The following is a 50,846-nucleotide window of genomic DNA, read 5'->3' as shown; positions in this document are numbered from 1 at the left end:
TTTCGAGTCTGTCAACACCGCGTGAAGGCTGCTGTCGTTCTCGTCCCGCTTGGCCCGCCGCCCCGAAGAGCAGCCCGCCGTGCGGGGCGCGAATTATGCAGAGTTCGAACCGGTTTGCAAACCCCTTTGGCGCACATTGTTGACGCAGGCGACCGCCATGCGGAATGTGCGTGTCTCGCCCTTCCTTATTGTCCGGTGCACCGTCATGCGTATCGCCCGCTTCGCCCTGCTCTGCCTGCTGGCCGCCCTGCTACTTCCCGCCTGCGCCAGCGACCCCTGGGTCGAACTGGGCGGACACCGCTACAAGGTGGAGATCGCCGCGACCGATGAGGCACGGGCCCGCGGCCTGATGTTCCGCGATGCACTGGAGGCCGACCGCGGCATGTTGTTCGTCCACGACCGCGAAGAGCCGCAGGCCTACTGGATGAAGAACACCCGGATCGCGCTCGACATCCTTTATTTCGACGACGCCAGGCGCCTGGTGTCGCAGCAGCGCGACGTGCCGCCCTGCTCCGGCGGCAACCGGTGCCCGAGCTACCCCAGCAACGCGCCCGCGCGTTATGTACTGGAACTCAATGCCGGCGAGGCCGAGCGCATCGGCCTCAAGGACGGCGAGGCGCTGACCTTGTCGCCCGCCATCAAGCTGCCCTAATCCACGTCGCCCCCGCCGTGCGCGCTTGCGCGCGGCGGAGCGGCAGCGCAGGCTTCAATCATGGAACACGCCACGCCGCTTCCCGACTGGAATGCACTGGCCGGCCTCGACGACGATGCGCTGCCGCTGTTCGAGGTCGCCCTGCTGATCGCGCGGGACGAGTACCCGGCCCTCGACGCAGACCGCTACCGCGCCCACGTGCGCGGGCATGCCGAACATCTGCGTGTGGAGATCGACGCGATCGGCTCCAGTCCGTTGAAGATGCAGGCGATCAACCGGCATCTGTTCGAGGAGCTGGGCTACACCGGCGACCACGAGCGCTACTACGATCCGCGCAACAGCTATCTCAATGAGGTCTTCGACCGCCGTCTCGGCAATCCGATCTCGCTGGCCCTGGTGCAGATGGAAGTGGCGCGCCACCTGGGCGTGCCGCTCGACGGGATCTCGTTCCCCGGGCATTTCCTGGTCCGGCTGCCGGTCGAGGACGGCATGCTGGTCATGGACCCGTTCAACAGCGGCCGACCGCTCGATCTCGACGAACTGCGGACGCGCGCCCGACCGCACCTCGATGGCGACCTGCCCGACGACGACATGCTGTCGCGCATCCTGCATCCGGCCTCGCACCGGACGATGCTGATGCGCATGCTGCGCAATCTGCTGGGCGTGTACCGCGAGTCTGACGACTGGCCGCGCGTGGTCCGGTGTGCGGACCGCTTGCTGAAGCTGGCGCCCGATACCCGGGATGCGCTGCGCGACCGGGCACTCGGCTATGTGGCCCTGGGCCATCGCGATGGCGCGCGGCAGGATCTGAGCACCTACCTGATCCGCCACCCGGACGCCGATGATGCCGGCGAACTGCGCGCGCATCTGCTCCGGATCGGCGGCGCCGGACGCGCCGCCCATTAGAAGATGGCTTACAGCGCCATCATCTCGAAGTCGTCCTTGGTGACGCCGCAATCCGGACAAGTCCAGGTATCGGGCACGTCCGCCCAGAGGGTGCCCGGCGCGATGCCTTCATCGGGAATACCGACGGCCTCGTCGTAGATGAAACCGCAGACCACGCACATCCAGGTCTGGTATGCGGTCGGCGTCGTCGAATCGTTCATCGGATAATGGTCTGCATGCGGTATCGGGTGTGATGCCGCATTGTCCCATCGCGCACCCGCCACCGGAACCCACGCCGATGAACGCCGCCCTCTCTTCCGCCCCGCGCGGCCTGTACCTGCTCACGCCCGACGAATCCGATACCGCGCGCCTGCTGGCGCGTGTCGCGCCGGTGCTGCCGCATGCCACGTGGCTGCAGTACCGCAACAAGCAGGCCGATGCCGCCTTGCGCCGGACCCAGCTGCAGGCCCTGTTGCCGCTCTGCCGCGCGACCGGGGTCCCGTTGATCGTCAACGACGACTGGCGCCTGGCCGAAGCCCTGGGCGCCGATGGCGCGCATCTGGGCGAGGACGATGGCGCCCTGGCCGACGCCCGCGCGGCGCTGGGCCCGGACGCGATCCTCGGCGCGTCCTGCTACGACGATGCGACGCTCGCCCACCGCGCGGTCGACGCCGGCGCGAGCTATGTGGCATTCGGCGCCTTCTTTCCCTCGCCCACCAAGCCCGATGCACGCGTCGCGCCCAAGGCTCTGCTGCGCGATGCCACGCTGCCGCCGGTGCCCCGGGTGGCGATCGGCGGTATCACCCCGGACAATGCGCGCCAGCTTGCGGCGGCCGGTGCCGATCTGGTCGCCGTCATCAGCGGCGTCTTCGACGCCCGGCATCCTGCCGCTGCCGCCCGCGCGTATCGCGCGGCGTTCGGCCTCTAAACCTTCTTCTTTCTGGAGTCTCCATGGATACGTCCCGCTCGCATGCCCTGTTCGAACGCGCCCACACCCTGCTGCCGGGCGGCGTCAACTCGCCGGTGCGCGCGTTCAAGTCGGTCGGCGGCGAACCCTTTTTCGTGCAGCGCGCGGACGGCCCCTATCTGTTCGACGTCGACGGCAACCGCTACATCGATTACGTGGGCTCGTGGGGGCCGATGATCGTTGGCCACAACCATGCGAGCGTGCGCCAGGCGGTCAAGCGCGCGATCGGTGACGGCCTGTCGTTCGGCGCGCCGACCGAAGCGGAGATCACGATGGCCGAGCGCCTGACCGCGCTGGTGCCGTCGATGGAGATGGTGCGCATGGTCAACTCCGGCACCGAGGCCACGCTGTCGGCGATCCGCCTTGCGCGCGGCGCGACGGGACGCACCTGCATCGTCAAGTTCGAGGGCTGTTACCACGGCCACGGCGACTCGTTCCTGGTCAAGGCCGGCAGCGGCGCGCTGACACTCGGCGTGCCGACCTCGCCAGGCGTGCCCAAAGCGCTGGCCGATCTGACGCTGACCCTGCCCTACAACGATTTCGACGCGGCCACTGCGCTGTTCGATGAGGTGGGCGCAGGCATCGCCGGCCTGATCATCGAGCCCGTGGTCGGCAACGCCAATTGCCTGCCGCCGCGCGAAGGCTATCTGCAGCACCTGCGCGATCTGTGCACCCAGCACGGCGCGCTGCTGATCTTCGACGAGGTGATGACCGGCTTCCGCGTCGCGCTCGGCGGTGCGCAGGCGCGTTACGGCGTGACGCCGGATCTCAGCACCTTCGGCAAGATCATCGGCGGCGGCATGCCGGTCGGTGCCTACGGCGGACGCCGCGAGCTGATGGAGCAGATCGCGCCGGCCGGGCCGATCTACCAGGCCGGCACGCTGAGCGGCAATCCGGTCGCGATGGCCGCGGGCCTGGCGATGCTGGATCTGGTGTCGGCGCCCGGCTTCCACGATGCGCTCGAGGCCAGTTCGAACCTGCTGTGCGACGGTCTCGAAGCCGCGGCGCGCGATGCGGGCGTGCCGTTCACCACCACGCGCGTCGGCGGCATGTTCGGCCTGTTCTTCACCGACCAGCCCTACGTCGACACCTACGCACAGGCCGTCGCCTGCGATACCGCTGCGTTCAACCGCTTCTTCCACGCGATGCTCGAACGTGGCGTGTTCCTGGCGCCGTCGGCGTTCGAAGCCGGCTTCATGTCGTCGGCGCACGATGCTGCGGTGATCGAGGCGACCATCGCCGCCGCACGCGAGGCGTTCGCCGAACTCGCCGCATGACCCCACCGCCACTGCGGCTGGTGCTGTTCGATTTCGATGGCGTGCTGGCGCGCTATTCGCACGACACGCGCATGGCGGACCTCGCTCGCGTCGCCGGCTGCACGCCGGCGCGCGTGTCGGAGGTTTTGTTCGACTCGGGACTGGAGCGCGCCTACGACAGCGGTGCGCTCGATACAGCGGCCTATCTGCAGCAGCTGGGCGCAGGTCTTGGTTGCACCATCGATGCGGACATCTGGATCAGTGCGCGCATCGCCGGGACACAGGCGGACCCGATCGCACTGGAACTCGTCGCGTCGGTCGCATCCCGGGTGCAGGTCGGCGTGCTGACCAACAACGGCGCGTTGATGCTGGATGCGATCCCCCGCATCGTCGCGCCGCTGTTCCCGATGCTCGAAGGCCGCGTGCTGTGCAGCGGCGTTCTTGGCGTCCGCAAACCGGACCGCGCGATCTTCGACCACGCGCTCGCGCATTTCGACGTGCGCGCGCAGGAGACGCTGTTCGTCGATGACCTGTTCGTCAACGTGCAAGGCGCACGCGCGGCGGGCCTGCACGCCGACACGGTGGGCGATGCGCGGTCGATGCGGATGGTGCTGCGGCGTTACGGCGTGCTGCCCACCGGTCGCGGCGCCGCGGTTTGAAATCTGCTTGATCCCGCAGCGGGATGCTGTCTCCGGTCATCCCAATCCGGAGTTCCCATGCGACATCCCTTCGTGTCCTGTGTACTGGTCGCCACGCTGTGCCTCACGCCCGCGCTGTCCCGGGCCGCCGACACCGTCCTGATCGTGCTCAGCGGCGAAGGCCGCGATGCCGGCAAGACCCGTCCCGGTTACGAGTTCGACGAACTGTCCCAGGCCTGGCTGATCTTCAAGGCCAATGGCCTCGCGGTCGAGGTCGCCAGTCCGCAGGGCGGCGCGGTGGAAGCGGATGCTTACAACGCGGAAGAGCCCTTCAATGCCGCGTTGCTGGCCGATGCGGACGCGATGCGTCAACTGACCGGTACCCGCCGCACCGACGCGCTGGACGCGGGCGACTACGCCGCCGTCTATGTGGTCGGCGGCAAAGGCGCGATGTTCGATCTGCCGCGCGATGCCGCCCTGCAACAGCTGATCGCCAATGCCTGGGACAACGGTGCGGTGATCGCTGCGGTCTGCCACGGGCCGGCGGCGCTGGTCGACGTGCGTCTGTCCGATGGCGCGCCGCTGCTCGCCGGGCGTCGCATGACCGGCTTCAGCAATGAAGAGGAAGCCGTCTTCGGCAAGAAGTGGGCCGCTGAATTCCCGTGGCAGCTTGAAGATGCGGCGCGGGCGCGTGGTGCGCTCTGGGACGAAGCGCCGCTGATGATGCCGAAGCTCGTCGTCGATGGACGCCTGATCACCGGCCAGAACCCCTACTCGACCACCGCCGTGGCCGAGGCGATCGTGCGCGGGCTGGGACGCACACCGTTGGCCCGCACGCCCTGGCGCGACGAGGCGAGCATGACGCTGGTGGAACAGCTGCGCGCTGGCGATGTGGCCGGCGCGCGTGCGGCGCTGGCGGCATCGCCCGCGCGCTATCACCCGGAACTGATCGGCATCCTCGGCTATTACCAGGCCCAGGCTGCCGGTGACGATGCAGTGGCGCTGCGCCCCGCGCTGCAGACGATGCAGTTGGCGCTGCCGCACATGGACGAACCGCGGCTGACGCTGGCCGCCGCCGACGCGTACCTGCGTCTGGGCGAGCGCGCGGAAGCCCGGCGTCTGGTACTCCAGGTACTGGAAGCGGCTCCGGGAATGGAACAGGCTGAGGCCCTCCTGCAACGCATCGACGGCTGACGATGGACACGCCCGCCCCACGCATTCTGGTGATCGAGGACAACCCGGTGCTGCGGGCCAATCTCGACGCGATGTTCGTCGAACACGGCATCCATGCGGACTTCGCCGCCGACGGTCTCAGCGGGCTGCAGGCTGCCCTGTCGGCGCCGCCCGATGTGCTGGTGCTGGATCTGGGCCTGCCGGGGCTGGACGGCCTGCGCGTGTGCGAACGCCTGCGCGCGCAGGCGGATCGTCATGTGCCGGTACTGATGCTGACGGCGCGCGATGCGCTGGACGACAAGCTGCTCGGCTTCCGCAGCGGCGCCGACGACTATCTGGTCAAACCGTTCGCCGCGGCCGAACTGCTGGCGCGGTGCCTGGCACTGTCGCAGCGCCACCGTGCCGGCACGACGCACGTGCTGCGCATCGGCAGTCTCAGCATCGACCGCCGCAGCGGCCTGGCCCAGCGCGCGGGCCGCACGCTGGATCTGCAGCACACCGCGCAGCACCTGCTGCTGGCACTGGCGGAGGCGTGGCCGCGTACCTTGACCCGCAGCGAACTGATCGAGCGCGTCTGGGGCGAATCACCGCCGGAATCCGGCCCGCTGCGCACGCACCTCTATCTGTTGCGGCGTGCGCTGGACGGACCCGCCGACACGCCGATGCTCAAGACCGTGCACGGCATCGGCTTCCGCCTCGAGGCCGACACATGAGCGCAGCGTCCCGGCGCCATCGTCTGCGCGACCGGTTGATGCTGGCCTTCTCCGGCTTCGCCCTGCTGGTCGCCCTGCTCTACGGGTTCTATGTGGTGCTGTTCGTCTATCTGGTGGAAGACGCGGTCTTCCAGGGCCTGCTCGAAGACGAGGCTGCGGCGCAGCTGGCACACCATGCCGAAACCGGCGGCTGGACGGCACCGGCGCTGCGGTTCGTCACCTTGCATGTCGATCCCGCCACATTCCCCGACGCGCTCGGCGCGCGCCTGGCCGAGTCGCCGTGGCGTCGCGAGTTCCCCGGCGAGGCCGGTCGCCACTACCACCTGCAGGCGCTGGAGCCGGCGGGCGCCGCAGCGCCGGCGTGGTTGCTGGCGGAAGTCAGCCAGCAACTCGTGGTGCGGCCGATGCGGGGCGGCATCGCGCAGTGGCTGGGCTGGTCGGGACTGGCGGTGACGCTGCTGGCCTTGCTGCTCGGCGCGTGGCTGGCGCGGCGCATGACCGCGCCGCTGTCGCGCCTCGCAGCCCTCGTCGACGATGCCAAACCCACGCACTTGCCGGCCGGATTCGCGGATGGATTTCCGGACAACGAGGTGGGCACGCTCGCGCGCGGACTGGAACGCCTGATCGGGCGCGTCGATGCGTTCGTGGTGCGCGAACGCGAGTTCACCCGCGATGCCAGCCACGAACTGCGCACACCGCTGGCGGTGATCCGCAGCGCCTGCGAACGGCTCGGCGCCCGGACCGATCTGGGCCTCGACGCGCAACGGCAACTCGAACACGTCCGCCAGTCGGCGCAGCAACTCGAACGCACGGTCGCGGCATTGCTGGCGCTGGCGCGCGAGGACGGCACAGAGACCGCGACCGACAGTGCGTTGCTGCCGGTGCTGGAACGCGTGATCGTCGACCAGGCGCCGCTGCTCGACGGGCGCGATGTGTCGATCCGTGTCGACGTGCCGGACGCGACACAGACCCGGTTGCCGGCGACAGTGCTGCACATCGTGCTCTCGAATCTCGTCGGCAACGCCTTCATCCATGGCGCCGCCGGCGAGGTCGTCATCGATATCGATGCGGGCTGTCTGCGCATCGCCAATATGGGCGCGTGGCCGGGCGACGCGGCGTTCCAGCCGTTCGTCAAAGGCGACGCCAGCGCAGGTGTCGGACTGGGCCTCGCGATCGTCCGCCGCCTCTGCGCACGGCACCGGATCGCGCTGCGTTTCGAGAGCGACGGCGTCGCGACGGTAGTCCGCCTCGCACTCGCGCCGTCCGACGACGCGGTGCGCTGAGACGGATCAAGTCGACTGCGCGATCAATCGCCGGATCTACATTCCGCCCGGGACGCCTGCAAGGCCTCGCGCAAGCGTCCGGCCCAGACATCGAGCGTCTCCCGCCCGGTCGGCGCAGGCGGCTGCGGTCCCGGATAGATCCGCAGCAAGCCGTCGCCCGCCATCCGCGGTTGCACGTGCAGATGCACGTGCGGGACTTCCTGCCCACCGGCGGCGCGATTGGATTGCCACAGGTTGAGGCCGTCGGGTGCGAAGACCGCTTCGGCCGCGCGTGCGATGCGGACCGCGATCCGCATCAGCTGCGCGGCGGTGTCTTCGTCCAGGTCGAACAGCGTGTCGACGTGCCGGCGCGGCACCACGAGCACGTGCCCGGGCACCGCCTGGCGCAGATCCATGAAGGCGATGACCTGATCGTCTTCGTGGACGAAACTCGCGGGCAGTTTGCCCGCGAGGATCGCGCAGAACGCGCAGCTGTCCGCGGTGGTCTCAGCCGGCGGCGACGGCATCGACGATCGCCGCACGCAGGCGCGTCAGGCCGTCGGCGATGTCGGCATCGGTGATGTTCAACGCCGGCACGAACCGCAGCACATCGGGGCCGGCCTGCAGCATCAGCAGGCCGTGGCGCGCGGCGTGGTCGAGGATCGTCGCGGCCTTGCCGGCATGCTCGGGACGCAGCACGGCGCCGAGCATCAGGCCGCGGCCGCGGACTTCGGAAAACAAACCGAACTCGGCATCGAGCGCGGCGAGGCCGTCGCGCAGCGCGCGCGACTGGCGTTCGACGTTGGCGGCGATGTCCTTTGATGCCAGCTTGCGCAACGCAACGCGCGCGACCGCTGCGGCGAGCGGATTGCCGCCGAATGTAGTGCCGTGATCGCCGAACTGCATGGCCTCGGCAACTTTCGGGCCGGCCAGCAGGGCGCCGATCGGAAAGCCACCACCGAGCGCCTTGGCCAGCGTGACGATGTCGGGGACGACGCCGTCCTGCGGATGCGCGAACAGCGTGCCGGTGCGGCCCATGCCGCACTGGATTTCGTCGAGCACCAGCAGCGCCTCATGGCGGTCGCACAGCGCGCGCACCGCGGCCAGATAGCCGTCGGCGGCGGGCATCACGCCGCCCTCGCCCTGCACGGGTTCGAGCATCACCGCGGCGACGTCGCCATCGGCCATTGCGGCTTCGAGCTGGGCGATGTCGTTGAAGTCGACATAGCGGAAGCCGCCGGGCAGCGGCTCGTAGCCGGCCTGATACTTCGGTTGCGCGGTCGCGGTGACCGCGGCCAGCGTGCGGCCGTGGAAGCTGCCGCGCGCGGTCACGATGACGCGACGGTCCGGGCTGCGGCCCTGCGCGGTGGCCCACTTGCGCACGAGCTTGATCGCGGCCTCGTTGGCTTCGGCGCCCGAATTGCACAGGAAGGTGCGCGTGGCGAAACCGCTGGCCTCGACCAGTTCGGCCGCCAGCCGCAGCGGCGGTTCGCTGAAGAACACGTTGCTGGTGTGCCAGAGCTTGCCGGCCTGTTCAACCAGTGCGGCAACGAGATCGGGATCGTTGTGGCCGAGGCCGCAGACGGCGATGCCCGCCGACAGGTCGACGTACTCGCGACCCTCGCTGTCCCAGACGCGCGCGCCATCGCCGCGCTCGAGCACGAGCTCGCGTGGCCGGTAGACGGGCAGCACGTGGCGCTGGGCGAGGGCGATGAGGTCGGCGGCGGCGCCGGCGTGCGGCGTGGGGGCATTCATGGCGTGGGGAGTTCCGTCGGAAGCGCGGGCGGGTGCCGGCGCGTCCATTATCGGACCCGCGCGCCGGTGCCGCCATCGCGGCGCGCACGTCGCTCGGCCGCAGCCGCCTAGAATCGACGATTCGTCCCTCGATCCACGCCCGGAGCGCTGCATGTCCCGCATCGAGACCCTCGCCGCCCGCGCCGGCAGCCGGCCCGACCCCACCAGCGGTGCCCTGTCGGTGCCCCTGCAGCTGGCCACGACCTACGAACACACGCCCGACGGCCAGCTGCCGCAAGGCTGGCTGTACCAGCGCTACGACAATCCCACCCAGCACGAGACCGAGCAGGCGCTGGCCGCGCTGGACGGCGCCGCGCGCGCGTTGCTGTTTCCGACCGGCATGGCCGCCGGCGCGACCGCGCTGCAGGCCCTGCCGGTGGGCAGCCACGTCGTGCTGTGCGACGACAGCTATTTCTCGTTCCGCGCTTTGGCGATGCAGCAGTTCCCGCGCTGGGGACTGACCTGGAGCCTGGCCGACTTCACCGATGCCGATGCCGTGCGCGCCGCGCTGCGTCCGGAGACCCGCCTGCTGTGGGCCGAGACGCCGTCCAACCCGCTGCTCAAGGTCTGCGACATCGCGATGCTGGCCGACATCGCCCATACCGCCGGCGCGCAACTGCTGGTCGACGGCACCTTCGCGCCGCCGGTGCTGCAGCAGCCGTTGGCGCTGGGCGCGGACATCGTCCTGCACTCGGCGACCAAGTATCTCGGCGGCCATGGCGACGTGATGGGCGGCGTGCTGGCCTTCCGCGAGGACGGCGCGCATGCGGCCGACTGCCACGGACTGCGCCTGCTGGCCGGCGCGACCGCGTCGCCGTTCGCGGCCTGGATGATCCTGCGCGGCGTGCGCACCCTGCCGGCCCGCATGGCCTGGCATTGCGCGAATGCGATGCAGATCGCCACGCGGCTGGCCGCGCATCCGCGCGTGTCGCGCGTGCATTACCCCGGCCTGCCGCAGCACCCGCAGCACGCGGTGGCCGCGGCGCAGATGCACGACTTCGGCGGCATGCTGTCGTTCGAGGTCGAGGGCGGCGAAGCGGCGGCGCTGGCCGTGGCCGGACGCCTGCGGCTGTTCACCAATGCGACCTCGCTGGGCTCGACCGAATCGCTGGTCGAACACCGGGCGTCGATCGAAGGGCCGACGTCGACCACGCCGCGCGGTCTGTTGCGTCTGTCGGTGGGCCTGGAGCATGTGCAGGATCTGCTGGACGATCTGGCGCAGGCGCTCGACGCCTGATCCCTGCGGGCCCGGCGGACGGCGCCATGCGGCCTGCACCGGTGCCGGCGCCTGGCAGGCCCGGCTATAGTCCCGCCGGTCGTCGCCGGACGACCTCCGGACACAAGGACCCGCATGGACATGCACAGCAACGTTTCCACCGCCCGCCGCATCGCGCGCGCCGCCGCCCTCGCCCTCGCCCTCACGCTGCTCGCCCTGGCCGGCTGCGCCTCGTTCTTCGACGGCCCGACCCACCGCGCCGGCGTCTCCAGCAGCGTGGTGGATTACCTGTATCCGCCGGGCACCAAGTTCGAAGCCGCGCAGGAAGGCGTGCCCGAGGTGCGGCTGCCGGCGCGCGTGGGCCTGATGTTCGTGCCGTCGACGCGCGATCCGGTCGGCCTGACCGCGGCCGATCGTCAGCAGCTGCTGGTGAAGGTGCGCGACACCTTCAAGGCGCAGCCCTTCATCGACCGCATCGAGATCATTCCCGACACCTATCTGCGCAGCCGCGGCGGCTTCGACAACCTCGAGCAGATCGCCCGCCTGCAGGGTCTGGACATCGTGGCGCTGGTCTCCTACGACCAGGTCGCCGACACCGGCGAGACCGCGGCGTCGTTCCTGTACTGGACCATCATCGGCGCCTACACCGTGCCGGCCACGCGCAACCAGGTCAGCACCTTCGTCGAGACGACGGTGTTCCATGTCGCTTCGCGCACCCTGCTGCTGCGCGCGCCCGGCCAGGACCAGCGCGACGCCGGCTCGACCGCGATCCGCGTCGGCGACACCCGCGAGCGTCTGGGCCGCGAGGGCTTCCAGGCGGCCATGGACGACATGAGCACGAATCTGGACGTGGCGATCGCGGACTTCAGCACGCGCGTGCGCGAAGAAGGCCAGGTCAGGCTGGTGGATCGCCAGTCGGGCGGCAGCTGGCGCGGCCGCGGCGGCGGCGGCAGCCTCGGCCTGTGGGAACTCGGCGCGCTGCTCGGCGCACTGGCGCTGCTGCTGGCGGCGCGACGTCGGGGCTGAGTCGCTGACCGCGACCGTGTCGCCGTCCACGCTGCAGGCTTCGCTGTTCGACGCCCTGGTGCTGGACCGCGACGCGGTATTCGGCGGTCAGCTGTGGCGGCTGTGGAGCGGCCACTGGGTGCATCTGGACCTGCGCCATGCCGCGATCAATCTGGTTGCGCTGGCACTGCTGGCGCTGATCGCCGCGCGCATGCGGCAACTGCGCCCGCTGCTGGCCGCGTCGCTGCTGATGATGCCGCTGAGTGCGGCTGGGCTGCTGCTCGCCGTGCCCGAGCTGCAGTGGTACGCCGGTCTGTCCGGCCTGCTGCATGGCTGGGCCGCGTGGCTGCTGCTGCGCCAGGGCGGCGGCGTGGCGCTGGTGAGTGCGGCGCTGCTGGCCGGCAAGCTCCTCTGGGAACAGGTCGCGCCGGCCGCGGACGGCGCCGCGTTTCCGGTGATCCATGCCGCCCACCTGGCCGGCGCGCTCGTCGGCGCGGCACTGGCGCTGCCCGGTGCGCTGCGCCGACGACGCCTGCGCACGCGCTGAGACGCTGCGCTCAGTCGAGGAACAGGTCCGGCAGCAGCGGCTGGTCCGGATCGATCGCATACCCCGACAGATCGTCGACGCCGGCCTCGGCCAGCACCTCGTCGTCGATCAGGAAGCGGCCGTGGAAGCCCGCGGCCTCGCGCACGAGCACCGCATGCGCGGCGTCGCCCATGATCGTGGGGCTGCGGCCGTTGCCGCGCTCGACACCGGGAATCATGTTCAGCGCGTCGGTGCCGATCAGCGTGCGCGGCCACAGCGCATTGACCGCGACGCCCTGCGGTCCGAATTCCGCCGCCAGCCCCAGCGTGACGAAGCTCATGCCCATCTTCGCCAGCGTGTAGCCGGTATGCGGCGCCCACCATTTGGGATCGAGCGAGGGCGGCGGACACAGGGTGAGGATGTGCGGGTTCTGCGCCTTCAGCAGATGCGGCAGGCAGGCCTGCGCGCACAGGAAGCTGCCGCGGGCGTTGACCTCCTGCATCAGGTCGAAGCGCTTCATCGGGGTGTCCAGCGTGCCGCGCAGCCAGATCGCACTGGCGTTGTTGACCAGGATGTCGATGCCGCCGAAGGCGTCGACCGTCGCCGCGACCGCGGCGCGCACCTGGTCTTCCTCGCGGATGTCGCAGCGGATCGGCAGCGCGCGTCCGCCCGCGGCTTCGACCGCGCGCGCGGCGCTGTGGATCGTGCCGGGCAGCTTGGGATTGGCGACCTCGGACTTGGCGGCGATCGTGATATTGGCGCCATCGCGCGCGGCGCGTTCGGCGATCGCCAGACCGATGCCACGCGAGGCGCCGGTGATGAAGAGGGTCTTGCCGGCGAGGGTCGACATGCGGACATCCTGCAGCGTCATGGGCCGCCGATTATGCGCGCCGGGTCCGGACCTTCGCCCGCCGCGGCGCGATACTGGCCGCCTTGCCCGCCGCAGGATCCGCAGATGCGCCACCTTGCCGCCCTCGCGCTGTTCGCCCTGACCCTGGCCGCCTGCGATGCCGCGCCGCCGGCCGCCGTGTCTGCATCTGCTGCGGAGACGCAGCCATCGCCGCCCGCCGATGCGCCGCCACCGGCGCCTGTGCCCGACGACCTCGCCGCCGCAGCCGATGGCGACGTCATCGTCAGCGCGAAGTCCGTCTGGCAGGGCGATGTCGCGGCCTGTCGTACGGCGAGCGCCCCGATCGACGACTGCCTGCTGTCGACGATGCGCGCCGCAGACGCATCGCCCGAGGCCCTTGCGGCCAGCGCGCGTCTGATCGCGCTGGGCAATCCCGGCCACGTCAGCGGTTGGCGCGAGATCGACGGCATCGGTATCGCGGAGATCACCTATCCGTTCCGCGCCAACACCAACCAGGGCCAGTGGCTGGTCGATGCCGACGGTCGCGCGGTGGATGTCGACGAGAACGTGCTGCCCGCGGGCGCGGTGCGTCTGCGCGGCGAACTCGAGCCCTTCCTCGACGCGCATCCCGATGCGCTGCCGTTCGCCCCGGCGCAGGCGGTCGGCCGCGACGCGCTGCCCGACGGCGGCCTGCGCCTGCGCTTCGATGTGCCGATGCGCCGCTGCCATGCCTGCGCGGATATCGGCACGCTGGAACTCGGTTACGACTTCGACGCGGACCGTCGTTACCAGGGCCGCAGCATCATCGCCCTGCGCGACGCCGACTGAGCCTCAGGGCTTGGGCCCCTGGCCCTCGTTGTCTTCCCACTTGAGGATCTTCCGCGTGACCACGCGGTAGACCGGCTTGCCGGTGCGGAACCAGACGTCGCGCAGCCACGAGGTGCGCTTGAGCACGCGCTTCTCCACCGGCGTCAGCGACGCGCGGCAGTACATGCGCTTGTGCTTGAGCAGATGGCGCAGATCCTCGCGCGCCAGCAGGCGCATCCAGCGCGAGCGTGGATCGCCGCGCACCGCGAGCTGGAAATCGATGATCGCCGGGCGCCCGTCGTCGAGCACCAGCCAGTTGGCTTCCTTGGCCAGATCGTTGTGGGCGACGCCGCGCCGGTGCAGCGCCTGCAGCAGGCGACGCGCGCGGCGGAAATACGACAGGTCGCCATGCGGCGGCCGCTGGTACATCGCCGCGCCGGACATGTAGCTGCGATCGAGCCGGCGCCCGTCCCAGCCCAGCAGCTGCGGCACGTCGATCAGGCCGGACACGGCTTCGAGCCCACGCGCCTCGCGCCGGGCGAGCCACCACGCGGGCAGGCGCAGCCACAGCGGCACGTGACGCAGGTCGCGGCGTACGAAGCGGACGCCGTCGGCGCCGCGCATCAGCGCGATGCGGCCGAAGCTGTCGGCCTTCAGCGCTTCGAGTTCGGTCGCGCCGTCGGCGCGGGGGTCGGTACGGGACATCGGCCGCATTGTACGGACCCGATGCGCGGTTAACGCCAGCCGCCCGCGCCCCGTGCCTGCAACGGTCGTGACCCGCTGCGCTGCCATAATGGCGCGATGCTCAGCGATTTCTTCAACAGCCTGGTCACGTGGGTGGGCAACCACCCGGTCGCCGCCGGCATCGTGATCTTCCTCATCGCATTCTGCGATTCGGTGATCATCCTCGGCGCGATCGTGCCGGCGCTTCCGATCCTGTTCGCGATCGGCGTGCTCATCGGACTGGGCGAGATCTCCGGCCCCTACGCGGTGGCCTGCGCCGCACTCGGCGCGATGGCCGGCGACGGCCTGAGCTACTGGGTGGGGCATCGCTGGGGCCACGGCCTGCGCAACATCTGGCCCTTCAGCAAGTATCCGCAGCTGCTCGATCGCAGCGAAGCGGTGTTCCGGCGCAATGCGATCAAGAGCATCCTGGTCGCGCGCTACGTCGGCCCCATCCGGCCGTTCGTGCCCGCGATCGCCGGCATCGCGCACATGCCGATGCGCCAGTACCTGCCGATCAGCCTGGCCGCCTGCGTGTCCTGGGCCGCGCTGTTCCTGGCGCCGGGCTGGCTGTTCGGCGCGTCCTACGATGCGGTGGCGGCGGTCGCGGACCGGCTGGCGATCGTGCTGGGCGCGCTGGTCGTGGTGCTGGCGCTGGCCTGGGCGATCGTCATCTACACCTACCGCTGGTTCGACCAGCACGCCAACAGCCTGCTCGCCCGGCTGCTGGCCTGGAGCAGCGCGCATCCCCGGCTGGGCCGGTATGCAGTGGCGCTGGTGGATCCGCGGCGGCCGGAATCGGCGTCGCTGGCGATCCTCGCGGTCTGCCTCCTGGCCATCGGCTGGGCCTGCTTCGGGCTGCTGGCCACGGTGATCATGCGCGGCGAGCCGCTGCTGATCGATCTGACCGTCTTCCAGTTCATGTACGAACTGCGCAACCCGCTGGCCGACCGGATGATGGCCGGGCTGGCATCGATCGGCGACGTCCACGTGCTGGCACCCGCCGTCGGGCTGACGCTGGTCTGGCTGATCTGGCGCAGGCGCTGGCTGGGCGCCGCGCACTGGCTGGCGGCGATCGCGTTCGGCATGGCACTGACCGCACTGCTGGGCGCGGTGATCGACATGCCCAAGCCGCCCACCGTGCATGGCGGCTTCGGCTTCCCCGCGGTCGAGATCACGCTGTCGACGATCGTGTTCGGCTTCTTCGCGGTGCTGATCGCGCGCGAGCTGCCGGGTCGCTCGCGGGTGTGGCCATATCTGGTGGCCGGTGTGATCGTCGCGGTGCTGGGCTTCGCCCGGCTGTATCTGGGCGCGCACTGGCTGAGCGACATCGTGGGCGGCATGTTGCTGGGCATCGTGTGGCTGCTGGTGCTGGGCATCGCCTACCGCCGCCACGTGGAGCGCTCGTTCTGGATGCGCCCGGTGGCGTTGGTCTTCTACATCAGCTTCGCGGTCGCGGCGCTGTGGCATGCGCCGCGCGCGGTGGATCCGCTGCTGGCCAAGTTCGCGCCGCGCCCGGACAAGGTCAGCATGACCGAAGCCGACTGGTGGGACCGCGACTGGACCCGGGTGCCGGGGCAGTTGCGCGAACGCGATCCCGCCCATCGCTGGCCGCTGGACCTGCAGATCGCCGGCCCGCTGGCACCGTTGAAGGCGCAGCTCGAAGCCCGCGGCTGGACGGTGCAGCCGCAGGCGGACTGGATGGACATGATCAACCTGCTCGACGACGACGTTGCGCCGGTCGAACAGACCCTGCTGCCGGCCACGCTGGATGCCGTTGCCGAAACCCTGCTGATGCGTCGCGACGCGGGCGAAGGCGGGCTCGAGGTGCTGCGCCTGTGGCGCGCGCCGGTGGAACTCGACAGCGGCGAACCGCTGTGGGTCGGCACCAGCCAGTCGATGCGCTATACGCGCCACTTCGGCGTGTTCGGCCTGTGGCAGCCGCAGCCCGATGCGCACGGCGTGCATCGCGGCCTGCGCGAGGTGCTGGATGCGTTCGCACCGCGCGAGGACGTGCATCCGCAGTCGGGCGTGCCGACCTTGCGGCTGCGCTCGACGACCGCCGGCTCAGTCGTCGTCGACCAGCCGTAGCAGCAGTTCCAGGCGCTCGTCCGGATCGTCGAGCTGCAGGAGTTGCTGCCGCTTGGGCGGTTCCAGCGGCAGCAACTCGGCCAGGCGCCAGCCCACCCAGGCGGCGTCGTCGAAATGCGGCTCGGGGAACACCTGGTCGGCGCCGTCGATCTGTTCGAGGATCTTGCGCAGCACGACGCCCAGCAGGGCGTGCTCGGGCTGCAGATCGACCACCGGATCGGGCGCACGCCAGGCGACGTCGGCCATCACCAGGCCGTTGTCGCGCACCCGCGTGCGCTGGACCTGGAACCGTCGCGCGCCGCGCACGCGCAGCGCCAGCAGGCCGTCGCCGCCGATGTCGAAATCTTCAATGAGCGCTTCGGTGCCGAAGCCGGCCGATGTCGCCGGCGCGCCGACCTCGCCGCCGTCGAGGATCAGGCTGATGCCGAAGCCGCTGCCGCGACGGCCGCATTCGCGGACCAGATCGAGATAACGCGGCTCGAACACGCGCAGGCCGAGCGCCGCGCCGGGCACCAGCACGGTGCGCAGCGGAAACAACGGCAGATGGTCGACGTCGGCAGACACGCGGGGCAGTGTACGCAGCCGGGTGTGCTCAGGCGTCGAGACGCGCGAGGAAGCGGCGCGGCGCACCGTCGAACCCGCCGTTCGACATGAACACCACATGGTCGCCGTCGCCGGCCACCGCATCGAGCGTGTCGAGCAGCGCGTCCACGTCGGCCGCCGCATGCGCGTCGCCGCGCACGGCGCCGATCACGCGGCCCGCGTCCCAGGCCAGTTCCGGGCGCTGCAGGAACACCACCGCATCGGCCAGGTCCAGCGACGGCGCGAGTGCATCGGCGTGCGCACCCAGACGCATCGAATTGCTGCGCGGTTCCATCGCCACGACGATCCGCGCATCGCCGACCTTCGCCCGCAGGCCGGCCAGCGTGGTCGCGATCGCGGTCGGGTGGTGGGCGAAGTCGTCGTACACGGTGACGCCGCGCGCCTGGCCCAGCCATTCGAGCCGGCGCTTGACGCTGCGGAAGCGGGCGAGCGCCGGCAGCACGCCGGCCACGTCGACGCCCACCGCCGCGCAGGCGGCGATCGCGGCCAGTGCGTTGAGGACATTGTGGTCGCCGACCAGCGGCCATTCGACGACGCCCAGTTCGGTGCCGCGATGGCGCACGCGGAACACGCTGCCGTCGTCCGACAGGCGCTCGGCGCTCCAGTCGAAGCCGGCGTCGAAGCCGAAACGCTCGACCGGCGTCCACGCGCCCATGTCCAGCACGGCGTCGAGGTGCGCGTCGTGGCCGTTGACGATCAGCCGGCCCCGGCCCGGCACCGTGCGCACCAGATGGTGGAACTGGCGCTGGATCGCGGCGACGTCGGGAAAGATATCGGCGTGGTCGAACTCGAGATTGTTGAGGATCGCCACCGTCGGCCGGTAATGGACGAACTTGCTGCGCTTGTCGAAGAACGCGGTGTCGTATTCATCGGCTTCGACGACAAACGGGATGCGCGAGCCGGCCTCCGGCGCCAGGCCGTCGCCGCCCAGGCGCGCCGACACGCCGAAATCCTCGGCGACGCCGCCGATCAGGAAGCCCGGCGCGCGGCCGGCGGCTTCGAGCAGGAACGCGAGGATCGTCGTCGTCGTGGTCTTGCCGTGCGTGCCGGCGACCGCCAGCACCTCACGGCCGGGCAGCACGTGGTCGCGCAGCCATTCGGCGCCCGAGGTGTAGGCACGGCCGGCGTCGAGTACCGCCTCGACCGCGGCATTGCCGCGCGACAGTGCGTTGCCGATCACCACCTGGTCGACATCGGCGCCGATGTGCGCCGGCGCGTAGCCGGTGTGCAGGGCGATGCCGAGCTGCTCGAGCTGGGTCGACATCGGCGGGTAGACGGCCTGGTCGCTGCCCTCGACCGCATGGCCGAGTTCGCGCGCCAGTGCCGCAACGCCGCCCATGAAGGTGCCGGCGATGCCGAGGATGTGGAGTTTCACGGTGCGGACTTCCCGGCGATTGGAGTGACCTCGTCGCACGCACGCATCCGGCACCCGTCACGCCCGCGCAGGCGGGGATCGATGGACCGGGAGCCGATGGGCGGACGCTTCTGGATGACCCGTGCTGCGGCTGTCGATGCAGCAGTCGTCGCCTGCGCGGGCGCGCTGTCGCGCGCGCCGGACAGGCGGCGACGGTCAGGCCGCCGCTTCCTTCGGACCGATCGCCTTGACGATGCGATCGAACACCGCGTCCAGCGAACCCACGCCGTCGACGACGGTCAGCTGGTCGTGGTCGCGGTAGAACGCGATCACCGGCGCGGTCTGCTGGTCGTAGACGTTGAGGCGATGACGCACGGAATCCGGGCTGTCGTCGGCGCGGCCTTCGGCCTGCGCTCGGCCGGCCAGGCGGGCGATGATCTGCTCGTTGTCGACTTCCAGCTGCACCGCCGCATCGAAGGGCGTGCCCAGCTTCTGCAGCAGCGCGTCGAGCGCGGCGGCCTGGGCGAGGTTGCGCGGATAGCCGTCGAGGATGAAGCCGGCGCGGGTGTCGTCGCGCGAGAAGCGCTCTTCCAGCATGCCCAGCAGCACGTCGTCCGGCAGCAGGTCGCCCCGCGCCATGATCGCCTTGGCCTCCAGGCCCAGCGGCGTACCGGCGGCCACTTCGGCGCGCAACAGGTCACCGGTGGAGATGTGCGGCACCTTCAGGTGCTCTTTCAGACGTGTCGCCTGCGTGCCCTTGCCCGAACCGGGCGCACCGAGAAGAACCAGACGCATCGAACGCTCCTGCCTTGTGTGGGAAACCGCCCGGACCGCCGGCGTAGACTGCCTGACGGGGCGGCGAACAGCCGCATCAGCTTACCGTATCCCGCCAGGACCCACCGACGGAGACCACGATGCCAACCCTGCTCTACGCCCAGTCCGGCGGCGTGACCGCCGTCATCAACGCCACCGCCTCGGCGGTGCTGCAGGAAGCGCGCAGCCACCGGATCCAGGTCCTGGCGGCGCGCAATGGCGTGCTCGGCGCGCTGCGCGAGGACCTGGTGGATGCCTCGAAACTGCCGCTGGCGACCGTGCGCGCGCTGGCACATACGCCCGGCGGCGCGTTCGGTTCCTGCCGCTACAAACTGAAGTCGATCGAGGCCGACCGCGAGAAGTACGCGCGCCTGATCGAGGTGCTGCGCGCGCACGACGTGCGCTGGTTCCTCTACAACGGCGGCAACGATTCGGCCGACACCGCGCTCAAGGTCTCGCAGCTGGCGGCGGAGTTCGACTACCCGCTGACCTGCATCGGCGTGCCGAAGACGATCGACAACGATCTGGCCGTCACCGACTGCTGCCCGGGCTTCGGCTCGGCGGCGAAATACACCGCGGTGTCGGTGCGCGAGGCGGCGCTCGACGTCGCGGCGATGGCCGACACCTCGACCAAGGTCTTCGTCTACGAGGCCATGGGCCGGCATGCCGGCTGGCTGGCGGCGGCCGCGGGCCTCGCCGGGCAGGGCCCGGACGACGCGCCGCAGATCATCCTGTTTCCCGAGCGCGCTTATGACGAGGCCGCGTTCCTCGCCCGGGTGCGTCAGGTCGTCGAGCGCGTGGGCTGGTGCGTAGTCGTGGCCAGCGAAGGCATTCGTGATGCGGACGGGCGCTTCGTCGCCGATGCCGGCGGCGGCACGGATGCGTTCGGCCATACCCAGCTCGGCGGCGTCGCCTCGCAGCTCGCAGGCCGGGTCAAGGACGCGCTGGGCTACAAGGTCCACTGGACGCTGCCCGACTACCTGCAGCGCTCCGCCCGCCACATCGCCTCGAAGACCGATCTCGACCAGGCGATGGCCGTGGGCCGGGCCGCGGTGCGCTTCGCGCTCGATGGCCGCAACGCGACCATGCCGGTGATCCGGCGCACCGGCGACGCGCCCTACCGCTGGACGGTCGAGGCCGCGCCGCTGCACAAGGTGGCCAACCACGAGAAGACCATGCCGGCCGGCTTCATCCGCCGCGACGGCTTCGGCATCACCGCAGCCGCGCGGCGCTATCTGGAGCCGCTGATCCGCGGCGAGGCGCCGCCGCCCTACGGGCGCGACGGCTTGCCGAAGTACGTGACCCTCGACGCACCGGCGGTGCCGAAGCGTCTGCCGCCGTGGGCGGACTGAACGCCGCCGCGTTCAGCGCCGCGCATTGAATCCGCGGCGCGCCCCCCGATAACGGGGGGCTCCCCTCTGTCGCCGGCCCGATGCCCGAACTGCCCGAAGTCGAGACCACCCGCGCCGGCCTGGCGCCGCACCTGATCGGACGGACGGTCGCCGCGGTCACGCTGCGACGCCCCGACCTGCGCTGGCCGATCCCGCCCGAGGTCGCGGCCCTGCTGCCCGGCCAGCGCATCGAGGCGATCCGCCGGCGCGCCAAGTACCTGCTGCTCGACACTGCCGCCGGCAGCGCGCTGCTGCACCTCGGCATGTCGGGCAGCCTGCGCGTGCTGGCGCCGGACGTGCCGGTGCGCACACACGATCATGTCGACATCGCGCTCGACTCCGGCCAGGTGCTGCGCTTCAACGATCCCCGCCGCTTCGGCTGCCTGCTGTGGCAGCCCGTCGACACGATGCATCCGCTGCTGGCCGCGCTGGGGCCCGAGCCGCTGGATGCCGGTTTCGACGGCGCCTACCTGTTCGCCGCCAGCCGCGGCCGGCGCGCGCCGGTCAAGGCGTTCCTGATGGATCAGCGCATCGTGGTCGGCGTGGGCAACATCTACGTGGCCGAAGCGCTGTACGCGGCCGGCATCTCGCCGCTGCGCGAGGCGGGCCGGATCTCGCGCGAACGCTACGTGCGGCTGGCCGCGGAGATCCGCCGGATCCTGGCCTACGCCATCGGCCGCGGCGGCACGACGCTGCGCGACTTCATCAGCCCCGACGGCGCGCCGGGCTACTTCGAGCAGGAGCTGTCGGCCTACGGCCGCGGCGGCCAGCCCTGCCCGGGCTGCGGCACGCCCTTGCGGCAGGCCGCGATCGCCCAGCGCACCACGGTCTGGTGCCCGCGCTGCCAGCGCTGACACCCCCGCCGGACCCAGCCTCCGCAGGCACGCGTCGGCCCGCGCAACGCGCGCTATAGTCGGCTCCGGATGGGGGACGCCATGACGACCGGCACCGACATCACCCTATGGCTGGATGCCGCGCGCGGCGGTGATCGCGATGCGCTCGATCGCGTGCTGTCCACGCTCTATCACGAGCTGCACCAGATGGCCCGTCGCCAGCTGGTCGGGCGTCACGGCATGACCCTGGACGCCACCGCCCTGGTCCACGAGGCCTATCTGAAACTGGCCGGCCGCCAGGACGCGCGCTTCAACGACCGCGGGCATTTCTTCGCCTATGCCGCCTCGGCGATGCGCAGCGTGGTCGTCGACTACGCCCGCCAGCGTCTGGCGCAGAAGCGCGGCGGCAACCTGCACCGCGTGACCGAACTGCCCGACAACGTCGACAGCGGCCTGCGCCTGGACGAGGACACGCTGGCGCTGGATAACGCGCTGACCCGATTGGCGGCCGTCGACGCGCGGCTCGCGCAGGTGGTCGAGCTGCGCTATTTCGCCGGCCTGTCGGAACTGGAGATCGCCGCGCTGCTGGAGCGCTCCGAGCGCAGCATCCGCCGCGACTGGCAGAAGGCGCGGATGTACCTGCTGGCTTCGCTGCAGGCCGACTGACCGCCCCCGGCCCATGGACGCGGCGCACTGGCAACGGCTGTCCCCGGCGCTCGACCGGCTGCTCGATCTCGAACCGGACGCACGCGCCGCGCACCTGCAGGCGATCCGCGACACCGATCCCGCACTGGCGGACGCCCTGTCGTCGCTGCTGGCGCTGGATGCCGAGGGCGGCGACTTCCTCGACGACCCCATCGTCGCCGCGCTGGCCGGCGCGCGCGCCGGCACCCGCATCGGACCGTGGGCGCTCGAGCGGATGCTGGGCGAAGGCGGCATGGGCCAGGTCTGGCTGGCCTGGCGAGCCGATGGTCTGTACGAGCGCCGCGTCGCGCTGAAACTGCTGCGCCCCGGCCTGGCCGACCCGGACCTGCGCCTGCGCTTCACCCGCGAGCGCCAGATCCTGGCGCGGCTGGAACACCCGCACATCGCGCACCTGCTCGACGCCGGCGTCGACGCCTCGCAGCAGCCCTACCTCGCGCTGGACTATGTCGACGGCGCCCCGATCACCGACTGGTGCCAGGCGCGCGCGTGGCCGGTGCCCGGACGCATCCGCCTGTTCCTGCAGGTCTGCGCCGCGGTCAGCCATGCGCACGCCAGCCTGATCGTGCACCTGGACCTGAAGCCGTCGAACATCCTGGTGACCGACGAGGGCCACGTCCGGCTGCTCGACTTCGGCATCGCCAAGCTGATCGACACCGACCACGCGCCCGAGCAGACGCGCGAAGGCCGGCGCGCCTTCACCCTGCACTACGCCGCGCCCGAACAGGTGCGCGGCGAGCCGGTCACCACGATGACCGACATCTACGCGCTGGGCGTCGTGCTGCACGCGCTGCTGTCGGGCGGGCGCCCCTACCGCGCGACGCACGACACCGCGGCGGCCTGGGAGCAGGCGATCCTCGATGCCGAACCGGTGCGGCCCTCGCTGACCCTGCAGCGCGAAGGCGCCGCACTCGACCCGGCACTGGGCCCGGCGCAGCGTCGACGCCTGGTGCGCACGATCAGCGGCGACCTCGACAACATCGTGCTGCGTGCGCTGGCCAAGCGCCCCGAGGACCGCTATCCCTCGGTCGAGGCGATGGCCCTGGACCTGCGCCGCTGGCTGGACGGCAAACCCGTCCAGGCCCGTCCGCAGCGGCTGGGCTATCGGATCCGCAAGTACGCGCTGCGCCACCGCTGGGCGCTGACCAGCGCGGCTGCCGTGGTGCTGACCCTCGTCGGCGCGCTGGGCGCGGTGAGCTGGCAGGCTGGCCAGGCGATCGGCGAGTCGGCGCGCGCGCAGGCGATGCAGGATTTCGTCATCGGCCTGTTCGAGCACACCGGCGCCACGCCCGGCACCGCGTCGCTGGACGTGCGCGACCTGCTGGAGGCCGGCGTGCAGCGCGGCGATGCGGAACTCGCACGCCAGCCCCTGGCCCGCGCCGAGCTCTACGGCGTGATCGCGCGGCTGCGACTGGGCCTCGGTGATTACGAACCTGCGCTGGCCTTGCTGCAGCGCCAGCAGGCGCTGCTGGCGCCACTCGACTCCGTGCCCGTCAGCCTGCGGCTGCAGTCGGCGAGCGACCACGCGCGCGCGCTGCGCATGCTCGGCCGGCTGCCGGACTGCATCGCCCACGCCAGCCAGGAACGCGCGCTCGCCCATCGGCGCGAACAGGCCTTTCCGCGCCAGGCGGCCGAGCTCTACACCCAGCTCGGCCGCTGCCACCGCGACCAGGGCGATCTGGCCGGCGCGCGGCGGCTGTTCGACGCCGCACTCGCCCTGCGCCAGGGCCGTCACGACGCCGGCACCGTCGAAAGCCTGGCCGATCTGGCCTCGCTGCACAGCGCCAGCGGCGACGTGCCGCGCGCGCTGGCGGCCGTGGATATCGCACTGGCCCGGCTGCACGCCCGCCTCGGCCCCCGCCATCCGCTGGCGATCGATCTGCTGCGTACGCGCTGCGCCCTGCTGCGTACCCGGGGCGACACGCGCGCTGCCGAGGCCAGCTGCACGGCTGCGCTGTCGCTGGCCCTGGACCTGTCCGGCCCGGCGCATCCGGCCACGCTGGATGCCCGCCGCCAGCTGGCGGCACTGCATGTCGACCAGGGGCGGTACGCCGAGGCCGACGCCGAATTCCGAGATGCGCTGGAGCGCACCGTTGCCCGCCTGGGGCCTGCGCATGCGGATGTCGGACGCATCCACAACAGCTTGGGCATCGTGGCCTGGGAGCGCGGCGACACCGCCACCGCGCTGGCGGAACTCGCCCGCTGCGTCGAGATCTGGCGCGCGTCGAGTCCCGCCGGCATGCTCGCCGACGGCCTGTTCAACCACGCGCTGGTGCTGCAGTCGGCCGGCCGCGGCGCGGAGGCCCGGCCGCTGCTGGTCGAGGCGCTGGCCCTGCGCCGGGCGCGCTACGGCACGCGCCATGGCCTGATCGGCGACACCCTGCGGCTGCTCGGCGAGGTCGAGGCCGGCGATGGCGATGCGCACCGCGCGCGGACCTGGCTGGCCGAGGCGCTCGCGATTACGCGCGCCGCCTATGGCGAGTCCCACCCGGCCACCCAGCGCGCGCTGCTGGCGCTGACGCGCTTCGACGCCGGACGCGGCGATGCGGACGCACTCACCCGGCTCGATGCGCTGGCGCGCGCCCCGGCCGGCGATACCGAAACCCGGAAGCTCGCCTGGCTGGCGCGCGCCTATGCCGCATCGCTGCGCTGCGGGCGCGGTGACGATGCCCGCGCGGACTTCCGGGCGCTTGCCGGCCAGCTGCGCGAGGCGCGGCCCGAAGGCGGCGTGCTGGTGCGCGAGATCGAGGCCGCCGGTCGCGGCTGCGCGATGCGGCTCGCGCGCCGCTGAGGCTCAGCCCAGCGGCAACGGCGGCTGCGACGGCTCGATCCGGCCCTCGCCGCGCACGATCCGCTTGAACTCGGCGCGGCTGACCGACACGTAGCGTTCGTTGCCGCCGATCTCTACCTGCGGCCCGTCCTGCACCGCATAGCCCTGGTCGTCGACGCGCACGGTCATCGTCGCCTTCTTGCCGGAGTGGCAGATCGTCTTGATCTCGGTCAGTTCGTCGGCCCAGGCCAGCAGGTGCTGGCTGCCCTCGAACAGCTCGCCGCGGAAATCCGTGCGCAGGCCGTAGCAGAGCACCGGGATACGCAGGGCGTCGACCACTTCCGACAGCTGCCAGACCTGGGCGCGGGACAGGAACTGCGCCTCGTCCACCAGCACGCAGTGCAGGCCGGCGTCCGATGCGACCAGCGCGCGCACGCAGGCGAGCAGATCGTCGGCGCGGTCGAAGGCGTGCGCCTCCGACGACAGGCCGATCCGCGAGGCGACCCGGCCGACGCCGGCGCGATGGTCCAGCCGCGGCGTCAGGATCGCCACCCGCATTCCGCGCTCGCGGTAGTTGTGCGCGCTCTGCAGCAGCGTCGTGGTCTTGCCGGCGTTCATTGCCGAGTAATAGAAATAGAGCTTGGCCATCGCGGAATTCTAGCGTCGCGACCGCGCGCCGGTCGCGCGTGGCGCGCGGTGTGGCCGATCGACGCGGCCCGCAACGGCCTCGGGATCGACGCCGCGCGATGGGCCACCTGCAGCGCGCGGGCGCATCGCGGCGGCGGGCGCGCGATGGGCGGCCGGTACACTAGGGGCCGCTGTCCCAACCCCCGCACGATGCACGGTCTGAATCCCCAACAAGCCGAGGCCCTCGGCCATATCGAAGGCCCGCTGCTGGTGCTCGCGGGTGCGGGCAGTGGCAAGACGCGCGTGATCGTCGAGAAGATCGCGCACCTGATCCAGTCGGGCCGCTATCCGGCCAAGCGCATCGCGGCGATCACGTTCACCAACAAGTCCGCCAAGGAGATGCGCGAGCGCGTGTCCAAGCGGATCCGCGGCGACGGTGCCGACGGTCTGACGATCAGCACCTTCCATGCGCTCGGTCTGAAGATGCTGCAGATCGAACACGCGCGGATCGGCCTGCGCCGCGGGTTCTCCATCTTCGATGCCGACGACAGCGCCGGGCAGTTCAAGGATCTGATGCCTGGGGTAAAGCCCGACGTGGTGCAGCTGATGCAGGGCCTGGTGTCCAAGGCCAAGAACGCCGGCCTGTCGCCCGAGGAAGCGCACGCGGCGTCGCACACCGCGCGCGAGTTCGAAGCGGCGGCGCTGTATGCGCAGTACCAGGCGCGGCTGACCGCCTTCAATGCGGTCGATTTCGACGACCTGATCCGCCTGCCGGTGCAACTGCTGGAATCCGATCCCGAGGCCGTGCTGGCCTGGCGCGAGCGCATCGGCTACCTGCTGGTCGACGAGTGCCAGGACACCAACGATGCGCAGTACCGCCTGCTCAAGGCGATCGCCGGGCCGGCCGGCAACTTCACCTGCGTGGGCGACGACGACCAGAGCATCTACGCCTGGCGCGGCGCGAACCCGGAGAACCTGAGCCAGCTGGCCCATGACTACCCGGCGCTGCGCATCGTCAAGCTGGAACAGAACTACCGCTGCAGCAATCGCGTGCTGCGCGCGGCCAATGCGCTGATCGCCAACAACCCGCACGAGCACCCGAAGACGCTGTGGAGCGCGCAGGCCGACGGCGAGCGCATCCGCGTCTGGGAATGCCGCGATTCCGAGCACGAGGCCGAGCGCATCGCCGGCGAGATCCACTTCCTGCAGACCTCGCGCCAGGTCGAGTGGAGCGAGTTCTGCATCCTGTTCCGCAGCAACCATCTCTCGCGGCCGCTGGAAAAAGCGCTGCAGCTGCTGCGCGTGCCCTATCACCTCAGCGGCGGCACGGCGTTTCTCGACCGCGGCGAGGTCAAGGACGCGATGTCCTGGCTGCGCGTGCTGTCCAATCCCGACGACGATTCGGCGTTCCTGCGTGCGGTGCAGTCGCCGCTGCGCGGTGTCGGCCAGACCTCGCTGGCGCGCTTGGCGGAACTGTCGCGCAATGCCGACATGCCGATGTCGCGGGCGATCGAATCGATGGGCCTGCTCAAGCAGCTGCCACCGCGCGCGGCGAACGCGCTGAGCGAGTTCGCCGACATCCTGCGCGGACTGCGCGAGGACGCGCGCACGCTGCCGGCCGGCGAACTGGTGCGTGCGCTCAACGAGCGCTCCGGCCTGATCGCCGCGCTCAAGGCGCAGTGCAAGACCGACACGCTGTTCAACATCCGCCGCGGCAACCTCGACGAACTGGCGGACTGGTTCGAAGGCGCACGCGGTGCGGGGCCGGGCGAACTGGCCGCGCAGCTGGCGTTGCTGAGCCATTCGGACAAGGGCGATCCCGGCAACCAGGTGCGGCTGATGAGCATGCACGCGGCGAAGGGCCTGGAATTCCGCTACGTCTTCATCATCGGCATGGACGACAACACGCTGCCGCACGAATCCAGCATCGACGAGGGCCGGATCGACGAGGAGCGGCGGCTGCTGTACGTCGGCATCACCCGCGCCAAGGAACAGCTGTGGCTGTCGCACCCGCGCGAGACCCAGCGCTGGGGCCAGAAACTGCGGCTGACGCCCAGCCGGTTCTTCGACGAACTGCCGGCGGCCGAACTGCAGCGCGACGGCGCCGATCCGGTCGCCGATGCCGCGCGCAAGCGCGAACGCGCGAACCACGGCTTCGCCTCGATCAAGGCGCTGCTGGAAAGCTGAGTCGGCGCGACCGGTGCCCCGCCGAAGGCAGGGGCGCTTCCGATCGATGCCCTGCCCGAGTCGGAATATGGAAGCAGCGCCGGCCGCGAGCGGGCTGTCGGCGGCGCCATCCGGGCAGCGCCGACATCGTGCACACCTCAGTCCGGCAGACGGGCCGCCAGCGCGTCCAGCGCCTCGCGCAGCGCGGCGACTTCGGCCTCGAGCGCCTCGACGCGCGCGGCCAGGCCGGCATCGCCCGCCGGTTCCCGCGCAGGCCCGGCAGCCGCCAGCGCGGCGACATCCACCGGCCCGCACAGCAGATGCGCGTAGCGGTCCTCGCGGCGCCCGGCCGACGGCGGAATGCGCACGGCCAGCCCCTTGCCGGCGAGACGTTCGAGATGGTGGCGGGCGTCGTCGGCATCGGCGAAGGGATGCATGCGCTCGCTGCGCGCCACCAGCTCGGCCAGCGTCTGCGCGCCGCGCAGCATCAGCAGCGCCAGCAGCACGACCTGCGGCTGCGGGACGTCGAGCGCGGTGCCCAGCACGTGCTCATGCCGCTCGGCGCGCGAGGAGTAGGACTGCCGCGCGTAGCGATGCCCTTCCAGTTGCCGCAGCGCGTGCTGCACATCGCCGAACGAAGCCGCCATCACCGGATCGCGCGCGGTCTTCTGGTTCGCCGCCGACTGCGCGGCGTTGACGGTCAGTGGATAGACGTCGGGCGTGGTCGCCTGCTTCTCCACCAGACACCCGAGCACGCGCGCCTCGAGCGGGGTGAGTCGGGGCCAGCGGTCCGGATCCTGCGTCTGCTCGTCCATGGAATTCCAGGTGCGAAGGGGGCGACAGGATGCGCCCCGCCTGTCCGCCTGTCATGTTCGCCGCGACCCGGCCCGTTAAACTCGCGGGTTCACACGACGACGGACCCGCCATGCGCCTGAACGCACCCGCCCTGTCCCTGCTCGCGAGCGCCATGCTGCTTGCCGCCTGCAAGCCGACGACGCCGGCCGACGCGCCTGCTGCCGTCGCCGGTCCGGCTGCGACCACGCCGGCGCAGGCGCCGGCCGCGACCGACCCCAGCGACAACCTCAACGCCGTGCTGTGGATCCAGCGGTCGGAGGAGTACCACGCCAACAGCCTGTCGATCTTCCGCGCCGCGGCCGATCAGCTGGACCGGGCGATCGCCGAAACGAACTGGGACGCGCTGGTGCCCGAGGAACGCGAGCTGATCGGCGATGCGACCGCGCTGCCGCCGGCGGTGATCATGGACATCGACGAGACCGTGCTCGACAACTCGCCCTACCAGGCGCGGCTGATCCAGAACGGGCTGGAATACGACGAGGTCACCTGGGCGCAGTGGGTGGCCGAGCAGAAGGCCAAGCCGGTGCCGGGCGTACTCGAGTTCGCCAGAGCCGCCGAGGCCAAGGGCGTGACCATCCTGTACCTGTCCAACCGCGCCCAGCATCTGCAGGAGGCGACGCTCGCCAACCTCCGCGCCGAAGGCCTGCCGGTGAAGGACGAAAGCGTGTTCCTGGGCCTGGGCATGCATGTCGAAGGCTGCGAGCAGCACGGCAGCGAGAAGACCTGCCGCCGCCGCGTCGCGGGCCGCGATTACCGCGTGCTGATGCAGTTCGGCGACCAGCTCGGCGACTTCGTCGACATCCTCGCCAACACGCCCGAAGCGCGCGGCGAGCTGCTCGATACCTATGGCGACTGGTTCGGCGAACGCTGGTGGATGCTGGCCAATCCCAGCTACGGCGGCTGGGAGCCGGCCCAGTTCAACAACGCCTGGGACCAGCCCGCCGCCGCGCGTCGCGAATCCAAGCGCGCAGCACTGGAACTGGCGAATTAGTAAAATCAACTACTTGTAGATGACACCTCGGGTGTTGCATCAGATCGGCGGGCGCGGTAGCCTGCGTCCGCCAACGTAGTCCTCCGGCCCTGCCGGCTCGAAAGGGAGACCCAGGTCTCCCTTCTTTTTTGCGTTGCGATCGCCGTCGCAGAATCGCGCACCCTAGGGTCGACCCCAGGGCCGCGCCGCGACGGGCGGGCGTTAGTCTCGACCGGCGCCCCTTCCCCCATCCGGCTGGTCCGGCCCCGTCCGCCCGGGAGGCTTCGACGTGGACATCCCGTCCCCCCGCGACCTCGTCCAGTCCGTGCGGTCTGCGTTGCCGAGCGGATCGCCGCTGCAATCGCTGCTGGGCAACAGCTACAGCGCCAACGCGACCGCGTCGGCGATGCGGAGCGCAGCCGACATCTTTCCGAACGTGGACTTCCGCCCGGTCGGCGGGCCGGCGGCCACAGCCGGACAGGGCGCGGGCGCAATGCCCGCCGGCAATGCGCTCCCGACCGGCCTGCCCGGTGCCCCGACGGTTCCCCTGCCGCCGACGCCGTTCGCAGGCAATCCGCCTGGGCCGGCTGCGCCCCCGGTCCTCTCGAATCCCTTCGGTGCCGGCGCGCCATTCCAGACCGCGACGCCGACGCAGGGCCCGGTGGCCAATGCCCTGGATGCAGTACGCAGCCTGATCGCGCCCCCGCCTGCCGCGACGACGACGCCGTCCGGCCTGCCGGTCACGACGCCGGGCACCGCAGGCGCTGCGGCAACGGCGCTCGCCGATGCCGCCACGGCGCCTGCGCGCGCGCTGGGCGCGGGCGTGCTGCAGGCCACCGGCGTCGTGCCTGTGCCGACGTCGGTCCCGGCTTCGGCCACTGCCAGCGCCAATGCGCAGGCAAGCACCTTGGCCAGCGCACCGCAGACTGCGGCCGCGCCTGCGCCGACCGCGACGCAGACGCCGCCGGCCCTGCAACAGGCGGCGCCGGCGCAGGTCCCCGCAGCATCGGCGCTACCGCCCCAGCGCAATGACGGCGTGGTCCCACAAGCCATGGCGACCGAACGCGCGGCCGTGCCGAACCAGGCACCGCCGCCCGCGCAGACCGCAGCGCCCACGTCACCGGCAGGCGCGACGCTGCTGGCCGCCGTGCCACTGGCGGCAGCCGCCACCCAGTTGCCGCCCGGCCAGGCGGTCGCCGGCAACCCGCAGATCGCCGGCAATCCCCAGGCGACGGCGCCGGTCGCCGGCGAGCTGGGCGGCCCCTCACGGGCGGAACTCACCGCGACGGGCGTCTACACGGCCGACGGCCCGGGCCTGCGCCGCCGCACGCGTCTGCGCGCGGCGCCCGAAGCGGTCGGGGCCTGGATGCTGGCGCTGACCCAGGGCCGGCTGCATCTCGTACGCCCGCACGACGACACGCCGCGCGAGGTGGCGCGGGCGATGCAGTGGGTGTTCTGGACGCTTGCGCTGGTGGCCTACGGCTGCCTCGCGCTGGTGATCGCCGCCTTCCTGCTCAGCGCCGGCGACGTGCCGGCCGGGCCGGCGATGCGCCAATGGAGCGGCGAACTCGCGCTGGCCGGCCTGGTGGCCGCGGCCGGCGCCTGGTGGCTGGCGCGCAGGCTGACCGCGCCGCCCGTCCGCGGCAGACGCCGGCGCTGAGGCTGGCGCCGGTCACCCGTGCGCCTCAGCGCGCGACCAGTCCGCCGTTGCCCAGTTCCACGCGCTGCAGGTCCACGCCGTTGCCCTGCAGGCCCCTGCGCACGTTCGCCGCCAGCGCGGTCAGCGCGTCGCGGTCGTTGCCGCGTTTCAGGGTCTGATAGCTCAGCGCCGAGACCATCGTGAGATAGGCGGTGCGCTCGGCCTGGGCCTGCTTGGCCGCGTCGCTCATCGCGGCGACTTCGGGCACCGCAGCCAACGGCCCGATCAGCTGGCGGCGGACGGCGCGCTGCCCCTGCGGCGAGCGACGCGAGTCGCGGTCGTTGACCACTTCCCACGAGATCAGCAGATGCGCGGCCAGCACGTCGCCAAGATTGCCCGGGTCGTAGCCGTAGCGCCGGAGGATGGCATCGAACTCGCGCATCATTTCGCCCGAGCCGATGACCTTCTCGAGATCGGCGACCTGGGACGGCGTGCGGCCGAAGGCGCGGATCGTCTCCTGCTGCACGCGTGCGGTCACCGCGGGATCGCGGGTGAAATCGAGCGTCGACACGGCGGCCGCATCGACCTCGGCCGGTGCCGGCTGCAAGACCGCCTGCTGCAGCGCCCGACGCACGCCGGCGTCGCCGTCCTGTGCGGCGGCCGCGCCGGCGACCGCAAGGCAGGCCAGCATCAGCAGTGCCTGCAGGGTGCGGGGGATACGGGACTGTCGGACGTGCATGTGGATCTCCATGGGGCGGATGTCGGTCGCGAACCCGCGCGGCAGCGTGCCGCGCAGGCGTGTCACAGGCTGCGGAAGCCGCTGGGGGTCAGACCTAGACGCGTGTAGTCCAGGCCGAGCCGGCGGCCCAGCGCCGTGACGCCGCGCTGCATCACCTGCCGCTCGGCAGGCGTCGCGCCGAACCAGGCGACGTTGAACATCACGTCGAGCAGAGCCATGGTTTCGGCGGCTTCCTGCAGGGTCGCGTCGTTGCCGTCGGCATCGTCGGCGCGCTGGGCGACGAGCTGGGTCTGCAGGCCGTCGAAGGCCGCGTTCGGATTGCGCACCGCGTCCTCGCCGTTGGCGACGATCCAGGAAATCATCAGGAACGAGGCGTGCACGTCGAGCAGGTTCCGGTCCGAGCGGCCGGCAGCGGCCAGGCCCTTGCGCAGCTCGGCCTGCGCGGCGCCGCTCTGCAGCGTGGCGAGGATCTTCGCGCGGTCATCGCCGAAGCGTCGGCCGAGTGCCTGCGCGAACGGCGAACCCGGCGGATTGTCCTGCGCGACCGCACGCAGCAGCGCAGGCCAGCTGGACCGGTCGCCACGCCCGCCGCCCAGATAGTCGGCAAACGCGGACTGCACGCGCGCGGTCACACGCGGTGAACTGCGATACGCGAGCTGGCGCACGACGGTCGCACGCTCACGCGCCGCCACCTGCGATTGCGACTCGCGCGACGTCCCGTCGCTGTCGCCGTGGTGCCGCATGATGTGGGCGTGGTTCCACGCGCCGATGTAGTCGGGCGTGTTGTTGAGCATGTCCTGCGCGCTGGCCGCACCGCAGGCTGCGGACAGCAGCACCGCCAGTGCGATCACGACGCCTCGGATTGTGTGCATCCACCACCTCCTGCCCGGATCGCCGCCGTCCATGGCGATTCCGGTGTCGATTCCAGACCACGACGCCATGGCGCCGCTTCAAACATCGCATCTGGGCGAACGCCAGACACACGAAAGGCCGGGTGGATGCCACCCGGCCTTCCGCTGGTCGCCGCGTTACTGCTTGCGGGCCATACCGGCAGCGCCTTCGCCCATGGACTTGAGCGCGGTGCTCACGGCGTTCATGAACATCTGGAACATCTGCGTCATTGCGGTGAGCTTGGTCGAGTCTTCCGGCGTCGGCTTGTCACCGATCGACTTCGAGAACTTCTCGATCTCGTTGACCTGCTTCTCCATCAGGCGGCCCATCGCCTCGGCGAACGCCATCAACCAGCCACCGTCGCCGGAGCCACGCTGCTTGGCACGCACGTCGCCCACACCTTCGGCGACATCGAGGACGACCCTGTAATCAAAGCTGACTTCGGACATGGCATTTTCTCCAGTGAGGTAAATCAGGGATCGCTGCTGCGGTGCGGGCCGGGGCCCTTGCCGCGAATCGGGTGGCATTCGCCATGGAGTCGACGGTACGCCGCGCGATGGCCCTTGCCAGCTGGGGCGTACCCTAGAGCGGCCGCACAGTCAGCGGCGGAAGCCCGCGCCCTGGCGCAGGGCCGCGGCCACGTGGTGCGGCATGCCGCCGGGCGCCGCATCGGATGCGGCGGTGGAGGAGGCGGCTTCGGTCTGCGTGGCCAGCCAGCTGCGGGCGGCGTCTTCGCCCTGCTCGCGGGAGATCCGCGCGAATTCCAGCGCGCGTTGCACCGATTCGTTCTGCAGCGTCGCCAGCGATCCTGCGAACGCGGTATGGGCCTCGCCCGCCTCGCTCGCATCGAGCAGACCGTTCTGCTGCATCAGACCGATCGTCTCCTCGACACTGGCCTGCAGCCGGCTCGGATCCACCGGCGTTTCGAGCGCGGCCGGATCCTCCAGCGCGCCCTGCAAACGGCTGAGCATGCTGTCGCGGTCCGCGGCTTCCAGGCCCGGCTGGGTCTGCAGGATGGATTCGAATTCGCTCAACAGCGACTCGCGCATCCGGGCGAGACTTTCGGAGGAATGATCGGGCGAGGACATACGTCGGCTCCTTCAGCGGATGGAAGGACGGCGCGACAGACACGCCGTCCGGAACAGCACGGGACGATGGTGCGAGCGGCCGCATTAGCACCGCGTAGACGTCGCGCGTCGCACCGTGGAAAACAAAAACCCGCAGGCATCGTCGACGCCTGCGGGCATGGGTGCGGCCGGCACGGCCGCGGTGCGGATCAGGCCGCGTTGCGGACCGAGGTCAGCGAATCGACCATCCGGCGCGCATCGGCGCCTTCGCGTTCGCCCACATCGCGGGCCTGCGCCCCGAGCCAGGCATCGGCGGCCTCGCGGCCATCGCTGTCGACCCGCCGTTCGTACTCCGGTACCAGCGCCTTGAGTTCCTGCTGGACCGCTTCGAGCCGTTCGTCCATGTGGCGGATGAGCGTGTTCTCGTCGTCCGCGCCGAGAACGCCCTGTTCGCGCAGCTGGGCCAGACCTTCGATCCAGGCCTGGCGCTGCGCCTGCTGATCGGCCTGCATCGCTTACTTCCCGTTGAAGGAGAAGCTGAAGCCGCCCTTGAAGCCTTCGCTGAGCGCGTCCTGCGCCGAGTCGGGCAGACCGAGGGACGAGAACATCCCGCTGAGGGCGGAGTCGAACATCTGGCCGACCATGTCGCCGAGGAAGTTGCCGATCAGACCGCCGAGTGGGCCGCCGAGAGCGGTGCCGACCAGATTGCCGATACCGGAGAAGACGTCGCTGGACATGATGAAACTCCTTGTGTCGTCGAATGGAAAAGCAGGGGGAAACGGGATGCGCGTGCGGGAATCGATGCCACCTCCCTGTCGCGACTGCGGCGCCAGTCTGCGTCGATCCGGACGTCGCGACAGCTAGGACGCACCCCACCTAGGGCAGGCCCTAGCCGTGGGCGGGTCCGGCGCACGCGCTATAACGACCGGCATGTCCGACGCCTCCGACACCGCTGCCCACGACGCCCCACCGCCCCGCTTCTCGGCCGACGACCTGCCGGCGGACGGCCGCGACTATCCGGCAGACCTCCAGCTGGAGACGCGACGCATGCGCCTGCACGGGTTCGGATTCCGGCACACGCTCGATCTGCTGCGGCTCGGCCGCGAGGAACGCGTGACCCGGCTGCTGCTCGACAGCCCGGTCGACACCCTGGACGACGCGATGGGCCTCGTCGTCTGGGCGAACCGGCTGTATCGCACGCGGCCCGGCCTCGGCCTGTGGCACACCAGCGATCGCAACGGGCGCTTTCTCGGCCTGTTCTCGCTGACGCCGAGCGGCCCTGGCGACGATGTCGCGATCGGCGTGCGCCTGCTGCCGGCGGCCTGGGGACGCGGTTATGCGATCGAAGGCGGCGCTGCGCTGTGCACGCAGGCGTTCGAAGCACTCTCGCTGCCCGCGCTCATCGCGCAGTGCGCACCGGACAACCGCTCGGTGCCGCCGCTGCTGCTGCGGCTGGGATTCGAGGAAACCGGCGGCGGCGCGCAGTTCGGCAACGCGGCGCGGCGTTTCCGTCTGGCGCGTGCGGCCTGGCGCGGAGCCGCACCGCGGCGGCGATTGGCGCCCCGGCCTGCCGACGATCCACCGGTCCCGAGCTGAGCCCGGTTCTCAGGCGCGGAGCAGCGGGCCCACGACCTGCACGACCCGCTCAATCCCAAACAGCACCACACCGCCCAGGATGCCGGCGGACGCAGTCCAGCCGCGCCAGGGCGAGGCGGCGCTGACGGGGCTACGGAACATCAGCAGCGCCGTGCCCCCAGTCCGACGATCAGCGCGCACAGGCCCGCCTTGAACCAGATGTTGGTCAGTCCGAAACGCGTCACGTGCACCCACTGCGTCTGGACGGACGTGCGCTGCACGTCAGCCGCGGCGTCCACGCCTGCATCGCGCGCGCTCACCCATGGAAGTGCGGGTCGATCGTCAGCGTGCCGAGATTGCGCTCGGCAAAGCGTTTGGCCAGCTGCGGGCCGGCCTCGCGGATCGCATCGAAACTCTCGCGCGAACGGCTGTCCGCACGCAGCACCCAGCCCTCGCCCTCGCGGCTGAGCAGCAGGTCGGTGCCGGGCAGCGTCGCGTCGTTCATGCGCAGCAGCACCTGGCCGTCGCTGCCGCTCTGGGTGGCGTCGTGCACCGCGAGCTGGCGCACGTGGCGCTCCATCATCTCGAGCAGCTGGCCCGGATCGCCCTGCGGCGATGCCGGCGCCGGGGTGTGGCTGCCATCGCGCAGCGCCATCTGCGCCTGCAGCATCGCGGCGGATTCCGCCGACGGCATGTGCGTCGCCGAAAAGCCGGGATCGTGCTGCTGCCGGAACGTGCGCGCATCGACGACCTCGTCCACCGATTGCCGCGATTTCAGCGCCTCGTGCTGGCCGGCGCGATCGGCCAGCAGCAGATCGTCGGCCTCGCCTTCGGCCAGCAGGCCTTCGGCGTCACCCTCACCGCCGGCGACCTGCGGCATGCCGGGCTCGCTTCGCGTCTGCTGCATCAACGACCGGAACTGGTCGACCGTCTCGCGCGCCGGCGCGGCCTTGGGCTCGCCCTTGGCCTGGCGGTCGACCTGGCGGTTGCGCGCCGACTGGTCGGGCGGACGTATCGTGGAATCGCTGCCGTGCTGGATGGTCATCGTGAGCTCCTCGCAACCGCTAGTGACGGGCCATGTGCCGCGCCTGGAGCAGGTCTTCGGTGAGCGCCTCCTCCTGGCGGGCCTGCAGGCCCCGTTGATCGTCGCGCCAGACGTCGCGGCGTTTTTCCAGTGCATCCTCGCGCGCCTTCGCGCGGAAGAAGGCCACGCGCGCCTCGTCCAGCGCCGCCTCGGCCTGGCGCAGCGCGTCCTCGGCCTTCGACAGGCGCTGTCGCGCCGCGACGATCCGTTCGCCCAGCAGATCGATGTGGGCTTCGCGCTGCGCCATCGCGGCCGGCCAGGCCACGCCGGGCGGCGGCGGGTCGAGCAGCCGCGTGCGTTGCGCCGCGCGGTCGCTGTCCAGCGTCGAGATCTCGCCTTCGATCCGGCTGCAGGCCTCGCGGCACTGCTGCACGCCGCGCTGGCGCTCCAGCACCACCTGGCGCGCGGCCGCGGTACGGTGCGCGCGCAGTTGCAGCAGCGTCTGCAGCGGATAGCGTTTCATTTGAACAATGTCCGCAGCGCGCCCGACGAGGTCTCGAACGGCACCAGGTCGTGTTCGCCCTGCTGCAGCAGCGCCCGGATCGGCGCGATCTTCTCGATCGCGATGTCGGCATCGGGATCGGTGCCGCGCTTGTACTCGCCCAGCTGCAGCAGCAGTTCGATCTCCTGATGCTTGGCCAGATATTTGCGCAACTGGCCGGCGGCGCGCAGATGCGCCGCGTCCACGACCCGCGGCATCGTGCGGCTGAGGCTGGTCAGCACGTCGATCGCCGGGTAGTGGTAGGCGGCGGCGAGCTTGCGCGACAGCACGATGTGGCCGTCGAGGATCGAGCGCACTTCCTCGACGATCGGATCGCCGCCGTCCTCGTCTTCCGCCAGCACGGTGTAGAAAGCCGTGATCGAGCCGCGGTCGTTGTTGCCGGCGCGTTCGAACAACCGCGGCAGCGCACTGAACACCGACGGCGGAAAGCCGCGCCGCGCCGGTGGCTCGCCGATCGCCAGGCCCACATCGCGCAGGGCGCGCGCGAACCGGGTGACCGAATCGACCAGCAGCAGCACGCGCTTGCCCTGGTCGCGGAAGTGTTCGGCGATCGCGGTGCCGACCCACGCGGCGCGGCTGCGCTCGAGCGCGGGCCGGTCCGACGTGGCGACCACGATGACCGATTTCGCCAGCCCTTCCGGGCCGAGATTGTCGTGGACGAATTCATTGACCTCGCGGCCGCGTTCGCCGACCAGCACGATCACGTTGACGTCGGCGTCGCCGCCGCGCGCCAGCATGCCCAGCAGCGTGCTCTTGCCGCCACCGGCGACGGCGAAGATGCCGATGCGCTGTCCCTCGCCGGCGGTCATCACCGCATCGATCGCACGCACGCCGGTGGTGAAGGGGCGTTCGATCAAGGTGCGCTTCAGGGGATTCGGCGATGCGGCGTAGATCGGCGCATCGACGGTCGCGCCCAGCGGGCCGGCATCGTCGATCGGCACGCCGTGCGCATCGAGGATGCGTCCGAGCACGCCGTCGCCGACCGCGACCGAGGCCTGCTTGCCGGTGGCGTAGACCTCGGTGGTCGCGGCGATGCCGTCGAGCGGGCCCAGCGGCGTCAGCAGCGTGTGCTGGCGCGAGACGCCGACGACTTCGGCGGCCAGTTCGAATGCGTCCGGCCCGGTGTCTCCGGGATTGCGCAGGTAACACAGCTCGCCGATCGCCGCGCGCAGGCCGGTGGCCTTGATCAGGGTGCCGTAGGCCTCGCTGACACGCCCGACGCGCTCGATGGTCTGCACCTGGCCGAGCGCGTGCAGCAGCGGATCATGCGCGGCGTCGGTGCGCACGGCCTCCAGCGCGGACAGGGCGGGATCGGGATTCATGCCGACGCCGCCGCGCTCGCCTGCGCCAGCGCCGCGCGGATCGCCTCGATCTGCTGGCTGACGCCGGCGCGTACTTCGCCGGCCTCGGACACGACGATGCAGCTCAGCGGATCGAGACTTTCGTCATCGACGAGTTCGATCACGCCCACGCCGGGATGCGCCTGACGCACGGCGCCGAGGCCCTGGTTGACGCTGTCGCGCACCGAGGGGTGCACGCGGATCATCAGGAACTGTTCGGCCTGCGCCGATTCCACCGCCCGCAAGACCAGCGGCGGCACGACCTGGCTGGCATCGAAACCGGGCGCGACGCGCGCGACGATCGCGCAGGCCAGATCACCGATCCGGCCGACCGCATCGCCCAGCACGCGGGCGCGCCGCTCGTTGAGCGAGGCGAGCTGTTCGGTCATCTGCAGCTTCACCCGGTCCAGGCCTTCGGCGAACCCTTCCGCATAGCCCTGCTCGCGCGCCTTCTGCACCTCGGCGCCGGCTTCTTCGTACAGGGCGTTGACCCGCGCCAGCAGCGCATCGAGTTCGGACAGCGCCTGCCATTCCTCGGCGCGGACGATCGTCGCGGACACGGCTCGCTGGAACTGGCGCCGCTCGAACACGGTGGCGGCACCCTGGGTGGAACGGTCGGTGGCAGGCGCAATCGACATGCGGTCTCCGGTCGGGACCCGGCGCTCAGCTGGCGACGGCGCGGGTCTGGTGATGGGTGTGGACCACGAGCACCGGCTTCTCGGGCAGGTGCGCGGCCGGCAGGGACGCAGGCGCATCGACCAGCGACGCCCACTGCGCGAGTGCGGGATCGCGCTGCGTCGCCCAGGCCTGCAGCTCGGCACGACCCTGCAGATCGAGCAGCGGCGCCAGCGTCTCGGCCAGGTCACCGCCGGAGGACAACGCTTGGGCCAGCGCGGTCGTCAGCCGCGTCTGGACATCGCTGTCGACCTTGCCGTCCCAGACCGTCCGGTCGAGGGCCAGCAGATAGCCGGTGCCCAGTGCCGCCTTGAGGCGACGGACCGGCTCGCGTCCGATCTCGGCGCGGATCGCCGGCGCGAATGCCAGTGTGCCGAGGTCACGCTGCAGCGCGGCCACGCGGACGCGTTGCCAGCGGCTGATCGGAGACACGGTGCCCGCCGGCACCGGCGACAGCAGCTGGGCCGCAGGCCCCTCGGCCAGATCCGAGGCGAGCAGGCGCCGGCCGAGCGGACTGGCCACGGCGCGCGCCAGCAGCGCGGCATCGGGCGCCTCCGCGCCCGTGCCGTGCCACACGGGATCGACCTCGGCCAGCAGGGCCTGCAGGCGCATGGATCAGCCCTGCCAGCGCTTCGTCGGCGGCGCTTCCGCCGGCACGGCGGCACGCGTACGGAAGCGGCTGCCGAACGCCAGCAACAGCGCGATGACGACCACGACCAGCGCGGCGATGCCGATCGCCAACGGACTCATCGCCGACAGCGCCATCGCGGTGCCGCTGCTCTGGCTGGTGTCCGGCGGGGGCGGCATCGCGACGAACTTCACCGACACCTGGTTGATGTCGGTCAGGCCTTCGACGCCGTCCTTGACGACGATCTTGATGTCCGCCTCGCGGTCGCGGACGCTGGCCCCGGGCTGTTCGAAGATCCACACCGCGGCCGACGTCTTGCCGGTCGAACCGCCGAGCGGATCGCGCTCGGGCAGCGCGATGTGCACGCGGGCGTTGGCGACGCCGGGCAGCATCGTCAGCGTGTGCGTGATCTCCTGCTGCAGGCCGTGGATGTAACGGCCGCGCTCGTCGGTGGATGACGAGGCGAAGCCTTCCTTCTTGAAGATGTCGCCCAGGGTCTGGAACTGCTCGCGCGGCAGGCCGCGCGCGGTGAGCACTGCCATTGCCTGCGGGATGTCGCTGTCGGCGACGACGACGTCCCAGCCGACCTTGGTGGCGGACGGCTTCTTCTGGGCCTGGATGCCGGAGCCGAGCAATGCGCCCATGACCTCGTTGGCCTGCCGTTCGTCCATGGCGCTGTACAGCGCACTGCCACTGCAGGCCGCCAGCACCAGGCAGGCCAGCAATGCGTACAGCATCTGCATCCATCGACCGCGTTTGGAATTGCGCATCGCGCTGACCTCGCTGTCAGGACTGCTGGCGGAACAGTTGCTGGATGCCGTCGGACGTGCGGTTGGCCACGTTCGACGTCATCTCGCACTGGAACAGGAAGTGATGCGATTTCATCGTCATCTCGATGACCTGGGCCGGCGTCAGTTCGCCGGTGTTCTGGGTCATCGTCTTGGCGAGGTCGTTGATGCTCTGCGCACCGCCATTGAGGTTGTCGACCGCCGACATGAGCATGCGCATGCCCTCCGACGGTTCGGATGCGCCGACATTGGCGACGTCCTGCGGCGCATTGGCCGCAGGCGTGCCTGCACGGTGCATCGCCTCGGCGAATTCCCGCACCTCGTACGCGGCGGCGACGGGCTGACCGCCCGCCGCCGAAGCCCCCTGTGCTGCGGGTTCGATGCCCACGGCCTGGATCGCGTCGACCATGATGATCTCCTTGCTGTCTGCGGGTTCCGCTTACTGCTTGCGGCCGAGGGTCTCGAGCGCCTGGCCGACGCTGTTCTGCGACGTCGAGGCGTTGTTGGACAGGAACTGCATCTTCAGGCTCTCGGCGGTCAGCGCGACGACGTTGGACGGCTGGTCGCCGCCGTTGCCGATCACGTCGGACAGGTTGGTGATGCGGGTCGCCTGCTGGTCCAGGGTCTGGCCCCAGGCGCGCGACATCGCCGCGTACCAGCTGTCGGATCCGCCGGACGCGCCGCCGGTGCGGGTGCGGCTGACGCCCTGGTCGTTGTGCATCGACGCGCGGCCGACGAAGGTACCGATGGCATCGGGAGAGATGGTGGTCATGGTGTGACTCCTTTCGACTCGAAACGGAACAGGTACTGCGGAGGGAACGACGCGACGCGCCGTCCGGTTACTGGGTGTCCGGCGCGGCGGAGGCCGTCGCGGCGGTCGCGATGCGGGTGCCCGAGCTGGCGCTGGCCACGACGGCCGCGAAACGCGGATCGCCGGCCTCGGCCATCGCGTCCTCGGCGGCCTCGGTCGGCACCGGGCCGGGCACGACCCGGACCAGTTCGCCGCCGCCGGACAGGACATGGGCGAATTCGCCGATCGAGATCAGCCGGCCCTTGCCGGGAATCTCGTCGCCCGGCACGAAGCGGCGACCTTCGGAATCGGTCAGGTGCGGATCGTCGCCGCGCGCGATGGACACGATGTGCGCCGGCGTCTCGGCCGGTGCCTGTTCGACAGTGCCCTCGGCGATCGCGCCGCCGGGCGTGCGCGGCAGGATGCGGCTGACGCCGCGGATGTCGGCGACCGCACGCGAGCGCACCATGCGCTCGATCTCAGCACCGTCCTCGAATTCGCCCAGCACTTCGACATCGCCGTTGCCGACGTAACGCGCCTGCACCGGAATGCCCTGGCCGCGGAACATCTCGGCGACGTCGCTGGCGATGTGCTCGCCGGTGCGCAGTTGCAGGTTCGCGTCGATCTGCTCGGACTGCAGTTGCGTGCGCAGGCGGTCGAGTTCGACCCGGCTGTCGATCGCGCCGGTCACCGTGGGCCGGCCGTCGACGCCGTCGACGATCTCCAGATTGGCGACGCGGTGTTCGGTCATCAGCGTGGTCAGCCGGTCACGTGCATCGACTTCCGGCTCGGTCGCGGGCACCACGGCGGCGAAGATCGCCAGCGATGCCAGCGACAGCGCGGCCACGCCCGCGATCAGCGGCAGACGTCGCGCGAAGGCGGGCTTGCGCGGCGCCTGTTCGTCGTTGGGTGCGAACACGGTGACGAAATCGTCCCAGCCCGGATCGTTCTCGCGCCCGAAGGCGATTGCCGCTTCACCGATCCGCACCTGCTGCACGGCCGACAGTTCCACCGGATCGCCCGGATCGATCTGCTCGCTGCCGATGTGCACCGGCGCATCCAGCGCGCGCACCAGAAAGCGCCCGCCGGCAAGCGTGACCAGTGCATGGTGATTGGCCACGCCGTCATCGGCGAGCACGATGTCGCAGTCATCGCCGCTGCCGACGAGGATCATCTCGTCGCGGCCCAGCACGCGGCTGGCGCCGGAGTGCAGGCCGTCGACGATGCGCAGCACGTCGTGCGGAGTCTGGATGTCGTTGGGTTGCGTCATGGCAGTCCTCTCTTCTCCGGCGCGACGCACGGGACCGCGAAAAGCGCGGCAGCCCGGCGGCGCATGCCTCCGGTGGAATCGATACGGTCACGCATTGATCTGCCCCGCCTGCACGATGCGCAGGTCCGGCGCGAGTTCCTGGTACGACAGCACCGGCAGGTCGAAGAAATCCACTTCGAGCAACTTGCGCAGATGGCGCCGGACGTCCAGCGAACACAGCAGCACCGGCTTGATGTCCGCCGCCTGACGGCCCAGGTGCGCACGCACCTCGTTGCCCAGTCGACCGGCCAGTTCCGGGGAGATCGCAAGCTGGCTGGCACCGCCCGCCACGCGGACCGATTGCCTCAGCTTGTCTTCGAGTTCGGGATGGATCAACAGTACATGCAGGGTGCGCTCATCGTCTGAATAGCGGTCCGCGATCTCGCGCTTGAGCGCGACCCGCACGTATTCGGTGAGCAGCACGACGTCCTTCTCGCGGCCACCGACATCGGTGATCGCTTCGAAGGCATCGCGCAGATTGCGGATCGGCACGCCTTCCTCGGCGAGGCGCCGCAGCACTTCGGCCACGCGCTGCGGTGCGACGACGCGCAGCATCTCCTTGACCAGATCCGGATAGTCGCGCTGCATGCGCGTGAACAGATTGGAGGTTTCCTGGATGCCGAGGAAACCGCCCATGCGGCGACGGATCGCCGCGCTGGCATGCGTCGACAGCACATCGAGCGGCGGCTGTGTGCCTTCGGACTGCGACGTGCGCCATTCGCCTGCGACGATCGGCGGATAGAAACCGGGCAGACGGGCCTGCTGGGCGGTCATCGCCGACTGCGGCTCCAGCCAGGCGTCCGCGCGCAGGCGGCCGGTGGCGATACGCGCACCGAACGCCGTCACGCGGTATTCGTCCGCGCCGAAGCCGGGCTCGATGCGCAGCGACGGCGTCGGCACCGGCACGCCGTATTCCTCGCGCAGACGCTGGGCGATCTCGGCCACGCGGACGTCGAGTTCGTGCGGGCCGAGCGCCTGGGCCAGCGCCGTCGACACCTGCAGCTGCAGCGGCGCCGGCGGCGCGAGATCGTCGCGCGCCACCGACAGTTCGGCTTCGGCGGCGACTTCCTCGTCGGTGACGCGGAAGGCGCGGCGCAGCAGCTCGAACTGGTGCCGGTAGCGCCACGCGCTCATCGTCAGCAGGCCAATGCCCAGCAGCAGGAATACCGGCCACGGGAAGCCGGGCACCAGCGTCATCAGCAGGGCGAGCAGGCCGGTGATCAGGATCACGCGGGGCTGGCCGGTCACCTGACGGGTGATCGCATCGCCCAGATGGCGGTCGTCGATCTCGCCGGTGGTGCGGGTGACGACGAGGCCGGCGGCGATCGTCGCGAGGATCGCCGGGATCTGCGAGACCAGGCCGTCGCCGATGGTCAGGATACTGTAGACGTGCGTGGCTTCGGCCAGCGGCATGCCCCGCTGCAGCACGCCGATCGCCAGGCCGCCCAGCAGGTTGATCAGGATGATGACGATGCCGGCGATGGCATCGCCCTTGACGAACTTCATCGCGCCGTCGAGCGAGCCGTGGAGCTGGCTTTCGGTCTCCAGCAGGCGGCGCTTCTTGCGCGCCTCGTCCTTGTCGATCAGGCCGGAGCGCAGATCGGAGTCGATCGACAGCTGCTTGCCCGGCATCGCATCGAGGGTGAAGCGCGCGGCGACCTCGGCCACGCGCTCGGCGCCCTTGGCGATGACGATGAACTGCACGACGGTGATGATCAGAAACACCACCATGCCGACGACCAGATTGCCGCCGGCGACCAGCGTGCCGAAGGTCTCGACGATGTGGCCGCCTTCGGCGTGCAGCAGGATCGAACGGGTGATCGCGATCGAGATCGCCAGCCGGAACAGCGTCGTCAGCAGCAGCACGCTGGGAAAGCTGGAGAACGCCACCGGGGTGGGGATGTAGATGCCCAGCAGCAGCAGGCCGAAGCCGATCGAGATGTTGACCGCTACCAGGGTGTCGATCAGGAACAGCGGCAGCGGCAGGATCATCACGCTGATGATCGTCACCGCGCCGAACGCGAGGACGACATCGCTGTAGCCCAGCTTGGGCCGGGGCGCGGCGCCGGCCGGGGCGCCGGTCAGGTTGGCCAGCAGCGCCTTCATGCGCACACCGCCTTCAGGCGGATGGCAGCTGCCACGGTCGTCGCCGGACCCGCGCCACGGCGCGTTCCGGAAACAGCTGTCCACCACCGCAGTACGGAGTGCATTCGGCGCATCTGCCCCTGACCTCGTGCGTCACATTGTGCCAATCTACGATAGTCGCGCCTTGTTATGGTCAGATAAAACTGACGTTGCGGGCGCGTTGCTATCGCAAACCATTTGATGTGAAGGCCGCGCACTTTCGCCGTGACGGGCGGAAAACCCCAAGCGTCACAGTGACTTAACGATCTCCGTCGATATTGGCCGGGAATCGGGGGGCCGGATTGTCGGCCGGGATTGATTCAGGAGCGAGGTCGCCAATGTCCAGATCTGTAATGAAGGTCACAGATTGGGCGCCGACGCCGATCGCGAACACCCGGCCGGCCCTGGATTTGACCAGCACCACCCGCTCCCGGGGGCCCACCGGCAGGATCTGCACCACCGACAGCGGCGTGTCGCCGCCCGACAGTCCGTACCGCTTGCGCAGCAACCGCAGAATGAAGATCAGACCGGCGATGATGAAGACCAGAGGCAGCACGATCGCGACCATTTCGCCGAGGAACGAATCCCGCCCGATGGTTTCAACAGGCGGCGCGGCAGCAGCTGGCAGCACGTTGATCGCGAGCGTCATCGCAGCCAGGATGGCGTGGCGCGCGGACGCGGACTGCAGGAGATGGAACGGTGTCTTCATGGCCTGTCGCCGGGGTGGCACCCCAGCGGTGCGCGGCTACGTTAACGCACCCGCCGCGACCGCATGACCCCGCCCGCCACCGGGTCTCGACGTCCCAGGAACCCTGCCACCACGCCCCGGCCCCATGCCGGCGCGGATGGCGACCGGGCGCTGTCCGACATCCTTGATGCGGTGCCGTTCGCCTGCGCCGCGTTCGACCGGCGCAGCGGTGCGCTGGCCGCGTCGAACACGCGGTTCGCGGCCGACCTGGGCACGCTGCCCGGCCACGGCCAACGCGATGCCCTGCTGGCCATGCTGTACGGCGACCTCACCGGCGAGGCGCGCGGCGAGGAAGTGCGCGCGCCCGGCAGCGGCCGCTGGTATGCGCTGCACTGGCGCGATCTCGACCGCGACGGGCAGGCGCTGTCGCTGCTGACCGCCGTCGACATCAGCGAACGCATCGAGACCCTGGATTCGCACAAGTCGCAGCAGGAAAAGCTGCTCTTCACCTCGCGGATGATGTCGGTCGGCGAGATGGCCGCCACGCTGGCCCACGAGCTCAACCAGCCGCTGGCCGCGATCGTGAACTACCTCAACGGCAGCCTGCGGCTGGTCGGCCAGGCCGGCGGACCGGTGCAGGTCGAACGTGCCCTGCAGGCCGCGCGCACGCAGGCCGAACATGCCAGCGCGGTGATCGCCCGGGTGCGCGAGTTCGTCCGGGCACGCGAGCCGCGACGCGACGCCCAGGACCTGCCGCTGATCGTCGACACCGTGCTGGAGCTGCTGCGCCTGGAGGCCGAACGCCAGCAGCTGCGCATCGAACTGGCGCTGGCCCCGGGCCTGCCCCAGGTCTACGCCGACCGGGTGATGGTCGAACAGGTGCTGCTGAACCTGGTCAAGAACGCGATCGAGGCGATGCGCGAAGTGCCTGCGAGCCAGCGCGGCCTGCGCATCGAGGGCCGGGTGAACCTGGACGGCGAGATCGAGGTGCGGGTCTGCGACCGCGGACCGGGCCTGAGCCAGGCCGAAAGCGAACAGCTGTTCTCGCCGTTCTACACAACCAAGTCCGACGGACTCGGCATCGGCCTGGCGATCTGCCGGTCGATCATCGAGTACCACGAGGGACGCCTGTTCTTCGAAGCCCGGGACGGCGGCGGCAGCGTCTTCGGCTTCACGCTGCCCACGCCCGACAGGAGGCTCTGAACATGTCCGGCACGCCCTGCATCTACCTGGTCGACGACAACGACGGCTTCCGCGATTCCACCGCGTGGCTGCTGGAAACCGCCGACTTCGAGGTCCGCGCCTTCGCGTCGGGCGCCGCGTTCCTCACCGTCTACGACAACACCCGTCACGGCGACGGCGAATGCCTGGTCTCCGACATCCGCATGCCGGAGATGAGCGGACTGCAGCTGCAGGACGAACTGCTGCGCCGCGGCTCGACCCTGCCGCTGGTCTTCGTGACCGCGCACGGCGACGTCCCGCTGGCCGTGGAGGCGATGCGCAAGGGCGCGTCGAACTTCCTCGAAAAGCCCTTCGGCGACGACGCGCTGATCGATGCCATCCGCACCGCGCTGAGCCGCGAGCGCCAGCACACCGGCTCGCCGCCCAATGCACTGCTGGAGAAACTGAGCCCGCGCGAGCGCCAGGTGCTGGATCTCGTCGTGGCCAGCAAACCGAACAAGATCATTGCCGACATCCTCGGCATCAGTATCAAGACCGTCGAACTGCATCGGGCCAACATGATGGGCAAACTCGGAGTGCGATCCCTGCCGGAACTGATGAAGGTGGCGCTTGGACATGGCTGACGCGACCGCACCTGCATCACGACACCCGGCGCCGGTCCCGGTGCGCGGCCGCATCGCGCAACTGAGCCCGGTGCAGGCGGAACTGCTGCGCAGCCTGCATGGCCGCCCACGGCGCTGGTCCTCGGCCAGCGGCACGCTGCGCCTGCGCGGCGGCCGGCCCGGCGCGCCCGACAGCGTGTTCGAAGTCGACGCCGACGGCGTGCGGCTGGGCCTGCGGCTCACCGCCCCGCCGGCGGAACCCGACGATGCGCTGCACTGGCAGGACCGCCGTGGCCGCGCGCGGATCCTCGCCTGGAGCCTCGCGCAGGAATCGGCACTGGTCCGCCTGAGCGAAGCGCTGGGCACGTCCCTGCTACCACTGCTCGATCCCGCGCCGTCGCCGGACGACGCGGTGATCTGGCTCGATTTCGATCTGCAGGCCTTCGACGACGCCGCGCCCCCATTGTCGGGCAGCCTGCGCGCGCCCGCGGCGTGGCTCGCCGCGCTGCTGGCGCGCGCCGCCGAGTCCGAACCCGCGCTCGACCTCGGGCACTGGCGCCAGCTGCCGACGGTCGCCGCGATCGCGCTGACGGCGCCGCCGCTGACCCTCGCCGATCTGCGCAGCCTGTGCCCCGGCGACGTCGTGGTGGTCGGCAATCCCCGCCTGCCGCCCGTGCATGCGTCCGCGGCCGGTCTGCGCTGGCCGCTGCGCGCGGCCACCGAAGGCTGGCGCGTCGACGGCCCGCCGAGTCCACAATCCCGCTTCCAGGAGACGTTTCCGATGACAGAGTCCGACACCCCCGTCGATGCCGGCCCCGATGCCCCGGCCGAAGATCCGGCCGCACGACTGCCGGTCGAGGTCGCGTTCGAGCTGGGCAAGGTCGAGCTGCGCCTGGGCGACATCGCCGGCCTGCAGCCGGGCTACGTGTTCGCGCTGCCCGCGCACCTCGAAGGCGCCAACGTGACGATCCGCGCCAACGGTCGCGTCGCCGGCCAGGGTGAGGTGGTCGCGGTCGGCGATACGCTCGGCGTCCGCGTGCTCAGCTGGAGCTGATCGATGGACTTCAGCACCTTCTCACCCGCACTCGTCCTGGTGACGGTGGTCAGCCTGGCGCTGGCCCCGTTCGTCGCGGTGATGGTCACCTCGTTCACCAAGATCGTCGTGGTGCTGAGCCTGCTGCGCAATGCACTGGGCCTGCAGCAGGTGCCGCCGAACGTGGTCATCAACGGCCTGGCGATCGTGCTGTCGATCTACGTGATGTACCCGGTGATCCTGGACGTCAACGAGGCCGTGCAGGCGCGGCTCGAAGGCCGGCCACCCCCGGCGTCGGTGCAGCGCCAGATCGACCTGCGCGCGCAGCAGCAGGCGATCCGCGAAGGCCGGCCGATCGACGTCCGCCCCGAATCTCCCGCAGCGGCGCAGGCCGCGTCCGGCGACCCGGCGCCGACCAGTCCCGCGGCCGCCGATGCACTGGCCGCCGAAGCCGAAGCGCAGGGTGCGGGTGAAACGCCCGATCCGATGTTCGCCGGCGTGGTGGGCGGCTCCAGCAACGATCCGCGGCGTGAGGTCGCCGACCCCGCGCCCGGCCTCGCCGAGACGGTGAGCCAGGCCGGACCCACGCCATCGGGGCCGGCCGCGCCGGGCAATACCGCGTTCGACACCAACCGTCTGCTGACGATGGTCGATGCCGGCAAGGAACCGCTGCGCACCTTCCTGATCCAGCATTCGAGCAATGCCGAGCGTGCGTTCTTCCTGCGCAGCGTGCAGCGCATGCTGCCGCCGGAGCGCCGCGCCGAACTCACGCCCGACGACTTCATCGTGGTGGTGCCGGCCTTCACCGTCAGCGAGCTCACCGCCGCGTTCCAGATCGGCTTCCTGATCTTCCTGCCGTTCCTGATCATCGATCTGGTGGTGGCGAACATCCTGCTGGCACTCGGCATGATGATGCTCTCGCCGACCACCGTGTCGCTGCCGTTCAAGCTGCTGCTGTTCGTGCTGATCGACGGCTGGGCCAAGCTGGTGCACGGCCTGGTACTGACCTACGGGACGGCCACGTAGATGGGCGACGTCCTCGAGTTCACCAAGGAAGCGCTGTGGCTGGTGCTGCTGCTGTCCGGCCCTCCGGTCGCGGCCGCGGCGCTGGTCGGCCTGGTCATCGCCTTTCTGCAGGCGGCCACCCAGCTGCAGGAGCAGACGTTCCCGTACGCGCTGAAGTTTCTGACGATCGTGATCATGCTGTTCGTCACCGGCTCGCTGATCGGCGGCTCGCTGTACGTGTTCGCCGACCGGATCTTCCTCGACTTCCCCGGACTGGTCAGGCGCTGACCCGGTGTTCGACTTCGCGCAGAACCCCCTGCTGGCGCTCGCACTGACCCTGCCGCGCATCGCGGGCGCGTTCCTGATGCTGCCGCTGCTGACCACCGAGACGGTGCCGGCGATGGTGCGCAACAGCTTCATGGTCAGCCTGGCGATCGTGGCGATCCCGATTGCCCTGGCCGGCGCGCCGCCGATCGAAGCCGTGGGCACGGCGCACTGGTCGGCGATCGTGCTCAAGGAAACCTTCATCGGCATCTCGATCGGCTTCTGCTACGGCATCGTCTTCTGGGCGATCAGCTCGGCCGGCGTGATCATCGACACCCAGGTCGGCATGTCGATGGCACAGATCTTCGACCCGGTGCAGGGCCACCAGACGTCGCTGCACGGCGAATTCCTGTCGCAGCTGGCGGCCTGGTTGTTCATGGCCAGCGGCGCGTTTCTGGTGTTTCTCGACCTGCTGCTGACCAGCTACACGGTGTGGCCGGTGATGAGTTTCTTCCCGGACATCCGCATGAGCGGCATGGCCCTGTTCGTCGGGCAATTCAGTTACCTCATGACCGCGATGCTGCTGCTCGCCGCGCCGGCGATGGTGATCCTGCTGGTCATCGACCTGTCGTTCGGCCTGGTCAACCGCTACGCCCCGCAGCTCAACGTGTTCGCGTTGACGATGCCGATCAAGGCTTGGCTGGCGACGGCGATCATCCTGCTGATGCTGGGGGTGTTCGTGGAGGTGGTGATGCGTCGGCTGGTCGACAACAGTGGACTGGTCAATGCGCTCAAGGGGGCGTTTGGGGGGTAGCGGCGCTTCTTTCGCGGCGCGCTGTGCGCTGTGCGCTGTGCGCTGTGCGTTGTGCGTTGTGCGTTGTGCGTTGTGCGTTGTCAGCGTGTCTTGCGGACGTCCGATGTGCAGGTCCGCGCGCTTTCCCCGAATCGCTTTGAATTCGCGCCGGCGTCGCCTCGGCGTCAGCTCCGCTTTTTGGCTTCGGCTTTGGCTTTGGCTTCGGCTTCGGCTTCGGCTTCGGCTTTGGCTTTGGCTTTGGCTTTGGCTTTGGCTTTCAGCCTTTGATCTACCGAGCCGTAAAGCGAGCCGAGCACCGCAGCCTGGCGCGGCCGAAGAGCAGCCCATGTCTGAGCGCAGCGAGTTTGGGCTGCGTGCCGCGTCAGGCGAGGAGCACAGGGCACCGGCACGGCGCAGCCGTGCCGGATCGCGTCCGGCGAAAGGGCTTTTTGGTTCCTTTTTGGCCGGTCAAAAAGGAACTCGCAC

General features: G+C 70.4%; 57 protein-coding genes. 27 read left to right on the top strand and 30 right to left on the bottom strand.

Annotated elements, in window-relative coordinates; translation table 11 throughout:
* Positions 1 to 205 precede the first annotated feature (205 nt).
* Positions 206 to 652, top strand: a complete 447-nt coding sequence (locus AC3A5K_RS16725) for a DUF192 domain-containing protein (protein ID WP_487618696.1) — start codon at positions 206 to 208, stop codon at positions 650 to 652.
* Positions 653 to 712: 60 nt separating this feature from the next.
* Positions 713 to 1,558 carry a SirB1 family protein gene (locus tag AC3A5K_RS16720; protein ID WP_487618695.1) on the top strand — a complete coding sequence of 282 codons (846 nt, stop codon included), beginning with the start codon at positions 713 to 715 and terminating at the stop codon, positions 1,556 to 1,558.
* An 8-nt stretch (positions 1,559 to 1,566) separates the two neighbouring features.
* Here the strand turns inward: AC3A5K_RS16720 and AC3A5K_RS16715 are convergent, their stop codons facing one another.
* Positions 1,567 to 1,758: a rubredoxin gene (locus tag AC3A5K_RS16715; protein ID WP_487618694.1), complete on the bottom strand. Its 192-nt coding sequence runs from the start codon at positions 1,756 to 1,758 to the stop codon at positions 1,567 to 1,569.
* 77 nt (positions 1,759 to 1,835) lie between these two features.
* Between AC3A5K_RS16715 and thiE the strand changes: the two genes are divergently transcribed.
* The 6 genes from thiE to AC3A5K_RS16685 are packed head-to-tail and all read left to right on the top strand — an operon-like array spanning position 1,836 to position 7,567.
* Positions 1,836 to 2,465 (top strand): thiamine phosphate synthase, encoded by a 630-nt coding sequence (thiE, locus tag AC3A5K_RS16710; RefSeq protein WP_487618693.1) that lies wholly within the window; start codon positions 1,836 to 1,838, stop codon positions 2,463 to 2,465.
* A 23-nt stretch (positions 2,466 to 2,488) separates the two neighbouring features.
* Positions 2,489 to 3,781 carry a glutamate-1-semialdehyde 2,1-aminomutase gene (gene hemL, locus AC3A5K_RS16705; RefSeq protein ID WP_487618692.1) on the top strand — a complete coding sequence of 431 codons (1,293 nt, stop codon included), beginning with the start codon at positions 2,489 to 2,491 and terminating at the stop codon, positions 3,779 to 3,781.
* Positions 3,778 to 4,419 carry an HAD-IA family hydrolase gene (locus AC3A5K_RS16700; protein ID WP_487618691.1) on the top strand — a complete coding sequence of 214 codons (642 nt, stop codon included), beginning with the start codon at positions 3,778 to 3,780 and terminating at the stop codon, positions 4,417 to 4,419. The genes hemL and AC3A5K_RS16700 overlap by 4 nt, the downstream gene beginning before the upstream one ends.
* Positions 4,420 to 4,476: 57 nt before the next feature.
* Complete coding sequence (locus tag AC3A5K_RS16695) at positions 4,477 to 5,592, top strand: type 1 glutamine amidotransferase domain-containing protein (protein WP_487618690.1); 1,116 nt, start codon at positions 4,477 to 4,479, stop codon at positions 5,590 to 5,592.
* 2 nt (positions 5,593 to 5,594) lie between these two features.
* Positions 5,595 to 6,284 (top strand): response regulator transcription factor, encoded by a 690-nt coding sequence (locus AC3A5K_RS16690; RefSeq protein ID WP_487618689.1) that lies wholly within the window; start codon positions 5,595 to 5,597, stop codon positions 6,282 to 6,284.
* Positions 6,281 to 7,567 (top strand): sensor histidine kinase, encoded by a 1,287-nt coding sequence (locus tag AC3A5K_RS16685; protein WP_487618688.1) that lies wholly within the window; start codon positions 6,281 to 6,283, stop codon positions 7,565 to 7,567. Before AC3A5K_RS16690 ends, AC3A5K_RS16685 begins: the two co-directional genes overlap by 4 nt.
* 23 nt (positions 7,568 to 7,590) lie before the next feature.
* On the opposite strand, the gene AC3A5K_RS16680 is transcribed toward AC3A5K_RS16685, so the two are convergent.
* Positions 7,591 to 8,073, bottom strand: coding sequence for an HIT family protein (locus tag AC3A5K_RS16680; protein WP_487618687.1), 483 nt, complete (start codon positions 8,071 to 8,073; stop codon positions 7,591 to 7,593).
* Positions 8,054 to 9,301, bottom strand: coding sequence for an acetylornithine transaminase (locus AC3A5K_RS16675; RefSeq protein WP_487618686.1), 1,248 nt, complete (start codon positions 9,299 to 9,301; stop codon positions 8,054 to 8,056). Before AC3A5K_RS16675 ends, AC3A5K_RS16680 begins: the two co-directional genes overlap by 20 nt.
* 151 nt (positions 9,302 to 9,452) lie before the next feature.
* Between AC3A5K_RS16675 and AC3A5K_RS16670 the strand changes: the two genes are divergently transcribed.
* From AC3A5K_RS16670 to rrtA, 3 genes are all read left to right on the top strand, one after another.
* A complete protein-coding gene (locus tag AC3A5K_RS16670) occupies positions 9,453 to 10,577 on the top strand; it encodes a trans-sulfuration enzyme family protein (RefSeq protein WP_487618685.1) in 1,125 nt (374 codons plus the stop codon).
* A 120-nt stretch (positions 10,578 to 10,697) separates the two neighbouring features.
* On the top strand, positions 10,698 to 11,582 hold the full coding sequence (rhlP, locus tag AC3A5K_RS16665) for a rhombotarget lipoprotein (RefSeq protein ID WP_487618684.1): 885 nt from the start codon (positions 10,698 to 10,700) through the stop codon (positions 11,580 to 11,582).
* Between the two features lie 16 nt (positions 11,583 to 11,598).
* Positions 11,599 to 12,108 carry a rhombosortase gene (gene rrtA, locus AC3A5K_RS16660; protein ID WP_487618683.1) on the top strand — a complete coding sequence of 170 codons (510 nt, stop codon included), beginning with the start codon at positions 11,599 to 11,601 and terminating at the stop codon, positions 12,106 to 12,108.
* A 10-nt stretch (positions 12,109 to 12,118) separates the two neighbouring features.
* On the opposite strand, the gene AC3A5K_RS16655 is transcribed toward rrtA, so the two are convergent.
* A complete protein-coding gene (locus tag AC3A5K_RS16655) occupies positions 12,119 to 12,937 on the bottom strand; it encodes an SDR family oxidoreductase (RefSeq protein ID WP_487618682.1) in 819 nt (272 codons plus the stop codon).
* Between the two features lie 105 nt (positions 12,938 to 13,042).
* Between AC3A5K_RS16655 and AC3A5K_RS16650 the strand changes: the two genes are divergently transcribed.
* Entirely contained in the window at positions 13,043 to 13,765 is a 723-nt protein-coding gene (locus AC3A5K_RS16650) for a hypothetical protein (RefSeq protein ID WP_487618681.1), read from the top strand.
* A 3-nt stretch (positions 13,766 to 13,768) separates the two neighbouring features.
* Here AC3A5K_RS16650 and AC3A5K_RS16645 read toward each other — a convergent pair whose 3' ends face one another.
* Positions 13,769 to 14,449: a protein kinase family protein gene (locus AC3A5K_RS16645; RefSeq protein ID WP_487618680.1), complete on the bottom strand. Its 681-nt coding sequence runs from the start codon at positions 14,447 to 14,449 to the stop codon at positions 13,769 to 13,771.
* 96 nt (positions 14,450 to 14,545) lie between these two features.
* Between AC3A5K_RS16645 and AC3A5K_RS16640 the strand changes: the two genes are divergently transcribed.
* Positions 14,546 to 16,558, top strand: a complete 2,013-nt coding sequence (locus AC3A5K_RS16640) for a bifunctional DedA family/phosphatase PAP2 family protein (protein WP_487618679.1) — start codon at positions 14,546 to 14,548, stop codon at positions 16,556 to 16,558.
* On the opposite strand, the gene AC3A5K_RS16635 is transcribed toward AC3A5K_RS16640, so the two are convergent.
* From AC3A5K_RS16635 to AC3A5K_RS16625, 3 genes are all read right to left on the bottom strand, one after another.
* Positions 16,535 to 17,122 (bottom strand): LON peptidase substrate-binding domain-containing protein, encoded by a 588-nt coding sequence (locus tag AC3A5K_RS16635; RefSeq protein WP_487618678.1) that lies wholly within the window; start codon positions 17,120 to 17,122, stop codon positions 16,535 to 16,537. The genes AC3A5K_RS16640 and AC3A5K_RS16635 overlap by 24 nt on opposite strands.
* Before the next feature lie 28 nt (positions 17,123 to 17,150).
* The gene (gene mpl / locus AC3A5K_RS16630; RefSeq protein ID WP_487618677.1) at positions 17,151 to 18,536 is read right to left on the bottom strand and encodes a UDP-N-acetylmuramate:L-alanyl-gamma-D-glutamyl-meso-diaminopimelate ligase; all 1,386 of its coding nucleotides are present in this window, start codon (positions 18,534 to 18,536) and stop codon (positions 17,151 to 17,153) included.
* Positions 18,537 to 18,731: 195 nt separating this feature from the next.
* Positions 18,732 to 19,310, bottom strand: coding sequence for an adenylate kinase (locus tag AC3A5K_RS16625; RefSeq protein ID WP_487618676.1), 579 nt, complete (start codon positions 19,308 to 19,310; stop codon positions 18,732 to 18,734).
* Between the two features lie 119 nt (positions 19,311 to 19,429).
* Between AC3A5K_RS16625 and AC3A5K_RS16620 the strand changes: the two genes are divergently transcribed.
* The 4 genes from AC3A5K_RS16620 (at position 19,430) to AC3A5K_RS16605 (ending at position 25,045) form a co-directional block, all read left to right on the top strand.
* Positions 19,430 to 20,680 carry a 6-phosphofructokinase gene (locus AC3A5K_RS16620; RefSeq protein WP_487618675.1) on the top strand — a complete coding sequence of 417 codons (1,251 nt, stop codon included), beginning with the start codon at positions 19,430 to 19,432 and terminating at the stop codon, positions 20,678 to 20,680.
* Positions 20,681 to 20,760: 80 nt separating this feature from the next.
* Complete coding sequence (gene mutM / locus AC3A5K_RS16615; RefSeq protein WP_487618674.1) at positions 20,761 to 21,573, top strand: bifunctional DNA-formamidopyrimidine glycosylase/DNA-(apurinic or apyrimidinic site) lyase; 813 nt, start codon at positions 20,761 to 20,763, stop codon at positions 21,571 to 21,573.
* Between the two features lie 81 nt (positions 21,574 to 21,654).
* A complete protein-coding gene (locus tag AC3A5K_RS16610) occupies positions 21,655 to 22,218 on the top strand; it encodes an ECF-type sigma factor (RefSeq protein WP_487618673.1) in 564 nt (187 codons plus the stop codon).
* A gap of 13 nt (positions 22,219 to 22,231) precedes the next feature.
* Complete coding sequence (locus AC3A5K_RS16605) at positions 22,232 to 25,045, top strand: serine/threonine-protein kinase (RefSeq protein WP_487618672.1); 2,814 nt, start codon at positions 22,232 to 22,234, stop codon at positions 25,043 to 25,045.
* A 3-nt stretch (positions 25,046 to 25,048) separates the two neighbouring features.
* Here the strand turns inward: AC3A5K_RS16605 and AC3A5K_RS16600 are convergent, their stop codons facing one another.
* A complete protein-coding gene (locus AC3A5K_RS16600; RefSeq protein ID WP_487618671.1) occupies positions 25,049 to 25,672 on the bottom strand; it encodes a thymidine kinase in 624 nt (207 codons plus the stop codon).
* A gap of 189 nt (positions 25,673 to 25,861) precedes the next feature.
* Here AC3A5K_RS16600 and AC3A5K_RS16595 point away from each other — a divergent pair, with 189 nt between their 5' ends.
* Positions 25,862 to 27,838, top strand: a complete 1,977-nt coding sequence (locus AC3A5K_RS16595) for a UvrD-helicase domain-containing protein (protein WP_487618670.1) — start codon at positions 25,862 to 25,864, stop codon at positions 27,836 to 27,838.
* A 137-nt stretch (positions 27,839 to 27,975) separates the two neighbouring features.
* Here the strand turns inward: AC3A5K_RS16595 and AC3A5K_RS16590 are convergent, their stop codons facing one another.
* On the bottom strand, positions 27,976 to 28,632 hold the full coding sequence (locus AC3A5K_RS16590; protein WP_487618669.1) for a YceH family protein: 657 nt from the start codon (positions 28,630 to 28,632) through the stop codon (positions 27,976 to 27,978).
* Positions 28,633 to 28,742: 110 nt separating this feature from the next.
* Here AC3A5K_RS16590 and AC3A5K_RS16585 point away from each other — a divergent pair, with 110 nt between their 5' ends.
* Both AC3A5K_RS16585 and AC3A5K_RS16580 read left to right on the top strand, forming a co-directional pair.
* Positions 28,743 to 29,663, top strand: coding sequence for a 5'-nucleotidase, lipoprotein e(P4) family (locus AC3A5K_RS16585; protein WP_487618668.1), 921 nt, complete (start codon positions 28,743 to 28,745; stop codon positions 29,661 to 29,663).
* Between the two features lie 268 nt (positions 29,664 to 29,931).
* Positions 29,932 to 31,302 carry a hypothetical protein gene (locus AC3A5K_RS16580; RefSeq protein WP_487618667.1) on the top strand — a complete coding sequence of 457 codons (1,371 nt, stop codon included), beginning with the start codon at positions 29,932 to 29,934 and terminating at the stop codon, positions 31,300 to 31,302.
* Positions 31,303 to 31,327: 25 nt separating this feature from the next.
* On the opposite strand, the gene AC3A5K_RS16575 is transcribed toward AC3A5K_RS16580, so the two are convergent.
* The 6 genes from AC3A5K_RS16575 to AC3A5K_RS16550 form a co-directional block, all read right to left on the bottom strand.
* Positions 31,328 to 32,020: a DUF6683 family protein gene (locus tag AC3A5K_RS16575; protein WP_487618666.1), complete on the bottom strand. Its 693-nt coding sequence runs from the start codon at positions 32,018 to 32,020 to the stop codon at positions 31,328 to 31,330.
* 62 nt (positions 32,021 to 32,082) lie between these two features.
* Positions 32,083 to 32,892 (bottom strand): hypothetical protein, encoded by an 810-nt coding sequence (locus AC3A5K_RS16570; protein ID WP_487618665.1) that lies wholly within the window; start codon positions 32,890 to 32,892, stop codon positions 32,083 to 32,085.
* 156 nt (positions 32,893 to 33,048) lie between these two features.
* Positions 33,049 to 33,360, bottom strand: coding sequence for a hypothetical protein (locus AC3A5K_RS16565; protein WP_487618664.1), 312 nt, complete (start codon positions 33,358 to 33,360; stop codon positions 33,049 to 33,051).
* A gap of 150 nt (positions 33,361 to 33,510) precedes the next feature.
* Entirely contained in the window at positions 33,511 to 33,999 is a 489-nt protein-coding gene (locus tag AC3A5K_RS16560; RefSeq protein ID WP_487618663.1) for a hypothetical protein, read from the bottom strand.
* 188 nt (positions 34,000 to 34,187) lie between these two features.
* Complete coding sequence (locus tag AC3A5K_RS16555; RefSeq protein WP_487618662.1) at positions 34,188 to 34,490, bottom strand: hypothetical protein; 303 nt, start codon at positions 34,488 to 34,490, stop codon at positions 34,188 to 34,190.
* A 3-nt stretch (positions 34,491 to 34,493) separates the two neighbouring features.
* Positions 34,494 to 34,715, bottom strand: a complete 222-nt coding sequence (locus tag AC3A5K_RS16550) for a hypothetical protein (RefSeq protein ID WP_487618661.1) — start codon at positions 34,713 to 34,715, stop codon at positions 34,494 to 34,496.
* A 193-nt stretch (positions 34,716 to 34,908) separates the two neighbouring features.
* Here AC3A5K_RS16550 and AC3A5K_RS16545 point away from each other — a divergent pair, with 193 nt between their 5' ends.
* The gene (locus tag AC3A5K_RS16545) at positions 34,909 to 35,574 is read left to right on the top strand and encodes a GNAT family N-acetyltransferase (protein WP_487618660.1); all 666 of its coding nucleotides are present in this window, start codon (positions 34,909 to 34,911) and stop codon (positions 35,572 to 35,574) included.
* Between the two features lie 9 nt (positions 35,575 to 35,583).
* Here AC3A5K_RS16545 and AC3A5K_RS16540 read toward each other — a convergent pair whose 3' ends face one another.
* The 13 genes from AC3A5K_RS16540 to AC3A5K_RS16480 all read right to left on the bottom strand — a co-directional run bounded on the left by AC3A5K_RS16540 (position 35,584) and on the right by AC3A5K_RS16480 (position 45,502).
* Positions 35,584 to 35,715 (bottom strand): hypothetical protein, encoded by a 132-nt coding sequence (locus tag AC3A5K_RS16540; protein ID WP_487618659.1) that lies wholly within the window; start codon positions 35,713 to 35,715, stop codon positions 35,584 to 35,586.
* Positions 35,715 to 35,873 (bottom strand): hypothetical protein, encoded by a 159-nt coding sequence (locus AC3A5K_RS16535; RefSeq protein WP_487618658.1) that lies wholly within the window; start codon positions 35,871 to 35,873, stop codon positions 35,715 to 35,717. Before AC3A5K_RS16535 ends, AC3A5K_RS16540 begins: the two co-directional genes overlap by 1 nt.
* Complete coding sequence (locus AC3A5K_RS16530; RefSeq protein WP_487618657.1) at positions 35,870 to 36,598, bottom strand: hypothetical protein; 729 nt, start codon at positions 36,596 to 36,598, stop codon at positions 35,870 to 35,872. Before AC3A5K_RS16530 ends, AC3A5K_RS16535 begins: the two co-directional genes overlap by 4 nt.
* Before the next feature lie 19 nt (positions 36,599 to 36,617).
* Entirely contained in the window at positions 36,618 to 37,100 is a 483-nt protein-coding gene (locus AC3A5K_RS16525; RefSeq protein WP_487618656.1) for a hypothetical protein, read from the bottom strand.
* On the bottom strand, positions 37,097 to 38,461 hold the full coding sequence (locus AC3A5K_RS16520; RefSeq protein WP_487618655.1) for a FliI/YscN family ATPase: 1,365 nt from the start codon (positions 38,459 to 38,461) through the stop codon (positions 37,097 to 37,099). The genes AC3A5K_RS16525 and AC3A5K_RS16520 overlap by 4 nt, the downstream gene beginning before the upstream one ends.
* The gene (locus AC3A5K_RS16515) at positions 38,458 to 39,117 is read right to left on the bottom strand and encodes a FliH/SctL family protein (protein WP_487618654.1); all 660 of its coding nucleotides are present in this window, start codon (positions 39,115 to 39,117) and stop codon (positions 38,458 to 38,460) included. The genes AC3A5K_RS16520 and AC3A5K_RS16515 overlap by 4 nt, the downstream gene beginning before the upstream one ends.
* Positions 39,118 to 39,142: 25 nt before the next feature.
* A complete protein-coding gene (locus AC3A5K_RS16510; protein ID WP_487618653.1) occupies positions 39,143 to 39,766 on the bottom strand; it encodes a hypothetical protein in 624 nt (207 codons plus the stop codon).
* A gap of 3 nt (positions 39,767 to 39,769) precedes the next feature.
* The gene (locus AC3A5K_RS16505; protein WP_487618652.1) at positions 39,770 to 40,552 is read right to left on the bottom strand and encodes a hypothetical protein; all 783 of its coding nucleotides are present in this window, start codon (positions 40,550 to 40,552) and stop codon (positions 39,770 to 39,772) included.
* 16 nt (positions 40,553 to 40,568) lie between these two features.
* On the bottom strand, positions 40,569 to 40,979 hold the full coding sequence (locus AC3A5K_RS16500) for a hypothetical protein (protein ID WP_487618651.1): 411 nt from the start codon (positions 40,977 to 40,979) through the stop codon (positions 40,569 to 40,571).
* Between the two features lie 30 nt (positions 40,980 to 41,009).
* The gene (locus AC3A5K_RS16495; RefSeq protein WP_487618650.1) at positions 41,010 to 41,342 is read right to left on the bottom strand and encodes a hypothetical protein; all 333 of its coding nucleotides are present in this window, start codon (positions 41,340 to 41,342) and stop codon (positions 41,010 to 41,012) included.
* Between the two features lie 67 nt (positions 41,343 to 41,409).
* Entirely contained in the window at positions 41,410 to 42,630 is a 1,221-nt protein-coding gene (locus tag AC3A5K_RS16490; protein WP_487618649.1) for an FHA domain-containing protein, read from the bottom strand.
* 87 nt (positions 42,631 to 42,717) lie between these two features.
* Positions 42,718 to 44,775, bottom strand: a complete 2,058-nt coding sequence (gene sctV, locus AC3A5K_RS16485) for a type III secretion system export apparatus subunit SctV (RefSeq protein WP_487618648.1) — start codon at positions 44,773 to 44,775, stop codon at positions 42,718 to 42,720.
* Between the two features lie 277 nt (positions 44,776 to 45,052).
* A complete protein-coding gene (locus tag AC3A5K_RS16480) occupies positions 45,053 to 45,502 on the bottom strand; it encodes a FliO/MopB family protein (protein ID WP_487618647.1) in 450 nt (149 codons plus the stop codon).
* Between the two features lie 63 nt (positions 45,503 to 45,565).
* Between AC3A5K_RS16480 and AC3A5K_RS16475 the strand changes: the two genes are divergently transcribed.
* The 6 genes from AC3A5K_RS16475 to sctT are packed head-to-tail and all read left to right on the top strand — an operon-like array spanning position 45,566 to position 50,381.
* Positions 45,566 to 46,684 carry a sensor histidine kinase gene (locus AC3A5K_RS16475; RefSeq protein ID WP_487618646.1) on the top strand — a complete coding sequence of 373 codons (1,119 nt, stop codon included), beginning with the start codon at positions 45,566 to 45,568 and terminating at the stop codon, positions 46,682 to 46,684.
* A 2-nt stretch (positions 46,685 to 46,686) separates the two neighbouring features.
* Positions 46,687 to 47,286, top strand: coding sequence for a response regulator transcription factor (locus AC3A5K_RS16470; protein WP_487618645.1), 600 nt, complete (start codon positions 46,687 to 46,689; stop codon positions 47,284 to 47,286).
* Positions 47,279 to 48,319: a type III secretion system cytoplasmic ring protein SctQ gene (sctQ, locus tag AC3A5K_RS16465; RefSeq protein ID WP_487618644.1), complete on the top strand. Its 1,041-nt coding sequence runs from the start codon at positions 47,279 to 47,281 to the stop codon at positions 48,317 to 48,319. The genes AC3A5K_RS16470 and sctQ overlap by 8 nt, the downstream gene beginning before the upstream one ends.
* Before the next feature lie 3 nt (positions 48,320 to 48,322).
* Positions 48,323 to 49,324, top strand: coding sequence for an EscR/YscR/HrcR family type III secretion system export apparatus protein (locus AC3A5K_RS16460; protein WP_487618643.1), 1,002 nt, complete (start codon positions 48,323 to 48,325; stop codon positions 49,322 to 49,324).
* Entirely contained in the window at positions 49,325 to 49,591 is a 267-nt protein-coding gene (gene sctS / locus AC3A5K_RS16455; RefSeq protein ID WP_487618642.1) for a type III secretion system export apparatus subunit SctS, read from the top strand.
* A 4-nt stretch (positions 49,592 to 49,595) separates the two neighbouring features.
* Positions 49,596 to 50,381, top strand: coding sequence for a type III secretion system export apparatus subunit SctT (gene sctT, locus AC3A5K_RS16450; protein ID WP_487618641.1), 786 nt, complete (start codon positions 49,596 to 49,598; stop codon positions 50,379 to 50,381).
* Positions 50,382 to 50,545: 164 nt separating this feature from the next.
* On the opposite strand, the gene AC3A5K_RS16445 is transcribed toward sctT, so the two are convergent.
* Positions 50,546 to 50,846: hypothetical protein (locus AC3A5K_RS16445; RefSeq protein WP_487618640.1), on the bottom strand; the 301-nt coding region annotated here is incomplete at its 5' end.

The sequence above is a fragment of the Luteimonas sp. Soil_C_5 genome (assembly GCF_057656615.1).
Note: the sequence above shows the minus strand (reverse complement) of the source record. Positions and strands in the feature narration are given on the sequence as shown.

What these genes read in the sequence shown, in the direction of transcription:
- AC3A5K_RS16590 (WP_487618669.1), bottom strand. Translation starts at nt 28,632, where the DNA reads ATGGACGAGCAGACGCAGGATCCGGACCGCTGGCCCCGACTCACCCCG.
- AC3A5K_RS16620 (WP_487618675.1), top strand. Translation starts at nt 19,430, where the DNA reads ATGCCAACCCTGCTCTACGCCCAGTCCGGCGGCGTGACCGCCGTCATC.
- AC3A5K_RS16530 (WP_487618657.1), bottom strand. Translation starts at nt 36,598, where the DNA reads ATGACCATCCAGCACGGCAGCGATTCCACGATACGTCCGCCCGACCAG.
- AC3A5K_RS16715 (WP_487618694.1), bottom strand. Translation starts at nt 1,758, where the DNA reads ATGAACGATTCGACGACGCCGACCGCATACCAGACCTGGATGTGCGTG.
- AC3A5K_RS16540 (WP_487618659.1), bottom strand. Translation starts at nt 35,715, where the DNA reads ATGTTCCGTAGCCCCGTCAGCGCCGCCTCGCCCTGGCGCGGCTGGACT.
- AC3A5K_RS16585 (WP_487618668.1), top strand. Translation starts at nt 28,743, where the DNA reads ATGCGCCTGAACGCACCCGCCCTGTCCCTGCTCGCGAGCGCCATGCTG.
- AC3A5K_RS16480 (WP_487618647.1), bottom strand. Translation starts at nt 45,502, where the DNA reads ATGAAGACACCGTTCCATCTCCTGCAGTCCGCGTCCGCGCGCCACGCC.
- AC3A5K_RS16505 (WP_487618652.1), bottom strand. Translation starts at nt 40,552, where the DNA reads ATGCGCAATTCCAAACGCGGTCGATGGATGCAGATGCTGTACGCATTG.
- AC3A5K_RS16565 (WP_487618664.1), bottom strand. Translation starts at nt 33,360, where the DNA reads ATGTCCGAAGTCAGCTTTGATTACAGGGTCGTCCTCGATGTCGCCGAA.
- AC3A5K_RS16600 (WP_487618671.1), bottom strand. Translation starts at nt 25,672, where the DNA reads ATGGCCAAGCTCTATTTCTATTACTCGGCAATGAACGCCGGCAAGACC.
- mutM (WP_487618674.1), top strand. Translation starts at nt 20,761, where the DNA reads ATGCCCGAACTGCCCGAAGTCGAGACCACCCGCGCCGGCCTGGCGCCG.
- AC3A5K_RS16495 (WP_487618650.1), bottom strand. Translation starts at nt 41,342, where the DNA reads ATGACCACCATCTCTCCCGATGCCATCGGTACCTTCGTCGGCCGCGCG.
- AC3A5K_RS16595 (WP_487618670.1), top strand. Translation starts at nt 25,862, where the DNA reads ATGCACGGTCTGAATCCCCAACAAGCCGAGGCCCTCGGCCATATCGAA.
- AC3A5K_RS16550 (WP_487618661.1), bottom strand. Translation starts at nt 34,715, where the DNA reads ATGTCCAGCGACGTCTTCTCCGGTATCGGCAATCTGGTCGGCACCGCT.
- AC3A5K_RS16625 (WP_487618676.1), bottom strand. Translation starts at nt 19,310, where the DNA reads ATGCGTCTGGTTCTTCTCGGTGCGCCCGGTTCGGGCAAGGGCACGCAG.
- sctV (WP_487618648.1), bottom strand. Translation starts at nt 44,775, where the DNA reads ATGAAGGCGCTGCTGGCCAACCTGACCGGCGCCCCGGCCGGCGCCGCG.
- AC3A5K_RS16610 (WP_487618673.1), top strand. Translation starts at nt 21,655, where the DNA reads ATGACGACCGGCACCGACATCACCCTATGGCTGGATGCCGCGCGCGGC.
- sctQ (WP_487618644.1), top strand. Translation starts at nt 47,279, where the DNA reads ATGGCTGACGCGACCGCACCTGCATCACGACACCCGGCGCCGGTCCCG.
- AC3A5K_RS16670 (WP_487618685.1), top strand. Translation starts at nt 9,453, where the DNA reads ATGTCCCGCATCGAGACCCTCGCCGCCCGCGCCGGCAGCCGGCCCGAC.
- AC3A5K_RS16575 (WP_487618666.1), bottom strand. Translation starts at nt 32,020, where the DNA reads ATGCACGTCCGACAGTCCCGTATCCCCCGCACCCTGCAGGCACTGCTG.
- AC3A5K_RS16685 (WP_487618688.1), top strand. Translation starts at nt 6,281, where the DNA reads ATGAGCGCAGCGTCCCGGCGCCATCGTCTGCGCGACCGGTTGATGCTG.
- AC3A5K_RS16605 (WP_487618672.1), top strand. Translation starts at nt 22,232, where the DNA reads ATGGACGCGGCGCACTGGCAACGGCTGTCCCCGGCGCTCGACCGGCTG.
- AC3A5K_RS16695 (WP_487618690.1), top strand. Translation starts at nt 4,477, where the DNA reads ATGCGACATCCCTTCGTGTCCTGTGTACTGGTCGCCACGCTGTGCCTC.
- AC3A5K_RS16525 (WP_487618656.1), bottom strand. Translation starts at nt 37,100, where the DNA reads ATGAAACGCTATCCGCTGCAGACGCTGCTGCAACTGCGCGCGCACCGT.
- AC3A5K_RS16680 (WP_487618687.1), bottom strand. Translation starts at nt 8,073, where the DNA reads ATGCCGTCGCCGCCGGCTGAGACCACCGCGGACAGCTGCGCGTTCTGC.
- AC3A5K_RS16675 (WP_487618686.1), bottom strand. Translation starts at nt 9,301, where the DNA reads ATGAATGCCCCCACGCCGCACGCCGGCGCCGCCGCCGACCTCATCGCC.
- AC3A5K_RS16690 (WP_487618689.1), top strand. Translation starts at nt 5,595, where the DNA reads ATGGACACGCCCGCCCCACGCATTCTGGTGATCGAGGACAACCCGGTG.
- thiE (WP_487618693.1), top strand. Translation starts at nt 1,836, where the DNA reads ATGAACGCCGCCCTCTCTTCCGCCCCGCGCGGCCTGTACCTGCTCACG.
- AC3A5K_RS16475 (WP_487618646.1), top strand. Translation starts at nt 45,566, where the DNA reads ATGACCCCGCCCGCCACCGGGTCTCGACGTCCCAGGAACCCTGCCACC.
- AC3A5K_RS16650 (WP_487618681.1), top strand. Translation starts at nt 13,043, where the DNA reads ATGCGCCACCTTGCCGCCCTCGCGCTGTTCGCCCTGACCCTGGCCGCC.
- hemL (WP_487618692.1), top strand. Translation starts at nt 2,489, where the DNA reads ATGGATACGTCCCGCTCGCATGCCCTGTTCGAACGCGCCCACACCCTG.
- AC3A5K_RS16700 (WP_487618691.1), top strand. Translation starts at nt 3,778, where the DNA reads ATGACCCCACCGCCACTGCGGCTGGTGCTGTTCGATTTCGATGGCGTG.
- AC3A5K_RS16520 (WP_487618655.1), bottom strand. Translation starts at nt 38,461, where the DNA reads ATGAATCCCGATCCCGCCCTGTCCGCGCTGGAGGCCGTGCGCACCGAC.
- AC3A5K_RS16560 (WP_487618663.1), bottom strand. Translation starts at nt 33,999, where the DNA reads ATGTCCTCGCCCGATCATTCCTCCGAAAGTCTCGCCCGGATGCGCGAG.
- AC3A5K_RS16645 (WP_487618680.1), bottom strand. Translation starts at nt 14,449, where the DNA reads ATGTCCCGTACCGACCCCCGCGCCGACGGCGCGACCGAACTCGAAGCG.
- AC3A5K_RS16655 (WP_487618682.1), bottom strand. Translation starts at nt 12,937, where the DNA reads ATGTCGACCCTCGCCGGCAAGACCCTCTTCATCACCGGCGCCTCGCGT.
- AC3A5K_RS16460 (WP_487618643.1), top strand. Translation starts at nt 48,323, where the DNA reads ATGGACTTCAGCACCTTCTCACCCGCACTCGTCCTGGTGACGGTGGTC.
- AC3A5K_RS16725 (WP_487618696.1), top strand. Translation starts at nt 206, where the DNA reads ATGCGTATCGCCCGCTTCGCCCTGCTCTGCCTGCTGGCCGCCCTGCTA.
- sctS (WP_487618642.1), top strand. Translation starts at nt 49,325, where the DNA reads ATGGGCGACGTCCTCGAGTTCACCAAGGAAGCGCTGTGGCTGGTGCTG.
- AC3A5K_RS16545 (WP_487618660.1), top strand. Translation starts at nt 34,909, where the DNA reads ATGTCCGACGCCTCCGACACCGCTGCCCACGACGCCCCACCGCCCCGC.
- AC3A5K_RS16470 (WP_487618645.1), top strand. Translation starts at nt 46,687, where the DNA reads ATGTCCGGCACGCCCTGCATCTACCTGGTCGACGACAACGACGGCTTC.
- AC3A5K_RS16640 (WP_487618679.1), top strand. Translation starts at nt 14,546, where the DNA reads ATGCTCAGCGATTTCTTCAACAGCCTGGTCACGTGGGTGGGCAACCAC.
- AC3A5K_RS16555 (WP_487618662.1), bottom strand. Translation starts at nt 34,490, where the DNA reads ATGCAGGCCGATCAGCAGGCGCAGCGCCAGGCCTGGATCGAAGGTCTG.
- AC3A5K_RS16500 (WP_487618651.1), bottom strand. Translation starts at nt 40,979, where the DNA reads ATGGTCGACGCGATCCAGGCCGTGGGCATCGAACCCGCAGCACAGGGG.
- AC3A5K_RS16720 (WP_487618695.1), top strand. Translation starts at nt 713, where the DNA reads ATGGAACACGCCACGCCGCTTCCCGACTGGAATGCACTGGCCGGCCTC.
- AC3A5K_RS16570 (WP_487618665.1), bottom strand. Translation starts at nt 32,892, where the DNA reads ATGCACACAATCCGAGGCGTCGTGATCGCACTGGCGGTGCTGCTGTCC.
- rhlP (WP_487618684.1), top strand. Translation starts at nt 10,698, where the DNA reads ATGCACAGCAACGTTTCCACCGCCCGCCGCATCGCGCGCGCCGCCGCC.
- AC3A5K_RS16510 (WP_487618653.1), bottom strand. Translation starts at nt 39,766, where the DNA reads ATGCGCCTGCAGGCCCTGCTGGCCGAGGTCGATCCCGTGTGGCACGGC.
- AC3A5K_RS16515 (WP_487618654.1), bottom strand. Translation starts at nt 39,117, where the DNA reads ATGTCGATTGCGCCTGCCACCGACCGTTCCACCCAGGGTGCCGCCACC.
- AC3A5K_RS16490 (WP_487618649.1), bottom strand. Translation starts at nt 42,630, where the DNA reads ATGACGCAACCCAACGACATCCAGACTCCGCACGACGTGCTGCGCATC.